Origin of the sequence: Pedobacter fastidiosus, from assembly GCF_014306625.1 — a bacterium.
Classification (GTDB): Bacteria; Bacteroidota; Bacteroidia; order Sphingobacteriales; family Sphingobacteriaceae; genus Pedobacter; species Pedobacter fastidiosus.
In genome coordinates, this window is the sequence record NZ_JACRYL010000001.1 from 57,672 (window position 1) to 111,916 (window position 54,245).

Here is a 54,245-nt window from a genome sequence, read left to right on the forward strand (position 1 = left end):
TTTAAGAAATATGGTGTTGGTCATGCAAAACGGATGTTTTAGATTCTGTTTTAAGGTTTTCATCCTAAAAACTGCCACTATTCCATTAACTTTTTATTGAAACCAATAATCAATTTAAACAAATCATTGTATTCGGTAAGGGGTAAAGTTTCAGGTTTGTCAAATATATCATGATAAGCACTTGGTCCGCCTTGAGTGTAAATAAAGAACGCAGGAACACCTTTTTCGGTAAAGAAATAATGATCACTATTGGCCGCTTTACCTCGAGAATTTATTTTAGAAATGTACTTATACTCGTTGTTAATTTTATTTAACATAGCGAAAGCTTTAGGGTAAACACTTGCGTTTACGACCGTCATTCCACTTTCTCCAGTACCTACTAAATCTAGGTTGATCAAAAATTTAATTCTATTTAAGGTAATTAATGGGTTCTCCGTAAAATATTTCGAGCCTAATAGGCCAGCTTCTTCTCCTGCAAAGCAGATAAAGCCTATAGAATAGGTTTGTGGATGGATTGCATAATACTTGGCCAAACTTAATAAAGTTGCTACGCCTGCGGCGTTATCATTTGCGCCTGGGAAATAGGTTTCAGAACCCATTCCGCCTAAATGATCGTAATGTGCGGTAATGATTAAAATCGAATCCGTATATTTGGTTCCTTTTACGTAGCCACAAACATTAGAAGCATCAAAATCGGCTACAAATTTATTTTCGATCTCTACATTTATGTTTTTAGGAGTTTGAGTAAAGTTTTTTCTATTGACTTGGATAATTGTATAATCTGCAACTTCTGTAGCTACAGACCAAGTTAATTTATCCTTTAAAACCACCTGAAGATTTGGTGAACCCTGAAAATTAAGGCTATCGATTTTTTCTAAGTTCGCATTTGTTTTTAATCCTTTACTTTCATTGTTAACAATAAAATCTTTTCCGGGAATTAGTTTCTTGCCATTTAGCTCGACCATCATTTTGCCAGGAAATGTATTTACTGGAAAATTGAAATGCTGTTTGTAATGTCCATTAAATGTAGTTAAACCTAGCTTTTTGTATTCAGCAGAAAGATAATCTGCTGCTTTACTCATTCCATTTTTCGTGTAGCCTCTTCCCCAAAAATTTTTGGAGGTTAAAATATTTATTATTTTTCTAGTGTAGGTAGAATCTTGTGCAAAACAATTAAGAGAAAAAAATAAAATGAAAATTAAGACAAATCTCTTCATTGGAAAATAATAAGTCTTAAAGTTAAGATTAATTGGCAATTATAATTTTTCGGTATTAACACTTCTCACATTATCAAAAAGCCTGACAATTGCATAGGCCAATGGCAAAATAAGAGTAATGATAATTTCCTGACGCTGAAAGTTTAATCTAAACGTAAGTATCGAAAAAGCCGATAATACCCAGATAATTCCAGTAGCCAGGAAAAAGTTTTTTAGAAAATTTAACGAAGAGCTCATTTAGTAGGTTTTATGTCATGATTTGAACAAATATAATATTTATTGCGTGAGTTAATAATCCGCATAACCAAAAAAGCCATTTAGTTTTTAGGCTAAATGGCTTGGGATGTGATCTTGAGCGTTTATTTTACTAAATACGGTTGTAAAGCTGTTTTGATTTTTTCCTTGTTTTGAGCAACGGTCCATTTTTCTTTAATGGATTGATCGCCTAGGCTAAAAAGGGTTTCGTAAAGTAATTTTCCGTTGGCCATTGTTTGAACTTTGAATGTGTTATTAGAACCAATAACATCAGCCCAAACTGTACGCACATCAGCCCAATAAGTATGTTGGCTTGCCCACCATTTTTGCGCATTAGCAAAAGTTTTAGGGTCTATTTTAGTAAATTCTTCATAGCCTTTTTCTACCGCTAATAATTTATCTCCAGTTGGTGTACGTACAATTTTTTTATTGTCTTGCTCAAACATCCAACCATCTTTAGTAATGGTAATTCGGCTTCCACGGTTTAAAACATTGTAATCTTTACGCACGGTAGATTCTCTTCTTGGAAGTGGAGAATCGGTTTCACTTTGCCATGAATCATGACCGCCAACATGGCTCCAAGTTCCGTAACCTTGATAACGCGGACTATCATCAACTTGATAAACTTTTTGCGTCCACTTGCCTTTTACATCCGCTGCGGCTAGGTTACCTTTTTTCCATGCATTATCCTGAGTGTAAAGCATAATATTGGTGTCTTCATAAGTCCAATCTTGGCGCCAGTGTTTAATAACCGTAGTATCATTAATGGCGAGCATGTGCTGAATTACAATTCTTTTAGGCTCATCTACAATTATTTCTGCCCATTCGCTTCCATGACTTTCGTAAGGTTTACTAAATTTATAATCAGGATTTGGAGCGGTAACCTCGCCATAATTGAAGTTTACTTCATAAAAACCCGCAAGCGATTTTATTGCTTTTCTATCTTTTTCGAATTTTTCGTCTGCACTTTCTATTTTTGTCTGTGCACTTACATTAAAGGCAATCAAGCCTGATAATACTAAGATTAGGTTTAAAAATCTCATTGTTATTTATTTTTATTGAGGTGTTATTTAATTTCCGCAACTGCGGGATTTTTCTTTTTTTTCTTTCTTCCAATCCATATTAAAACACCAGTTATCGGCATGCTCGCTGCAATAAGACTAGCAAAAAAGGCAATTACTTTACCCGCCAAGCCTGCGATTGAGCCAACATGGATATCAAAATTCATACGATAGATTTTATCGGCAACTGATGTGTTTTTAAACTTTCCGTAAGCATGTTTAACTTCAATTTCTTTTAGGCTATGCTGATCAAAGTATCGGTAATCTGATTTCCAATAAGTTTCCGGATCAGGGTTCTTTGCAATTTCTATCGAAGCCTTTTCGTTTTCTGGAACGTGTACGTCCAAACTGCCCTGAAATGTTGGATCTTCTGTTAAATAAGATTGCCAAATTTTATCTGCTGCGGAAGTATTTAATTTAAGTTTTGCCTTCGCCGTAGTATCCGAAAAAGTTTCGCTAAACTCTGTTAATGACTTTCCTCCAGAGGTTACAAAATAAACTGATTTTGAAAACCATTGAAATCCCATAACCATTCCTGATAATGCGACAAAAATTATTATCCAGGTAATGTAGAAGCCAAGCACATTGTGAAAATCGTAGTTTACTCGTCTCCATTTTGCATTCCATTTTACCGTAAAACGTTGTTTGGTAGCGGCCTTATTTTTTGGCCACCACAAGATTAACCCTGATATTAAAAGCAGTACAAAAATAAGTGTGGCACTGGTTAATATTGGCTGACCAATTGTTGGCGGTAACCATAAATAATAGTGCCCCATAATCACAATCCTGAAAAAATCATCGTTCATGTTTTTAACTTTCATCACTTCTCCAGTATATTGATTTACAAAAACGATGTAATAGTATTCAGGATTGAAATTGTAATAAACTACTTGAGTCGCTTTTCCTGGCTGATAAGTAATGCTATGGGCATGTTTATTGGGTAATGCTTTATCTGCAATTTGTTTTAATTGCGTTGGTGGCAATAAAGCTTTGTTTTGCACCTCAAGATTTCTGTAAGGTTGTGTTACATTTTCAATCTCTCGTTCAAAAGCCAAAATGCATCCTGTAATGCCCAAAAAACATACAAATAGCCCGGATGTTAATCCGAGCCATAAGTGGATTTTTCCAATCCAATATTTTAAAGGTTTATTTTTTTTCTTTTCAAACATGAATGCTGATTAAAATTTATAGGCTACGCTTACTCTGTAATTTCTAGGCGCTTCTGCTTGATAATAGTATGCGTTTAGCCATTCGTAATAGGAGCCGCTGAACAGATATTTGTTTAGGATATTGAAAGCATTCCCGGTAATTTTAAATTTCGCTCGCTCATAAAAAAGGCCACCATCCAGTTTAAAATAGTTCGGTAGTTTTTGTAAACCAACACTCCAAGTATCCGTTGCTCTACCCGCTAAATAGGTAAATCCTGCAGAAATTCCCGAACCTTTTAATGCTCCATCTTGTAAGGTATAAGTTAACCAAGCATTAGATACATGCTTTGCAAAGCCTGGAATAACATCGCCAACATTAATGCCAGTTACACCTTGGGCAACTTCTGTTACTTTAGAATCTGTGTAGGCATAATTCGCAATTAAAGTTAATCCGTCGGTTATTTTACCTCTCAAATCGAATTCAATTCCTTGTGATCTTTTCTCACCTAAAACCACACTGAAGTTTTGGCCAGGTATATTTGTTGGATCGGCTGTTAATTCGTTTTGTTTAAGAATTCTGTAAGCCGATAAAGTAGTATTCCATTTCCCATCGAACCATTCTTTCTTAATACCTATTTCATTATTTGTACCTGTAATTGGCTCTACTTTTCCGCCATTGCGAATTAAGCCACTTTGAGGTGTAAAGGCTTCATCATAAACGGCATAAACTGCAGTGTTTTTATCTAACGAAACACTTAAACCAACTCTAGGTGTAACTTTTTTTGCTTTATCTGGCGCACCTCCCCAAGCAGCTTGGCTCACGAAAGTATAGCGGCCAGCTAATGTTAAACGAACTTTGTTGTTAAAGAAGCCCAGTTCATCTTGAGCGTAACCACTCAAATATTTAGAATCCATTAAACCACCAGCGTTTATAGCTCTTTGTGTTAATGGCGTTGTACGATCAAAATCAGGAAATCCATTTGTAGGAAATCCATAATTAGGATTATTTAAATCGAATGGAGAAGTTGCTAAATCTAAATCATGAGATTGGCCCCAATCTGCCATGTAATTCTTCTTGCCACCATCAAAACCGGCTAAAATTCTGTGGTTAATGCCACCTGTTTTAGCTTGTCCGTTGATGAATAATTGAGCAAGTTTCATACTGCTTTCAGCATCCCAGATCCCAACGTTTCTAATAACAGTGCTGTTTGCATTGACGGCAGATGGCCAAGAACTGTAACCAACTTGATCATATTTAAAGTAAGCTGCCTGAGCAGTTAATTTCCAGTTATCATCAAAACTGTGTTGTAAATTCAAAAATAAACTTTGATCGTTAATTCGAGTTGCAGGTAAACCTGGCTGAGTCATGGTTAATTCTCTCGGATAAGTTGCATAGCCATTTGGCGAGAAAATATAATAAGACCCAACCTCAGTCATTTTTGCATTTTGAAAAGTATATTCTGCTGTGATTTTGGTTTTATCTGTAATTTGATAACTTAATACCGGAGCAAAGCTATAGCGGTCGTTTTGCTCATAAGGGCGGAAAGAACCTTTATTCTGAACCGCAGCATTTAACCTAAACAATAATTTTCCATCACTAGTTAACTTATGATCAAAATCTACAGTGGTTCTGTACAAATCGAAGCTTCCTAAAGTGAAGGAAACCTCGCCCTTATTAAAACCAGTAGGCTTTTTTGTAACTACGTTATACATTCCGCTTGGATCGCCGTTGCCCAACATAAAACCCGCCGGGCCTTTTACAAACTCGATATGATCTACAAAACTCATATCTTCAGTTAATGGCCCCCAGAATGATGAAACCACGTTAAAGCCATTTCTCATTGCTTGAATTTGAGAACCACGCATGGTAATGTTTGTGTACATATCGCCCCAATGCTCCACTCGTACAGCGCCACTTACGTTTCTGATTAAACCATCACTCATGCTGATGATTTGTTGATCTTTTATAACCTGATTGGTAACGGTTTGAATATTTTGAGGCGCTTCTAAAAGCGGTTCGTTTAATCTTAAAGAGGCGGACGGTAAACTGATTTTATATCTGTTGTTTTTTCCTGCAACAGTAACCTCTTCCAAAGCCTGGTCGTTTTCTACCAATATAAAGTTTACAACCTTAGTTTCTCCGGCAGTTATTGTGATTGTTTTTTCGCTAGAATTAATGCCAACTGCCGATGCTTTAATGATATAGGTGCCTGGCTTAACTCGATGGATGATGAAATTTCCATTGTCATCCGTTGTGTTTCCCAAGCCTTTATCCTTTAGTCCAATTGAAATGAATGCTGCAGGTTTGCCGTTTGAAGTGGTAACTGTTCCCTTAATGGTGGCAAACTGTTGCGCAAACGTATCTATGCTAAAAATGGAAAGTAAGAACGATAAGCTGATAAGTAATATTTTATTCATTGCAAATTTATTTGGATTAATTCTAAACAGCGCAAAATAACGGCGTTAAAATTTATAATCCAAATTATTTTTAATTATTCTAAATAAGAAAGTGTTAAATCTACAATAAGGGGCCTGAGAAAAGATGATTTAAGTATTAAACAAAAAAGCCAATTATCATATGGGGAATGATAATTGGCTTGAATAAAAAACTTAGGGATTTTATTTAATTAGCAAAGCTTGAAGCGTTAAAGCTCTTTCAGTGTCATTAGCTGGAGAAATTAAACCTCCACAAATAACATCGTAATGGTAGCCAGCAACAAAAGTTGTGCTGCTCAGCGTGGTTTTAATTAATCCTGTCGAAGTATCTTTAGCATCAAAAGAATAAGTTCCCGGATCGATTGAAATAAAACTGCTAGCCACTTTAAAAGCCTTATTTGTAATTAAAGCAGTGGTTGCGCCTGTTTTTGCAAGGTCTAAGGCCGGGGCATCTGGCGATAAGTTTACGAAACGGATATAAGCTTTATCTGCCGAAGGAACATTTAAATCATCAGTTACGTATAAGCCATCCAAGGCTCCGGGTTTATTAATCAAGAAAAAAGATTGATAAACACTTTGATTCATGTTGATGCTTTTGGTTAACAAACTTTCCACTGAACTGCCGGTCGTAAATTTTAAACTATAGGTTCCTGCTGTTTTTTGTACATAAGAAAGTGATCCAGCGAAAGGAAGTTCAGCAGCGTTTATCAAACTTCCATCTAAATAAACATTATAAGTGGCCGAACTTGGCGATGCATTAATCACCCGTAATGCAGAAAGGGTCGGGTCTACTGTATCTTCTTTTTTGCAGGAAGTAAAAGCCAATGCAATTAATATTACAGATAGGGCAGAAAAACGTGATGATAAAAATTTTAAGGAAAAACTGGTCATAATAGTTTGATGATTGTTCGTTTGTAAATGAGAAATTCTTTGAAGCAAAGGTTATGTTTAAAGTGCAAAACAGAGTGTTAAATGATGTTAAAGCCATGTTAAATATCTTTTAAGATTTTTAACAATGTTAAAATTTGTTTCCTGATTTTTCAGAATAACTGCTTCATAATTAGATGGAAGCAAACAAAAAATTAATTCATCTGTTCGATAAAAGTTTACAAATTCATTTCTAATATTTAATGATTAGATAATAAGTAGACACCTAAATTTGAAAACCTATAAACCTTTAAAAATGATAAAAAACATCTCAAAATTCGCTTTGGTATCGATTGGAGTTTTAGCGCTCTCATCTTGTAGTTCATCTAAAAAAGATGAACCAGCAGACACCACCATTACAAAAACAGAAACTACTGTAACCATCCCGACAAAAACAGAGAATGCACCAGAAAGTGTTGAGTATATTGTTAGTCCGGATACTGCAATTCTTGGTAAAAATAGAGAGGCGCTGGTAAAGGTAACCGAAGCCAAATCTGTTGTTTTACAAGATGCAGACGGTAAAGGCACAGGTTCAGAGCTTACTGTTAAACTATTGGTTACGAACAAAAGTACCTTGGATGCCAAAAAATATTTTTCTGTTTCTGCTTCTGATGCAAGATTAGAATTGGATAATAAAACTTCAGTTCCAGGAAAGAAAGATAGCGGAAGCGCAGAGCCAGAAGCCGAAGCCTCAACCGAAGCAGTTTGGATCTTTCAGCTTCCTGCGGGAACTAATCCGAGTAAACTAAACTTCTTTTTAGATGGAACCAGGGTTTCAGTCGGGTTAGGAAAAAAGTAATTTGATTAAAGCCTTTCCGATTTTTGGAAAGGCTTTTTACTTTTATAATTGTATAAAAATGTAAAAAAGTTAAAAAAGATTGTGTAACTCGATTATTATTTAAACCTTTGCACCTCAATAGAGTTAAAGCCGTTTTAATACGCAAGAAATGATTAAACTATTTTTATATAAACTTTCTGACTTCACAGCACAATTAGTGACTGGGAAAAGTTTGTTTATTAATCGTTTTCAGCCTGTATTTTACTATCCCACAAGTCGGCAAAATTTTACTCCACGTATTTAGTACATCTTACTAATACTATGAGGAATTGATCCTCTCTAAAAACCCAATTAACAAGAATACCTTAATTTTTCGTTAGAAAACGAATGGATATTAATGAATTTATAGTACAAGTCGCCATTGCTGAGCATCATGTCTTTGCTGAGCTTATTGTAACTGAAATGGCAGAATCGGCTAAGGCTCGAGGTACTGGCATTGCTAAACGCTCTCCTGAATACGTTGCAAACAAAATGAAGGAAGGAAAAGCTGTTATTGCTTTTCATAAAGATGGCACCTGGGCGGGTTTTTGTTATATAGAAACTTGGAGCCATGGCCAATTTGTGGCCAATTCTGGTTTAATCGTTGCACCAGAATTTAGAAAGGCTGGATTAGCACACGCCATTAAAGAAAAAGTTTTCGAACTTTCTAGATCACTTTATCCAAAAGCCAAAATTTTTGGCTTAACAACGGGTTTGGCAGTTATGAAAATAAATTCGGATTTGGGATACGAACCTGTTACTTATTCTGAGTTGACCCAAGATGAGGAATTTTGGAAGGGTTGCCAGAGCTGTGTAAATTTCGAGATTTTGAAAATGAAGGAACGTAAAAACTGTATGTGTACAGCTATGCTTTACGATCCCGCCACTCAAAAGCACGATGCAGCTAAAAAATTTGCTGATGAGTTGCAAAAAAGACCAAAATTATATGAGCGTTTTATGCGCATAAAACAAAGTTTGGTTGTTAAACCTAAGCCAAAATCTGGCTTAAAAGTATTGATGTTTTTATTTACCCTATTATTTAATAAGTAATGAATTGCTTGTGAGATAACTGAAAACAAGTAATTATTCACAAGCAATCCATATGACAATTAAAAATATAATTATACCCTTATGAACAAAGTTGTTTTAGCTTTTAGCGGAGGTCTTGACACCTCATTTTGTTGTATTTATCTTGCTCAAGATCGCGGTTTAGAAGTTCACTCTGTAATTGTGAATACTGGTGGCTTCTCTGATGAAGAATTACAAGAAATAGAGAAAAGAGCCTATGCTTTAGGTGTAAAATCTCATGCTGTGGTAGATGAAACTGCAAGTTATTACGATGGATGCATTAAATATTTGATTTATGGCAATGTATTAAAAAATGCAACTTATCCGCTTTCAGTTAGTGCAGAACGTGTTAGTCAGGCTACAGCAATTGCAAATTACGTAAAAAAAATCGGAGCTGATTATGTGGCTCATGGAAGTACTGGTGCAGGTAACGACCAAGTGCGTTTCGATATGATTTTCAATATCATCATTCCAGGTGTAGAAATCATCACTCCAATTAGAGATTTAAAATTATCCCGTGAAGCGGAAATAGAATATTTATCCGAACATGGTGTTGAGTACAGCGCTGAAAAGGCAAGATATTCGATTAACAAAGGTTTGTGGGGAACTTCAGTTGGTGGAAAGGAAACGCTAACCTCAAACGAAACCTTGCCAGAAAGTGCTTGGCCAACTCAAGTTTCAGAAACAGAACCCCGTAAGCTTGAATTAACTTTCGAGAAGGGTGAATTAGTTGCCATTGATGGCGAAGTTTTGGAGCCTGTTAGAGCAATTCAAAAATTGCAAGCCATTGCTCAACCTTACGGTATTGGGCGTGATATCCATGTTGGCGATACGATTATCGGTATTAAAGGTCGTGTTGGTTTCGAGGCTGCGGCTCCGATTATCATTATCAAAGCACACCACACTTTAGAGAAACACACTTTAACGAAATGGCAATTGAGCTGGAAAGAGCAATTGTCTTCTTTCTATGGAAACTGGCTGCACGAGGGTCAATTTCACGACCCGATTATGCGTAATATTGAGGCTTTTTTAACTGATACTCAAAAAGTAGTTAGCGGTAAAGTATTTGTTGAATTGTTGCCATATCGTTTCCAAATTATCGGTATTGAATCGAACCACGATTTAATGAGTAATAAATTTGGTAGCTACGGCGAAATGAATAACGCCTGGAGCGGTGAAGACGTTAAAGGTTTCTCGAAAATTTTCGGCAACCAGGTAATGATTTGGCATAAAGTTAATACCCCCCAACCCCCTGAAGGGTGAGCTTAAAACCCACAGTAAAAATATGGCACAAAAAATAAACGACGGAACGGAAAGCCCCTTTAGGGGTTTGGGGTTAAGAGCTGGAATAATTGGCGGCGCAGGATACACAGGAGGCGAAATGCTACGTATTCTGATTAACCATCCCAATGTTGAAATTGCTTTCGTAAATAGCACAAGTAATGCCGGGAATTTAATTTCTGATGTGCATACCGATTTAATCGGCGATACAGACTTACGCTTTGTTAGCGATATTCCTCAAGATATTGATGTGCTATTTCTTTGCGTAGGCCATGGCGATGCAAAGAAGTTTTTAGCGGCCAACTCAATTGATGAAAGCATAAAAATCATTGATTTATCTCAAGATTTTAGGCTTGCAGCAAATCGTAATTCGTCAATCGAAAATCGTCAGTTTACTTACGGACTTCCAGAGTTAAATCGCGAAGCGATAAAATCTGCAAAGAACATTGCAAACCCTGGTTGTTTTGCAACTTGCATTCAATTAGGTTTACTGCCTTTGGCTGCAAAAGGCTTAATTAAAAGTGAAGTTCACATCAATGCAACTACAGGTTCTACAGGAGCCGGGCAGGGTTTAAATGCAACCTCTCACTTTAGCTGGAGAAACAATAACCTTTCAATTTATAAGGCTTTCGAGCATCAACATTTAAATGAAATCGGAGAAAGTCTCGTACAAGCAGGTTCCCCTTTAGGGGCGGAGGGGTTAAATTTCATCCCACAGCGTGGCGCATTTACTAGAGGTATTTTAGCTTCTATGTATTTGGAAAGTGATTTAACTTTGGAAGAAGCACAGACCATTTACGAAGATTATTATAGTGCTCATCCTTTTACGCATGTAAGTCGGAAAAACATCGATTTAAAACAGGTTGTGAATACAAACAAAGCGCTGGTTCATGTAGAAAAGCATGGAAGTAAGTTATTTATCATCAGCATTATTGATAACCTATTAAAAGGTGCCAGCGGACAAGCAGTTCAAAATATGAACTTAATGTTTGGCTTGGAAGAAAGTAGTGGTTTGCGTTTAAAAGCTGCAAACTTTTAATAACCTGTCATGCTGAGGAACGAAGCATCTGCAACCGATGAAACAGATTCTTCGTTCCTCAGAATGACAAAATCTTTAAAAATATGGAATTATTTGATGTATATCCTTTAAATGATATCACGATAGTATCTGCGAAAGGCAGCAATGTTTGGGATGCTAACGAACAAAAATATTTAGATTTATATGGCGGTCATGCTGTAATTTCTATTGGCCACACAAACCCGCATTATGTAAATCGCTTAACCGAACAGTTAAATAAAGTTGGTTTTTATTCTAACTCGGTTAAAATTCCATTGCAAGTTCAGCTTGCGGAGAAATTGGGTCAGGTTTCAGGCAAAAAAGATTTCCAGTTATTTTTGGTTAACTCTGGTGCTGAAGCAAATGAAAATGCCTTAAAATTAGCATCTTTTTACAATGGACGAAAAAAGGTAATCGCTTTTACCGGTGCTTTCCACGGACGAACATCTTTGGCAGTTGCAGTAACGGATAATCCGAAAATTGTTGCGCCAGTTAATCAAACCGAAAACGTAATTTTCTTGCCTTTTAATAATGAAGTGGCTTTAGAAGAAACTTTTAAATCGCAGGGCGATGAAATTTCTGCGGTAATTATCGAGGGCATTCAAGGTGTGGGTGGAATTAAAGAAGCCTCAAAAAGTTTCTTACAGAAAATCCGTTCACTTTGTGATGAATATAATGCTGTTTACATCGCCGATTCAGTTCAATGCGGATACGGTAGAACAGGTTTGTTTTACTCACACGATTATTCTGGCGTTGAAGCTGATGTTTACACCATGGCTAAAGGAATGGGTAATGGTTTTCCGGTGGCGGGAATTTCTATCGCACCAAAATTTAAGCCTTGGCATGGTGAATTGGGTACCACTTTTGGTGGAAATCACTTAGCTTGCGCCGCGGCTTTGGCGGTTTTAGAAGTTATGGAAAAAGATAACTTGATGAAAAACGCCGAAGAAATCGGTAACTACCTAATCACCGAATTGAAGAAATTTGAGCAAGTAATTGAAGTTCGCGGTCGTGGGTTAATGATTGGGATTGAGTTACCAGCCGAACTTGCCCACGTTAAAAAAGAATTATTATTTACACACCATATTTTTACTGGTGAGGCAAAACCAAACGTTATCCGTTTACTGCCAGCCTTAAATTTAACCAAAGCACATGCTGATGAATTTTTGGTAGCGTTTGGAAAGTTGGTGAAATAATAATACACTCGTCATTGCAAGGCACGAAGCAATCTTAAAACTATTGGTGGGTTTCTACCGCAATAAGATTGCTTCATGTCTCGCAATAACGGAACTAAAAAATGAAGTTGAAGCAATGCTGATTGGCTTGTTGAAACATTCACGACGATAATCGGTTAAAGTTTAGACTTTGCATTCTGTATAAACATCGCAGGAAACTTTAGTCTTTAAGCTTTAGTCTTTAAGCTTTAAAAAATGAAACTTTTCACTTCCGTACACGATGTTTCGAGCATCAAAGAATTTGTAAAAGATGCGCTTGAATTAAAGGCGAATCCTTACGCACATCAAAGTTTGGGTAAAAATAAAACCTTAGGATTGGTTTTTATGAACCCAAGTTTGCGTACCCGTTTAAGCACTCAAAAAGCTGCTTTAAACTTAGGTATGAACGTGATGGTGATGAATTTGGATAAAGAGGGTTGGGCTTTAGAAACTCAAGATGGTGTAGTGATGAATGGCTCAACGGTTGAGCATATTCGTGAAGCTGCTGCGGTTATGGGCCAATATTGCGATATTTTAGGCTTGCGTTCTTTCCCTAAATTAAACAACCGTGAGGAAGATTACAGCGAAGATTTCTTTAATAAATTTGTAAAATATTGCGCCGTTCCTGTAGTGAGTTTAGAAAGTGCAACCCGCCATCCTTTACAGAGTTTTGCTGATATTATTACCATTCATGAAACATGGACTAAAAAACCTGATGGTTCGAAACCAAAAGTAGTTTTAGCTTGGGCGCCTCACGTAAAGGCATTACCGCAAGCGGTTCCTAATTCTTTTGCAGAATGGATGTGTAAAGCACAAGCTGAGGGAATGATTGATTTTACGATTGCTCAACCAGAAGGCTACGAACTCTCAGAAGATTTTACGCCAGGCGCAGATATTCAGTATAATATAGAAGAAGCTTTAGCTGGCGCTGATTATGTTTATGTAAAAAACTGGAGCAGCTATAAAGAATACGGCAAAGTTTTAACTTATCCTGATGGCTGGATGATGAATAACGACAGATTGAAGTTTACAAACGATGCAAAAGTAATGCACTGTTTGCCTGTTCGTCGCGATTTGGAATTGTCTTCAGAAATTTTGGATGGACCAAATTCGTTGGTAATTCATGAAGCTGGAAATCGTTTATGGGCAGCACAAGCTGTGATTAAGGCAATGTTGGAGGAATTGAAATAAATTAACCACAGATAAAAAGGATGAACACAGGTGTTTTATCTTCATAATCTGTAGTAATAAAATAGGCCATAGAACCTCTGTTCGTTCCTACACAATCGAAATTAGAAGTTGGTTAGTGAAGATTACCAACCAGGGCAGGAAGAAAGGTTTGTAACACACTCGTCATTGCGAGGCACGAAGCAATCTTAATGCGGTAGAAAATCACATATTGTTGTTAGATTGTTTGGTCTCTAGCAATGACGAAAAACATTGAACCAGGACATGAGAATTTAATTAATAGCAATGAATAGTTACCATATAAATGACGAAACCAATCAAAAATACTTCATCCGATTTTGAGCAAGTAATTTTGCTCATTACCGAAGCCCGAAATAGGGTTTATAGTAAGGCAAATGCCGAATTGGTTATGTTGTATTTTAATATTGGGAAAATTGTTTCTGAAAAAGTTTCAATAGGAAATTGGGGAGATGGAACTGTAAATGATTTAGCAGAATACATTATAGAAAAACAGCCTTTATTAAAAGGTTTCAATCGCCGCGGACTTTACAGAATGAAACAATTTTATGAGGTTTATAGCGATAAGCAAATTGTGTCAGCACTGTTGACACAATTGAAAGACAAAGAAAAACTAAATGTGTCACCAGCGGTGTCACAAATTCAAGTTGAAAGCAATAATCAAAAAGTGACACCAGTAGTGACACAATTAGAAAATAATATTTTTACATTTTGTAAAAGGATATTATCAAAGACAAACTGGACTCATCACTTATTAATCTTTTCAAAGACAAAAAGTATTGAAGAGAAATCTTTCTCAGAAATTTTTTATAGAAATGAACAATAAGCAACTTACAATCATAAAAATCGGCGGAAATGTAATCGATAACTCTAAAAACTTACATCAGTTTTTATTGGATTTTACAGCTTTACCTGGTGATAAAATTTTGGTTCATGGTGGCGGTAAAATCGCAACTGAACTTGGCGAAAGTTTGGGCATTGAAGCTAAAATGGTTGATGGTCGTCGCATTACCGATATTGAAACTTTGCGCATTGTAACAATGGTTTACGCAGGGTTAATTAATAAAAATATGGTTGCCCAATTGCAAGCTAAAGGCAGCAATGCAATTGGTTTAACAGGTGCCGATGGGAATATCATCAAGGCTAAAAAACGACCAATAAAGGAAATTGACTATGGTTTTGTTGGCGATTTAGATGAAAATTCTGTTTCTGCCGAAACTTTAAATAGATTGCTAAAAGCTGGATTGGTTCCAGTTTTATGTGCAATTACCCATGATGGCGAAACCCAACTTTTAAATACAAACGCCGATACGATTGCATCATCTGTTGCGGTGGCAATGTCATCATTATATGAAACGCGTTTAGTATATTGCTTCGAGAAAAAGGGTGTTTTGAAAGATGTTAATAATGATGATTCTGTAGTTAGAGAAATCAAAGCGGATGAATTTGAAGGTTTGAAAGCTGACGGAACTGTACAAGGTGGAATGATTCCGAAATTGCATAATGCTTTTGAGGCGATTAAAAAGGGTGTTTCCGCAGTTTATATTGGCAAAGCCGATGAATTAGCTGAACTTGCCAAAGGAACTTTTGGAACAAAGATGAACCCCTAAATCCCCTAAAGGGGACTTTGCATTGAGTAAAGGCGTTTTGCATAAAAGAAAACCACCAATACACAGAGGTCACAAAGGATAATAAATCCAACTTTGTGATCCCTGTGTCTTTGTGGTAAATGATTGAGCAATAGAAAGGAATAGAAACCGATGATTACAATCTTTGCCATCTAAACCTGATAGAAACGGAAATACTTTTTTTAGCAGCAACCCTGAATAAACTGTCATGCTGAGGCACGAAGCATCTGCAACCGATGAAACAGATGCTTCGTGCCTCAGCATGACAGACGCTTAAAAAAGATTGAAGTGAATAGCAGGACTGAGCATTAATAGAATTACTGACCTTGCTTTTCAAAAAAAATAAATCTGTGTAATCAAATCGAAGGTATAATCATGACAAAAAAAATAGCCATAATTGGCAGCGGAAATATCGGGTTATCATTAGCAAAAGGATTGGTGAAAGCTGATTTCGCTAAGGCAGGCGACATTACGCTTACCCGTAGAAATATCGACCATTTAAAATCTTTCGCAGAAGCTGGATTTGAAGTGAGTAACAATAATAAACAAGCTGTTGCGAATGCTGATGTAGTAATTCTTGCTGTTTTACCTCAACAACTAAACACGGTTTTAGATGAAATTAATACATCGATTGATTCGGCTAAGCATTTGGTTATTTCAGTGATTTCTGGTGTGAGTTGCGTTGCGGTTAGAGAGAAATTGGGTGATGATGTGGAGGTAATTCGTGTAATGCCAAATACGGCAATTGCAATTGGGCAATCGATGACTTGCATTGCCAGCGATAATGCTTCTTTAGAAAACATTTCTAATGTGACCAAAATGTTTGAAACCGTTGGTTCGGTCGTAAAAATAAACGAAGATTTAATGACTTCCGCAACGGCGCTTTGTGCTTGTGGAATTGCTTTCTTTTTACGAGCAATCAGAGCAGCATCGCAAGGCGGAGTTGAAATTGGTTTCCATGCTGATGAGGCTTTGAAGATGGCAGTTCAAACTGCAAAAGGGGCTGCCGATTTACTTTTATTACATGGCACACACCCCGAATCAGAAATAGATAAAGTAACTTCGCCGAAAGGTTGTACCATTGCCGGCTTGAACGAAATGGAACACAATGGTTTTAGCTCTTCATTGATAAAAGGGATTAAACTTTCGGCGTTAAAAGCTGGAAATTTGTACACCAAGGAAAGCTAAGCTTGATGTAAAACGGTTAAGGTAAAATGGAAGATGTACTTGACCAATAATTTAAAAAAGTGGCAAGTTTAAGGCTCAATGTCTTGATACTTGATACTCACTACTCGATACTATGTTGTTAGAAAATATACAAAAGGAAAGTCTGGATTTATTGCGCCAGTTAATCCGCATCCAGTCTTTTAGTAAAGAAGAAGACAGAACGGCGAATTTAATTGCTCAGTTTTTAGAAGAACGCGGTGTTAAAATTCATCGTAAAATGAATAATGTTTGGGCTTACAACAAGAATTTCGATGTGAGTAAACCAACCTTGCTTTTAAATTCCCATCACGATACGGTTAAACCAAATTCTGGCTACACCCGCGACCCTTACGATGCTGCCATTGAGGGTGATAAATTATTTGGTTTAGGCAGTAACGATGCTGGTGGTTGCTTGGTATCGTTAATTGGTACGTTTTTATATTATTATGAAAAAGAGAATTTAAAATATAATATCTGTTTAGCCGCCACTGCTGAAGAAGAAATCTCTGGAAATAATGGATTAGAATTGGTTCTGCCAGATTTAGGAGAATTGGAATTCGGAATCGTTGGTGAGCCAACAGAAATGAATTTAGCCATCGCCGAACGTGGTTTATTGGTGATTGATTGTGTTGCTCATGGTAAAGCAGGTCACGCGGCAAGAGAAGAGGGCGAAAACGCAATTTATAAAGCGTTGGCAGATATCGAATGGTTTAGAACGTATCAATTCCCTAAAGTTTCTGAGGTTTTTGGTCCGCTGAAAATGACGGTTACGATTATAAATGCAGGATCTCAGCATAACGTAGTTCCGGCAAATTGTACTTTTACGGTTGATGTTCGCGTAACGGATTCTTATACCAATGAAGAAGTTTTAGAAATTATCAGAGCTAATGTGAATTGTGATGTTACACCACGATCTATTCGTTTAAAACCATCATCAATAGATAAAAATCACCCTGTGGTTTTAGCCGGTGTTGCCCTTGGAAAAACAACTTATGGCTCTCCCACTACGTCAGATCAGGCTTTATTGGATATTCCATCAGTAAAATGTGGGCCAGGTTTTTCTGGTCGTTCTCACATGGCTGATGAATTTTTATATGTTCGGGAAGTGGCAGAGGGCGTTGAGGGATATGTAAATATGTTGAAACCCGTGATTAACGGAAAATAGGTAATACACCACAAAAGGAACAATAGGAAACAAAAGTGTGCGTATAGTTCTGTGTTCTTTTGTCTCTTTTGTGGTCTATTAATAAACGAGCTTAGTTTTCTTCGCCTTCATCAAAGGCTCTTGTTTCTAAGTGTTTTTCCATATCCAAACGGTTAACTCCTTTACTCCACCATTCTGGCGCTGGTTTTCCTTTTAGCATATAGTCGAAGTATTCCATCATTCGTACTGCATAATCCTTACGATTGGGCATTTTTGCGATTCCATGATTTTCACCACGATAAGTAATCATCACCACTGGTTTATTTAACCTTCTTAAGCCGTTATAATATTCAATTCCTTGAGTAAAATCTACAGCGCCATCTTTATCATTGTGCAAAAGCAATAACGGCGTTTGCACTTTTTTAATGTGGTACACTGGCGAGTTACGGGCAAATGCATCCCAATTATCCCAGTAACCTGGTGTTAATCTGCCTTGACTCGCTTCGAAAATTGCTTGGTTTGTACCTCCACTATTCCAGTAAATTAAACTGTACATACTAATCATGTTGGTTAACGGTGCACCAGCAGCGGCAGCTTTGAAAATATTGGTTTGTGTAATTAAGAATGAAGTTTGATAACCTCCCCAAGAGTGTCCGTGAATGGCCACGTTTTTCTCGTCAACTATTCCAGTTGCAATTGCGGCTTTAACAGCAGGAACTACACAGGCAACTGCAGACATGCCCGGATCGTTCAATTTGTATTTAATATCGGGCATTAAAACGGCGTAACCGTTACTCAAGTACATGGCTTTATTAAAGCCGCCACCTGGAAAAGTTGGCATGGTGTATGTATTCAAATCATCAGTTAATCTTTCATAAATGTAGGTGATGGTTGGATACGCTTTTCCTGGTACATAATTAGCGGGTAAATAAATTGCCGCCTGTAAGCTATCGCCATTTGCACTAACGTAATCGATTAATTTTACGCCCGATGTCCAAGCATATTTGCTCTGGTCTGGTGTATTGGTTGTCACTTTTTTAGGAGCGCTTAAATCGCTAGCAGGTGTTACATAATAATCTGGAGCCTGTGCAAAATTACTTTTTGTGTAGGTGAAAATCTTCCCATGTTCAGCTTTTGCAAAATTGGAATAAACATTATCATCCATAAACAAAATGTTGATTTTTGATTTCCCTGCGGTTAATAACCCAATCCCACTTTTTTTATCTTTCGTATTGAAAACATTGAAATATTGATCTTTACTCAAATCAGCACCTTTTTCATCAGCATCGGTGCGGAACCTTAAAGCAACTTCCACTTTTTTACTTTTCCAATTATCCGATAATGGTGTAACAGAGCTTCCATCCGCAGAGATTTTCCAGAGATCGTAATTGTCTTTAATCAATGCATACTTAGAATCGGCCGACCAGCCCAAATTTTGAGTTGCTGGTTTTAATACATTGTGATCATCAAGCTCATCAACAAAAGAAGCTTTAATTTTTCCAGTTAAATTGGCCGTTTTTCCGGTTTCTAAGTTAATGCTGTAAAATATTCCATCTACATAATAGCTCGCTAAAGTTCCATTTGGTGCAACCACCAATCTGCCTCCGTTCGTAGCATACATTTTTTCGAAAAGTAATTTCTTGCCGAAAGTTTTCAGGTTAATCGAATAAACATCTACATAACTTTGTCCATCCAAATTGCCCATTAATTCATATTTGGAGTTGTCGTAACCGATGGCGTATAAACTTTTTGGGTTTACACTTACCGATCTCATATTACTATCTGCAAGCTGAAAAAACTTTTTATCTGCAATGCGATAAGCGCTCAAATAACTGAAGTTTTTATCTCTTGTTTCCTGTGTTTGCTGTGCAGATTGTAATCTTTTATCCTGCCAGTTCCAGATCATCATATCAGGTTTTTCAATGTCGTCTTTCTTAACCTCAGGCTTGGCCTTTACTAAAGAATCAGTTTTTTTATCGTCTTTTTTCTCCTCTTTCTTTTCCTCTTTTTTGTTTAGGGTATTAATGCCAATGAATAAAATGCTTTGATCATCAGACCAAAAAGGAGTTGCGTTCGTGTTAATTCCCATGTTTTTTGGGAATATAGAATCATCAATTCCATTGTAAACAACCTTATTGGTTAAATCGCCATTAATTTTATTGAAGCCGAGCATGCTGTAAACTTCATCTTTGTACTTGTCATTTTTATTTGCTTTAAGTAAGGCAAATGCAGTTCCTTCTTCATTCCAGCCAAGCTTTTGGTAAACAGCCTGATCATTATCTAAGGCAGTTGTTATCCCAGTTTTCATATCCCGAATAAAAATGCCATTTCCATTTTGGCCAGCTGCATCGATAATATAAGCCAGCTGAGTTCCGGGTTTATTAAAAGCAAATTCTGAAACATTACCGAGGTTATAACTTTTTTTGGTGATCAAGTTGTACAGTAAAACGTCAGTACCTTTCGGTGCATCTTTTTCTTTAGAGGCCGTTTCTGCTGGAGCAAATTGAATGGCAATCCAAGAAGGAGATTTTTCTGAAAAATTGAAATTTTTAACTTTCTCAAAAGTGGTTTGTTTATTGTCGCTTAGCGAAATCAAAAGCAGTTTATCGTAAACGGGTTTACTTGTCTTTTTGGCAACCTTAGCGTCAGCATCTTTAAGTGCAACTTTAAAGGCTGCGAATTTCGAATCATCAGAAAATGAAATCGGATTTGCAACAGCACCAATTGGGTAAGTTCGGGATAAGGTATCGTTTGTTTTTCTAATGGTCATTTTTAAATCGCCCTCAACTGGTCCGCTTGCTAAGGCGATCCATTCTCCATTTGGCGAGAGTGTTGCATTTCTATTGAAGTTCCATTTGGAAACATCCTTCCAGCTTAAAGCTGGCTTTTCTTGAGCTTGCAGATTCTGCATAAATAGCAACAAGAAAAGAGTTGAAAATAGTTTGAGAGATTTCATAATAGGGTCTTAGTTTCTACTAAAATAATGTTTTACAAGAAGAATAATCAGATCCTTGGAAAAAATGATTTTATTAAAGTGTAAAAGTCTTTTGGGGAAGTAATCTCATTGCCAATTCTAATCTATTTATTGTATTTTTGCGGTTATTTAAATAGCCTTTGTTTGGGCATAAAAACAGCAAATCAAAAATGAAAATCTGGCAGAAAAATATTGATGTAAACCAATTAGTAGAAACATTTACCGTTGGTAAGGATCGCGAATTGGATTTGCAAATGGCGAAATTTGATGTATTGGGCTCTTTGGCGCACACTCAAATGCTAGAAACCATCAATTTATTAACTGCCGAAGAATTGAAAACCATTCAGGTAGAACTGAAGAATATCTATGCTGAAATCGAAGCTGGAAATTTTACAATCGAAAACAGTGTTGAAGATGTACACTCTCAGGTAGAATGGTTGCTCACTCAACGCATTGGCGAGGCTGGCAAGAAAATTCATAGCGGTCGTTCACGCAATGATCAAGTTTTGGTCGATTTGAAATTGTTCTTTCGTGCTTGTATCGAGGATATGGTTAATCAAACTTCGACTTTGTTTAATCTGTTAATCGAATTAAGCAACACGCACAAAGATAAGTTGATGCCAGGTTATACGCATCTGCAGATTGCAATGCCATCATCTTTCGGTTTATGGTTTGGCGCTTATGCCGAAAGCCTTGCCGATGATATGGAATTGATGCTTGCCGCCTGGAAAATCACCAATAAAAATCCATTGGGTTCTGCTGCAGGTTATGGTTCCTCATTTCCTTTGAACAGAACTTTAACTACAGAATTGTTAGGATTTGAAAGCTTAAATTATAATGTGGTTTATGCACAAATGGGACGTGGTAAAACGGAAAGAATTTTGGCTCAGGCGATGAGTGCTGTTGCTGCAACCTTGGCCAAAATGGCAATGGACGTTTGTTTATTCATTAACCAGAATTTTGGATTTATCAGTTTTCCAGCAGAATTGACAACAGGCTCGAGCATTATGCCGCACAAGAAGAATCCCGATGTTTTTGAGTTGATTCGTTCGCGTTGCAATAAAATTCAAGCATTGCCGAATGAAATTGCGATGATGATTACCAATCTTCCATCAGGTTATCACCGAGATTTGCAATTGCTAAAAGAAAATCTTTTTCCTGCAATTACCTCGTTAAACGAGTGTTTGGAAATCGCCACTTTCATGTTCCAAAACATCACCATAAAAGATGATATTTTGAAAGATAAAAAATATGATTATTTGTTTAGCGTTGAGGTGGTTAACGATTTAGCTTTACAAGGCGTTCCTTTTAGAGAGGCTTATAAAATTGTTGGCGAACAGATAGAAAATGGTACTTTTGCGCCATCGGGCCAAATACATCATACACACGAAGGAAGCATCGGCAACCTTTGCAATGAGCAAATTTCTGCGGGAATGCATGAGGTTTTGTCTCAATTTGGTTTCGAAAAAGTGAATAAAGCAATAGAGGAATTAATTCGTTAGGTCGTCATTTCGAGGCACGAAGCAATCTTAAAGCGATGAATTTTATGATTGCCAATATGGTAAGATGGCTTCGTGCCTCGCAATGACGAATAAGGCGACAAAAATGAAAAAAAAATGAAAGTTTCAGTATTAGCCAGTGCATTAGTTGGCTCAGAAATAATAAAAATTGGTAACGAAGTTAACGAGATGAAACGCAAGGGTGCATCAATCGCTAACTTAACCATCGGTGATTTTGATTCGAACATTTATCCAATTCCAACGGAATTAAAAGCTGGAATTGTTGATGCATACAATGCAAATCAAACCAATTATCCACCTGCTGATGGTGTTTTGCCATTAAGAGAAACCGTTTCTGAATTATTAAAAGATAGATTCGGGCTAGAATATAACACCAATAGTATTTTGGTTTCTGGCGGTTCTCGTCCGTTAATTTATGCTACATTTTTAGCTTTAATAGATCCCGGTGATACCGTAGTTTTCCCTGCACCATCTTGGAATAACAATCACTATTGCCACCTAACTTCTGCAAAAGCAATTGCAGTAGACACTGACGCTGAGCATAATTTTATGCCAACAGCAGCTCAATTGAAACCACATTTAAAAGGAGCAACTTTATTGGCCTTATGTTCCCCTTTGAATCCGACAGGAACCATGTTTGATGCTGATTCTTTAGCAGAAATCTGTGATGTTGTTTTAGAAGAAAATGCATCTCGTGGCGCTGATGAAAAACCATTGTATTTAATGTATGATCAAATTTACTCGCTTTTAACTTTTGGTAAAGAGCATGTAAATCCCGTTTCCTTACGACCAGCAATGCGTGAGTTTACCGTTTTTGTAGATGGAAGTTCGAAGTGCTTAGCAGCAACAGGTGTACGCGTTGGTTGGGGTTTCGGTCCTGAAGATATCGTTAATAGAATGAAAGCATTGGTTGGCCACATGGGTGCTTGGGCACCAAAAGCGGAGCAGGTTGCTATGGCTAAATACTTCGCTGATAAACCACAAGTTGACCAATTTTTAACCAGTTTCAAAAGTAAAATCCAAGATAGTTTAAATGCACTTTATAACGGTTTTAATGAATTGAAAAAGGAAGGTTTTAATGTGGATGCAGTTGAGCCAATGGGCGCAATTTATTTAACCATTAAAATCGATTATATAGGGAAAACTACTGAGGATGGTCAACTTTTAAAAGACAGTGCCGATGTAAATTTCTATTTAATTAAAGAAGCAGGCGCTGCATTGGTGCCGTTTTCTGCTTTTGGAAACGAGCATAGTATGCCTTGGTTTAGAGCATCGGTTGGTGCCTGTACTTTGCAGGATATTAAAGATATGTTGCCGAGAATTAAAACGGCTTTGAGTAAGTTGAAATAGATACAATTTGAGCACCCAACAAACAATTAATTGAGTTGGGTGTTCAAATAATAATTTCATTTACGCTTTCATGGAAAATAAATATACGCCTCAGGGCTATGCATCGCCGGCCGCCATTCTAATTACTACTGCTATTGGTCTTTTAGCATCCCTAATTCTTCCACTCCTTTATATTGTGCTGAGTAGATTAATTCCCAATATTTGGTTTATAGCCATTATTGCATTTTTACTCGGGCTTGGCTTAGGCTTTTTCATTGATCTCGGTATCAAAATAGGAAAAATAAGGAATAAGAGAGTTGCCATAATTATTGCGGTTTTGTGCGGAATTTTCGCCTTTTATGTACAATGGGTATTCTTTGATACGATAGTTTACAGCAATAAAGGGTTCACTTTTAATCTTGGATCAGCAGATTTTAAAATATTACTTAGTGATTTCTTTTTTCTTTTCACCCACCCAAATGTTCTTTTTCAGGAAATTGTAAACCTTAACGCAATAGGAACTTTTCGCATAGAAAGTACAGATACCATTAGCGGTTTATTATTGTGGATTATTTGGGTTGGAGAATTTATAGTTATTCTTGGTGGAATAATATTTGCCGTATTAAATGGTCAGGTAACAAAACCATATTCTGAATTAAATGATCAATGGATGAAAAGGCGTAAAGTACTAAATCGCATCCCATTGATAGAAAATAAGGAATTGATTCTAAGTGAACTAAGCAATCGAAATTTTGCTGTTTTGAATGATAATCCATCACTTATAAACGAGCAGAATTATGCGGAAGTCATTGTTTTCGAATCAGCAGGCGACCAAACAAAGTATGTGAGTATAATTAATGTAACCAACCCAACAGGAAAAGCGAAAGATAAGAAAGTGAAAAATGTTCTCACATTTTATCCTCTTCAGAATGCGAATATTTAAAGCGATAACGTTGATGTCATTGTTTAATAAAATTTATATTCGTATTTTGGTTAAAAATTAATTCACATGGAAACTTACTTTGTGCATCCCGATAAAATCCAAGAAAAGGCCTTAAAAGCATTTCTTGATGCATTGGAAGTTCCCTATGAAATAAAAAAGGATGATTTTTTGCCAGAACATGTTCTTTCAGGAATTAGAAAAGGTCAAGCTGATATTGAACAAGGCAAAAGCTTTTCTTTGGAAGAGTTTAAAGAAAAAATATCATCCCTTTAATGGGTTTGCCTATTATAATATCTGAAACAGCATACCTAACTTTTGAATCAATATGTGCTCAAATAGAGGAGAGGTTAGGCAATAAAGCACTGCAAGATTTTAAAAAGGATACGATTAGAACCTTAGAATTAATTGCTAATTCTCCGTTTATTTATAAGGAAACTGAATTTGACTCAAACGTACGACAGGGATTAATAAAAAAGCTTTCATCTGTATTTTATGAGGTTAAGTCTGACAGGATTGAAATTCTTTTCTTTTGGGATAATAGACAAGAGCCAATGTTTTACTAATTAGCATTAAAATCTCTTCAAATTATTAAAGAGATTTTAATTTTCAATGTACAATTTAATTGTAGTTAATGATTTAGGCTCTTAACTAATCGCAAATTATCCAAACTCAATCCTCCCTACTTCCATCATCAGCCATTCTTACCATTTTTGGTTCAAACTTGGCGATAACATCAACGAGTTCGGTTTGTGCAGACATCACTTTATGGATATCCTTGTAAGCCATCGGCGCTTCATCTAAACCAGCACCAATTAAGGTTACATTGTGGTCTTTCAAAATGGCTTTCATTTCTGATTTCGTAATCGATTGAATGGCTTTCGTACGGCTCATTTGTCTGCCCGCACCATGCGATGCAGAGTTGATAGCACTTGTTTCACCTTTTCCTCGAACCAAAAATCCTGGGGCAGTCATGCTCCCTGGGATAATTCCCATCACACCTTTTCCAGCTGGCGTAGCACCTTTTCTGTGAACGAGAACTTCTTCGCCATTAAGCATCTCTTTCCAGGCGAAATTATGGTGGTTTTCTACTTTCGCTAAAACCTTTGCACCAATCGCTTTGGTTAATCGTTTATGAATCACCTCATGACAAGCAGATGCATAATCGCCAGCAAGGTTCATGGCAATCCAATATTCTTGCCCCTCCGTAGAGTTTAAATCGAGATAAGCCAAATTCAAAGCCTCTTTTGGAAGTTTGCAGATATCTTTCGCCAATTTGGTATAGTGCCCAGCGATGGTTGCACCAAAACCACGAGAACCAGAATGCGTTAACAAAGCCACATAACGACCTTTATCAATATTCAAAATTTCATCTCGCTCAGCGAAATCTATAATTCCCCACTCTACAAAGTGATTTCCGCCACCCGAGGTACCCAATTGTGCCCAAGCTTTTCCGTGCAAGTTTTTAAGGAAAGGTGTCGAATTGAAATCCTCGTTTTCTAAAACTTCGTGGTCGGCTTTTTCATCTCCCTTAAAATTCTGACCAGCGCCAAACTTGGTAAAAGCTATTAATTCGCGTTTGTACATGGCATCTTTCCCGAAATAATGTTTCTCGGGAATATCGAAAATACTCAACGCCATTCGGCAACCAATATCAACGCCAACCCCATAAGGAATAATTGCATTTCGGGTAGCTAAAACGCCACCGATTGGTAAACCATAACCTTGATGCGCATCGGGCATTAATGCTCCAGCAATTGAAACGGGCAGTTTCATCGCAATATCCATTTGGTTTCTGGCGCCATCCTCAATATAATCAGCACCGAAAATGGTATAATCTTTGGCATTTTTAACCAACTCGATTGTTCCATCTGATTTTGGATTTGCATCTTCGATAAGTGCTGTTGCAAGTGTGTTCAATACTTCATCATCCAAAAAACTTTCTGGATATTCTTTTACTTTTTTAAATACGGCTAATAGTTCTTTCTCTTCAATATCTGCGAAATTTGTTGCCAAGATATCTAAAGCCAAGCCTAATATTTTTCCCTCTGAAAAACCTATTTCTAAAAGGCCTTTTCCTGTTATGTTATTTTTCATTTCTATCTAACTAATCCTCGGCAGGCATCACGCACCTAGCCGAGGGGTTTCTAAATTTAATTTATTTTAAGTGGTTTTTCTCACCATGTCCGTCTTTGCGAGGAACGAAGCAATCTTAAAGCGGGAGTTTTACTAGCCTAGCGATAGTGGTAGGATTGCTTCGTACCTCGCAATGACGATACGCTTAATATGCTTATTTCACGAAGATTTGTTTCAACTGGTCTACAATTTGTCCACTGCCCGATAAGCTGATGTTATTGATTTTCTCCGCTATTTTCTCTACGTATTCCATCTCTTTCAACTTGTATAACATGGCATTATCTTCCATCAACTTTGCGGTGTTCAACAAACTTCTGGCCGAAGCCGTTTCCTCTCTTCGTGTAATGATATTGGCTTGCGCTCTTTTTTCGGCCACCAAAACTTGGTTCATAATCTCTTTAACATCACCTGGTAAAACGATGTCTTTAACACCGCAGTTCGTTAATTTCACACCTAAATTTTCGGCTTTACTCAAAGTTAAACCCATCACCATTTCGGCAATTTTTTCTTTGCTTTCCATCAATTCATCAAAAGATAATAAGCCAATGCTTTCTCTTAAAGCCAATTGCATGGTGATGTACAATTGTTTTTCGAATTCCTTGTTCTCCAATAAAGCTTTGATAATGTCATCAACTTTGTATTGAATGCTGAAGTTAACTCGTAATTGTGCCTTATCTCTCGTTAAAATTTCTTGACCGATAATCTCCATATTTAATTGCCTCATATCGGTTTTTAAAACTTGAATATCTATACTGTTCTTCCAGTAAGCATAAGTTCCGGCATCCAAAATATTTTCAAATTTCCCATCGATGAACAACAAAGCTTTTTCATAAGATTCTACTTTAGATGCTCTGACGAAATTTGCCAATGGTGCTTTTTCCAACAAGTTTCTATCAATCGTTTTATCAATGTTTATAGTGTTAATGTCAACTTTAACAAAGCTATATTCCGATAAACCTTTCCAAATTACGTGTCTGCCAGCTGTTAAAACATTTTTAAAGTTTTTGTTTTGATAAACCAAGGCCAACTCGTTGTCGGCAACGCTTACCAAGTGAATTAAGTTCACAAAATCTCCATTTTGCAACAAAATATCTAACTCTGCAACCGAATAAAAATACTCTTTGCTCATGTCGTACAAAGCGACATCTTCGCCAAAACCTAACCAGTAAGTTCCAGCGGTTAAAACGTTTTTTAATTTTCCTTTTTTGAACACCAATCCAACATAATTGGTGTTTATTGTTACTCTTTTCATGTTTTCTTGATGTTAAACCCCACCTAAATCCTCCCTTAAAAAGGAAGACTTCAATTAGTATGGTTAATTATTTTTTCTTTACAAAAGCATTGCGAAAAACATTCATTTATTTTTCTGCGGAAGTAAATTGTATTGGGTTGTTTTTAAGAATGAAATCAGCTTTTAGATTTCGCCATTAAAATGACTTTCATCTTTTTGAAGATTTGATTTTTAAATAAGCACCTTTTTCGTTCTACTTGCAAAGCAAAAGGCAAATTTGCTCCTGAAGATTTTACAAACTTCTAAGCCGAATGCAGTTTCGCAACGCTGGTTTTGAGAAATTTAAAGTATCTCTTCTTTCTAGATGGAACCCTAATCCATTGCATTACCATTTTGCTATTCCAATCACTTGGAAGCAGGATTCGAACCTGCATTTTGGTGTTGTTATTCTACCCCTGAATTATTCCGACCGTAATCGGAAGTGGGATTCGAACCCACGACACACAACGTGTTTTAGACAATCTATCATAATTTCTATCAGAATATGCTACGCCAATGGCGTGAATACTTTGGGGCTATTTTGAAACCCACAACTTTGGATAGTCATTATTTAGTGCTGACATCCCTCTCGGGATTTTTTTATATATGATGAATTATATTTCTCAAAGAACTTTATCGACTGGCGACATTACAAAGATGCTATTGCCACTACGCGACAGATTTGCGCAGTAAAAATTATTTCCCCATAAAATTCTTAAACAATTGATTTTTAGTCAAATAGAATTTAATTATACTAAATGTATGTTCTTTTCAATATCTATTGCGCAATTGTATTGCGTAGATGAATAACACTTTGCTATATTTAGATAAGCTTAATCATCAGATTTTTAGCTGAAATCTAAATTCATTAAAAATGGCCGTAAATAAATTAGCGCTTATCCGATACAAAACCATTGATGATTGTCTGAAAAACAGATTCCGTAAATGGACGTTAGAAGATATCATTGAAAAAGTATCGGCTACGCTTTATGAGTTAGAGGGAATAACTTCTGGCGTAAGCAAGCGCACTATTCAGGCAGATATTCAATTGATGCGAAGTGATAAGCTGGGTTACAATGCGCCAATTGTGGTGCAAGATAAACGCTTTTACGCTTATGAAAACCCGAGCTTCAGCATTACAAAAGCACCAATAAATAATGCTGATGTAGATAAAATGAAAGAAATTGTTGGCGTATTGAAGCAATTTAATGCCTTTAATTATTTCGATGAAATGAGCGATATGATTGCCCGTTTGGAAAATAATCTATACAAATCGACTAAACAAAGCGGTAATAATATTCAGCTGGAAAGCAATAAATTGGTTAAGGGTTTAGAATGTATTCCGCCTTTATATCAAGCGGTTTTAAATAAACGGTCTTTGTTAATCGAGTATAAATCGTTCAAAGCACAACAAGCGCAACAGGGAATTTACTACCCATATCTGCTGAAAGAATACAGAAACCGATGGTTTTTAATCTGCAAGGCAAAAAATCGACCAGGAATTTTAAACTTGGCTTTGGATAGAATCATCGAATTTCAGGAATTACCGAATGAGGTTTTTGTAAATTATGAGGGTGTAGATTTTGATAGGTATTACGATGATTTAATCGGTGTTACCAAAAATGAAAGAGACCGAGCACAAAAGGTAATTTTAGAATTTACCAACGAACATGCGCCTTACATAACCACCAAGCCTTTACATTCCTCTCAAGTGGTAATGAGTAAGAATGAAAAAACGACTACCTTTAGAATAGATGTTGTGCTAAATTATGAACTGGAGAGAGAAATTTTAGGATTTGGTGAATGTGTGAAAGTGCTTTCGCCAAGGTTCTTGATTTCGAAAATAAAACGGCGATTAGAACAAACGTTTAAACAGTATGAAGCGAGCTAGTCGGGATTTGCAATCCCGTCTTTGAGCTGAGGATTTCTAATACTAGTTAGGATTACTTTTTCTTTTTAAAAATCTTAACGGACACAAATAAAATATATAACCAAATAGTAAAGAGATGCTGAAATTTAAATTAATCCCTATTGTTTTATTGCTTGCCTCGATGGGTAGTTTTGCACAACAAGCAACACCACAATGGCAACCAAATTATCATTTTACTGCTCCATCAAATTGGTTAAACGACCCTAATGGATTAATTTATCTCAATGGTGAATTTCAGCTTTACTATCAATATAATCCTTTCGAAAATAAGTGGGGCCACATGAGTTGGGGGCATGCAACCAGTAAAGATTTGGTTAATTGGAAACATCTTCCAGTGGCAATTCCAGAAAAAATAACGAATGATACAACGACCATGATTTTCTCTGGCTCGGCAGTATTGGATAAAAATAATGTGAGCGGTTTAGGAAATGGCAAAGCGCCACTTTTGGCTTTTTACACCGCCGATTTACCCAAGCAACACAACGAATCGCAATACATGGCTTATAGCAATGATGGCGGATTAACTTTTACCAACTATGCAAAAAATCCTGTTATCGATTTAAATAAAAAAGATTTTCGCGACCCAAATGTTTGGTGGCATGAGGCTTCGAAACAATGGATTATGACGGTTGCAATGGTTGATGAACATCAAGCCAGGTTTTACGGTTCTACTAATTTAAAGGATTGGACAATGCTGAGCGATTTCGGCAAACAAGGAAATCAAGGAAGTGGCTGGGAATGCCCGTTTATAATTCCTTTGGCTGTTGATGGAAATAAAAGTAATACCAAATGGGTGTTAGTAATTTCATTATTCGGACCAAAAGGACCAACTATGCAATACTTTGTCGGCGATTTTGATGGTAAAACTTTCAAAAATGATAACGATGAAAAGGTGACTTTGTTAGTAGATGATGGCGATTCTTTTTACGCTGGAATTCCGTGGAACGATACGCCTAAAAACCAAAGAATTTTATTAGGCTGGTTACAGCCTGGCGGAAAAGAAACTTTTCCATGGAAAGGGCAAATGTCAATCCCAAGAGATTTATCATTAAAAACCACTGGCGATGGTGTTAGATTATTTCAGCAACCAACGAATATCATCAGCGATAATCTTAAAAAACATGCTAATGGCAAGGCGGCAAGTAAGCAAAATGTAGCACTTGATGGAAATGTTGATTTTGGCGTTAGTCAAAATTCATATTGGATTGATGCAGAGTTCTCAGTAAATGAAGCCAAAAATTTTGGTTTTAAAATCGCCCAATTAAAGGATGATAAAGGAAACGTAGTTAAGGAAATTGAAGTGGGTTATGATGTGACCAAAAAACAACTTTATGTAGATTGCTCTCGCTCGGAAAAGGGAATTAAAAATGATAAAAACATCATCCAAACTGCTACTGTAAATCCTAAAGATGGTAAAATTAAACTTCAGGTTTTGTTGGATAAATCTTCTTTAGAAGTTTTCGGAAATGGTGGAGAAAAGGTAATTACCACCATGGTTTTCCCTGACGAAAAAGCAACTGGATTCTCTGCTTTCTCAATCGGTGGAAAGGCAGTTTTGAATAATCTTAAAGTTTGGGATTTGAGTAAAAGGAAATAGGAGATTGATTAGAAGTCTAATCACCTCTCCAAACCGTCGTCATTGCGAGGCACGAAGCAATCTTACAACGGAAGCAAGCCCCAACTATCGCATTAAGATTGCTTCGTGCCTCGCAATGACGAAAGTGTATAAAAACCCTCACAGGATTTCAAAACCTGCGAGGTTAATATCGCTATTAAAAGCCCCTTTAGGGGTTTGGAGTTTAGCTCTTAAACTCGCTCGTTTTATGGAAATCAATATCAGGATAATCCTGTTTCGTTAAATTAATCATGTATTCGCTATCGGCCAAATAAACGGGGTTTGCCTCTTTGTCGAAACCAATATGCTGTTGCTTACGTTTTACAAACTCATCCAATTTCTTTCTATCGGCTGATGTTACCCAACTTGAGCGTGTGTAGCTCAGTGTTCGGAAACGGCATTTAGCGCCGTATTCATGCTCTAAACGAAAGTTAATTACCTCGAACTGAAGTTCGCCAACAGCACCAATTACTTTTCTATTTCCAGGTTGCATCACAAATAATTGCGCCACACCCTCGTCAGTTAACTGTTCAATACCTTTTTCTAATTGTTTAGTTCGCATTGGGTCCATATTTTCTACCTCTTTGAAAATAGATGGTGAGAAGCTTGGAATTCCCTTGAACTGTAATTTTTCGCCCTCGGTTAAGGTATCACCGATTTTGAAGTTACCACTATCGTATAAACCAACCACATCGCCTGGCCAAGCCTCTTCAACAATGCTTTTCTCATTGGCCATGAAATCCATTGGGTTAGAGAATTTCAGTTTCTTATCTTGTCGGGTATGGTAATAGAATTTATTACGCTCAAATTTACCAGAGCAAATTCTCAAAAACGCAATTCTATCACGGTGTTTTGGGTCTAAATTGGCGTGGATTTTAAATACAAAACCACTAAAGTTTTTCTCTTCAACCAAAACATCACGTTCTTCAGCCTCACGGTGTCGTGGACTAGGAGCAATGTCGATAAACGTATCTAAAAGTTCCTTAATCCCGAAGTTGTTAATTGCGCTACCAAAAAATACTGGCGCTAATAAACCCTCGTTATAAAGTTCCTTGTCGATTTGGCCGTAAATACCCTCAACGAGTTCTAAATCATCTTTTAAATTGCTAATTTCTTTTTCTTTTAAGAAGTTAGTCAGGTTATCATCATCCAAATCTTCAACTGCAATTACCGAGTTGGAAATTTTGGTTTTATCTGGTTGAAAAAGATTTAAATGTTTGTTATAGATGCTATAAACTCCTTTAAAAGTGTGCCCTAAGCCAATTGGCCAAGAAAGTGGACATAAACTAATATTCAGTTTTTCCTCAATTTCATCTAACAAATCAAAAGCTTCCTTACCCTCACGGTCCATTTTATTAACGAAGATAATTACAGGTGTATTTCGCATACGGCAAACCGACATCAGTTTTTCCGTCTGTTCTTCCACACCTTTCACACAATCTACCACTAAAATAACGCTATCCACTGCCGATAAAGTTCGGTAAGTATCTTCCGCAAAATCCTTGTGCCCAGGCGTATCCAAAATGTTTATGCGTTTACCGCTGTACTCAAAACCCATTACCGAAGTTGCCACCGAGATACCACGTTGTTTCTCAATTTCCATAAAATCGGAAGTATTGCTTTGGTTCGCTTTGTTCCGTTTTACCGCACCAGCCGTGTTAATGGCGCCACCAAAAAGTAGGAATTTTTCCGTCAAAGTGGTCTTGCCCGCATCGGGGTGACTAATAATGGCAAAGGTTTTACGTTTTTCTATTTCAGGGTTAAGCATAATAAAATTTTGGGTAAAAGATGGCGATGAAACTTGGTTAAAGGAATTTAACAGCGATAAGGTTTGAATAATTTTGTTTCATCAGGTTGCAAAGATAAGAAAATTGGTTAACTGTTTGAACTGGTTAATTGTTTAATCTTTAAGGGCGTTACTTCCTTTATCCTGTTAATCCTAAAATCTTGGAAATCATGTTTTGAAAAGCATTTGCAGTAGTTCTTCGGTAAAAGCAGTCCCGCCATTCATTACAATCTTTTTGTTTAAGTTTCTGCGTTACCCAAACCTCGTAGGTTTTTAAAACCTACGAAGTTTATTAGTACAACAAAAAGTATTTCCGTTGCTGTCGGGTTTAAATAACTTCTCTAGTAGTTCTTGGGCAATATTTAACCACCCCTTGCCCCTCCTAAATTAGGAGGGGAGTAGTGTCTGCTGTTTCAAAATTTGTGCTAGTTTTTAAGTTTATGCTTTTAACCAAACGGCAACTTCTGTCTAAATTTTATTAGCACTGTACAGCTCGCCTCCCTATTTTCAAGTAGGGGGTGGTTTCTCCCCAAAAGCATCAAACTTTGTTAAATAAACCTGATGGCAGCGAGCATCCCGATATTTCATCGGGATAAAGCGGACAGCAGGGCTGCCATTCCCGATGGAAAACTGAGCACTCATTTACAAATATTTAACCTTGCTTACTGAAAATTATTAACTGAAAACTAAAAATGATACCTATTTTTGTGCTAAAATTGTTAGCTTTAATTATCCCGCCGAAATAAAGCAACCTAAAATCTTATTGCCGATGCCACAATTAGAAGAAACATCTATGGCCGCAGAAATTGCGGCGAAATTTATTAATTACACTTCAAAACACGTTTTTTTAACCGGAAAGGCGGGAACGGGAAAAACCACTTTCTTGCGAAAACTGATAAAATTGACGCATAAAAAGGCTGTGATTTGTGCACCAACAGGTATCGCGGCAATCAATGCTTCAGGGGTTACTATTCACTCACTTTTTCAGTTGCCGTTTGGTGCTTTCTTTCCGGATGCGGCAGGGAATATCATGAATCAGAACATCACTTTTAACTTCAATACGCCGCGAACGATTGTGAAGCACATGAATATGCAGGGCAATAAACGCAGGATGTTGCAGGAATTGGAACTGTTGGTTATTGATGAGGTGAGCATGTTGCGGGCCGATATGCTTGATGCCATTGATTTTGCTTTGCGCTACATCCGAAGAAACAGAAATGTGCCTTTCGGTGGTGTCCAAGTATTATTTATCGGCGATTTGCACCAGCTTCCGCCAGTGGTAAAGAATGATGAATGGCGAGTGATGGCTGGTTTTTACAAAAGTATTTATTTCTTTGACGCCTTGGCTTTGCAGAATAATCCACCTGTTTACATTGAGTTGGATAAAATTTACCGTCAGGATGATGCGGTGTTTATTGATTTGTTGAATAACCTGCGCAATAACAAAATTACCCCAGAAGATACAGCTTTACTTCGCCAGCATTTTAAGCAAGATTTTAAACCTGCTGCAGATGAAAATTACATCACTTTAACAACGCATAACAACAAAGCCGATAACATCAATCGAGAAAGATTGACACAACTTAAAACCAAATCTTACTTTTTCGATGCAAAAGTTACGGGCGAATTTAATGAGTACGCTTACCCGAACGAGAAAAGTTTAGAGCTGAAAGTCGGTGCGCAAGTAATGTTTATTAAAAACGACATGACTGCCGAGAAGCGTTATTACAACGGTAAAATCGGGGTTGTTCATCACATAACAAAAGATGTTATCGAAATAGAATTACCAGAAGAACGTACCGTGATTTCGGTTTCGCCATATACATGGGAAAACGTAAAATATAAATTGAACGAAGCCACCAACGAAATTGCGGAAAATGTTGCAGGCTCTTTTGTTCAATATCCGATTAAATTGGCTTGGGCGATTACGGTTCATAAAAGTCAGGGTTTAACTTTTGACAAGGCCATTATCGATGTTGGCGATGCCTTTGCGCCTGGACAAGCGTATGTTGCACTATCTCGTTTACGTTCGTTAAAAGGTTTGGTTTTAACATCGCACTTGCGTGAGAGTGGTTTACAACAAGACCAGAATATTCATTATTTTTCGAGTACAAAGCAACCTGCTGAAGTTCTAACCGAGCAGATTAGTGTAGAGAGTTATGATTTTATCAGGACTTATTTATTAGCTGCTTTCGATTTGAACTTAATTAGATATTACATCAAAGAGCATCTGCAAACTTTTGACAAAGGAGAGAAATCAACAAAACAACATTATGATAATTGGACGATGGAATTGTATGTTGACTTCCAGAAAATTACAGCAACAGCCGATACTTTTATCAATCAATTGAAAGGACTTTTTGCACAGCAAACGGAACATACTTTTTTCAATGTTTCTAAACGAGTAGAGGCTGCTTTAAAATATTTTAGTCCTTTAATTAAAGGCGTTTCTGATAAATTTTTAGCACATATAGAGAATGTTAAAGAAGAGAAACAGATTAAAACTTATATAACAGAGTTGCTGGAATTAGAGATTTTAGTTTATGAACAGTTGAAAAAGATGTACAAAAGTAAAGCTTTACTTAAAGCTATAATTGATGGTAAGGAATTTAGCAAAGCAGATACAGATGCGTTATTGAATACTAGCGAGCGTAATGAGCAGTTGAAAAAAGCAATTCAGCTAAAGGGTGAGGTTTTGAAAGTAAAATCGGCAGTCGAGAAAAAGAAAAAAGAGCCTAAAATTGACACTAAACTCATCAGTTTTGAATTGTATAATCAGGGCAAAACTCTAGACGAGATTGCTAAAGAGCGTGGTTTCTCGGTTACCACAATTGAGGGGCATTTGGCTTATTATGTTTCTACGCAACAACTGGACGTAACCAAATTGGTTAAGGCCAACAAAATCAAAAACATTTCTGATGCTGTTGAAAGCCAGAAAACAAAATCGATGGCTACAATTCGGGAGTTTTTAGGGAAAGATTATTCTTTTGGTGAGATTAAGCTGGTATTGGCGTCGCTGTTTCCATCGGAGGAGTAGGGTTTTTACCACAGAGCACACAGAGTAAGGTCACGGAGAACACAAAGAGTGATGGTTAACCTAAAAAAGATTTTTGATTTTTTTTTAAATGAAGAGTTTTCCCTTTACCACAGAGTTAGGTGCAAAAAAACACAATGGATATGGAAGAAGATTTATTAACCAGAACCATTATTGGTTTAGCAATCGAGGTTCATAAAGTGCTTGGACCTGGTTTACTTGAAAGCGCCTATAAAGAGTGCTTGTTTTATAAAATTGCTAAAGCAGGGTTTATAGTTGAAAGAGAAAAAGCAATGCCAATTGTTTTTGAAGATATCAAATTAGACTGTGGTTATCGTATCGATATTCTTATTGAAAACACCTTGGTTTTAGAACTGAAAAGTATAGAATCCTTAACTGATATTCATTTGGCGCAAACTTTAACCTATATGAAATTAGGTAGTTATAGATTTGGTTTACTAATGAACTTTAATGTTTTGAGATTGAAAGATGGAATCAAGCGAGTGGTAAATGGCTATTAAAATTACTCTGTTTCCTCTGTGAAAACTCGGTGCACTCTGTGGTTAAATTACTTCGTTAACTCTGTGTAAATCTTTGTGCCCTCTGTGGTAAGAAATACAAAAATCCTTACCTTAGCATTCGTGGAGAAAGTTAAACTTTTAGCGCAATACATGCCAGAACCTGCGGCGCCGTTAATTGCAAAGTGGATAGATTATTTTCAGTGTGAGTTTAAAATCGCTAAAACACGTTCTACAAAACTTGGCGATTACCGTCATCCTTATCGAGACAAAGGTCATCGTATTTCTGTAAACTTCAACTTAAATAATTATGCATTTCTAGTTACTACCGTTCATGAGTTTGCACATCTTTTAACCTGGAACGATTTTAAGAATAAGGTTAAACCTCATGGTTCTGAATGGAAAAAAAACTTCCAACGGATGATGGTTCCTTTTTTTGAGTTAAATATTTTTCCTGAGGATATACATAAAGCGATTGATAATTATATGTCGAATCCTGCGGCTTCAAGTTGCTCGGATTTACATTTATCACGAGCATTAAAAAAGTACGATTCTAGTAAAACCGAAACTATACATTTAGAGCAATTGCCGATTAACACCATCTTCAAAATTAAAGACGGGAGAAGATTTACTAAAGGCGAACGGATTAGAAAACGCTATCGTTGTATTTGTTTGGATGATAAGCGAATTTATCTATTTAACCCATTGGCAGAGGTTTTTGTAGTGGAGTAGAGATGTACCAATTATAAAATGCTAAACTAATTACTTAACTTTAAGTTATGGAACAAATCTTCGACCGTATTTACATAGACAGTGATATTTGTAATGGAAAGCCAATTATAAGAGGAAAAAGAATTACTGTACAAACTATAATGGAATATTTGTCTGCTGGTGAAACTGTAGATGAAATTTTAAAACAATACCCATCATTAGTAGCTGAAGATATCACCGCTTGTATGCGTTATGCAACTGAATTAATGAACCATAGCTTTATTATTAAACAAGCTGTTGCTTAATGGAGCATAAATTTCTAATTGATGTTAATCTCCCTCGTTTTTTTTCTTTGTGGCATAGCGAAGAATATATTCATCAATATGAACTTGGCGATGAATGGCCCGATTCGATAATTTGGAAATACGCTAAAGATCATCATTTAACAATTGTAACAAAAGATAGCGATTTCTCTTCTCGAATACTGATGCATTTACCACCACCAAAAATAATTCATATAAGATTGGGTAATATGAAAATGGCTCAATTCTATGACACACTAAAGACTTTATGGCCTGAAATCATTCAACTTAATAAAGATTATAAATTAGTTAATGTGTTTATAGATAGAATCGAAGGAGTAATGTAGCTAAACAAATTTAAACTCATCGCCATCAAACAAACCCTTATCGCTTAACTTTAAATGTGGAATAACAAGTAAAGCCATAAAAGAAAGCGTCATAAAAGGAGCAACCAAGGTTGAGCCTAATTCTTTAGCGAATTTATCAATCGAAGTATAACATTCGGCAACTTTAAACCCATTCTGATTGCTCATTAAACCCGCAACAGGTAAAGGCAAAATATCTTCTTTCCCATTTCCCAAAGCAACTACACCTCCAGTTTCCTTAATCACTAAATTAACCGCATCGCAAATGCTTTTATCATCGACACCAACCGCAATAATGTTATGACTATCGTGTGCAACACTCGACGCTATAGCACCAGTTTTTAATCCGAAGTTTTTAACAAATGAAACTGCAATCGGTGCATCATGATAACGGTTAACAACAACCATTTTCAAAACATCGTTTTCTGCATCGCTGATAATATTTTTATTTAAAATCTTTGGTTCTGAAGAAAGGCGGTTTGTAATCAACTGACCATCTAATGCCTCAATTACTGGAATTTCTTCTTGTCCTGAGAATAGGTAAGCAAAATCTTCTTCCTTTTTAAAACTACAATCGAAATGATTTACAGATTCCCGATCATCAATATGTTTTACCCAATCTCCAACAACTTTGCCATTTTCTGCAAGCAGAATACCGTCAATATAAGTTTGTTTTACTTTAAAGTTTTTTAAATCTTCAATTACGATAAAATCGGCATAATCGCCAACTTGCAGTTGACCAACATCTAATTTATAATGAAGAATAGGGTTAATACATGCGGCTTGAAGCACCTTAAAAATATCAATTCCTTTTGCAACGGCTCTTGCGCAAAGCTGATTTATATGACTTTCAACTAAGCTATCAGGGTGTTTATCGTCACTGCAAAACATCATCATTTCTGGCCAGTCGTTTAGCAAATCGATAAGCGCCTCGAAGTTTTTAGCAGCACTTCCCTCACGAATAAGGATTTTCATTCCTCGTTCTAGTTTATCTAAAGCTTCTTCAGACGTGAAACATTCATGATCCGTAGAAATTCCTGCATCAATATATTGTTGAACAGCATCGCCACGTAAACCAGGCGCATGCCCATCAACAGGTTTGCCTAATTCGTATGCAGCAGCAATCTTTTTTAAAACTTCTTCATCCTTATAAAGTACACCAGGAAAATTCATCATTTCACTCAAGTACTTTATTTCAGGCCGTTCTAAAAGTGCCTTAACATCATCGTGATTTAATTCAGCACCAGCAGTTTCAAAAATAGTTGCAGGAACACAACTTGGAGCGCCAAAATTAAATTTGAAAGGAACAGTATTGCCGTTCTCGATCATAAATTCAACACCTTCCATACCACAAACGTTAGCAATTTCGTGTGGGTCGCTGATAGTTGAAACTGTTCCATGCACAACAGCGAGCCTTGCAAATTCGCTTGGAATTAACATGCTGCTCTCAATGTGAACATGGCTATCGATAAAACCTGGGAGGATAAAATGAGTATTATCCTTAGCCTCTGATATTTTATTTATAGATTTTATCTTTCCATCTTCTACTTCTACTTCGCCAAAGAAAATATTTCGCTTTGTGATATCAACTATGTTTCCCTCGACTTTAAAATTGCTCATCTGTTGTTTAACTGTATAATTTATTTGAATCGGTTAATTGCTTAACTGGTCAATGCGGTAAATGCATTTAACCAATTTTACATTTAAACAAATAACCAAAACTCAATATTTCAATAATTTTTCAATTGTTTCTGCTAATCTAGATTTAGCGAGAAAATCTTCTTCCAGCACTTTACTCATTGGAATTGCCGTATCTAAACTGGCGCATCGCAAAACTGGTGCATCGAGATATTGAAAACAATGTTCGCCAATCCATGCAGAAATTTCAGCACCAAAACCATTGGTAAGTGTGTCTTCATGAAGAATTAAAACCCTTCCTGTAGCCTTAACTGCATCTTCAACGGTTTCCTTATCCCACGGCTGTAAGGTCCTTAAATCGATTAAAGTTGCATCCTTTTCAGGGTTGTTCCTTAAATATTCCAATGCCCAATGAACGCCTAAACCATAAGTAATAATCGTGAATTTATTTCCCTTTGCAAGCGTAACGGCTTTACCAATTTCAGTGGTGTAATAACCATCAGGAATAGAAGCTGTTAAACTTCGGTATAAATATTTATGTTCAAAATATAAAACTGGATTTGGGTCTTCAATAGCAGCCAATAGCAAACCTTTTGCATCTTCAGGAAAAGCTGGATATACTATTTTTAGTCCAGGAGTTTTGGTAAACCAAGCTTCATTACTTTGTGAATGAAAAGGTCCTGCGCCCGTTCCTGCACCTGTAGGCATTCGAACCACTACATCGGCCTTTTCTCCCCAACGATAATGTGTTTTAGCCAAATTATTTACAATTTGGTTAAAGCCAACCGTTACAAAATCTGCAAATTGCATTTCTACAACTGCTTTATAGCCATTTATGGATAAGCCTAAGCCTGCACCAACAATTGCCGATTCGCAAATAGGGGTATTTCGAACTCTTCCTTTTCCATATTTTGCAGTAATGCCATCTGTAATTTTAAAGGCGCCACCATAATCGGCAATATCCTGACCCATTAAAACGAGGTTGGGATATTTTTGCATCGCCAAATCTAAGCCATCGGTTATCGCATCTAAATATCTTTTTTCTGTGGAGGAGTGACTTGGTGCAATTACCTGTTGCTCGTAAGGAAAATACATATCTGTCTCTTCTAAAACAGAATTTGCTTCTGGCTCCGGTTCTTCAAAAGCTTCTTCAACCTCTAGTTCTATATCTCTTTTAAGTTGAATTTTGAGATCTATAACTAAATCTGATGTTAAAATATTTTGCTCAATTAAATACTGTTCGTAATTATTTAAAGGGTCCTTTTTCTCCCATTCATCAAATAATTCTTGTGGAACATACTTCGTCCCAGAAGCTTCTTCATGTCCACGCATTCTAAAAGTTAAACATTCAATTAAAACCGGGCGAGGGTTTTTACGCAAATCAGTAGCTAATCGGTTAATGGTATCATAAACTTCCAGAATATTGTTTCCATCAATTTGGATGCCCTCAATGCCGTAGCCAATTGCTTTATCAACTAAGTTTTTGCATTTAAACTGTTCTGATTTTGGAGTTGATAATCCGTAACCGTTGTTTTCAATTATAAAAATAACTGGCAGATCCCAAACGGCAGCAACGTTGACCGCTTCATGGAAATCGCCCTCACTGGTTGCACCTTCGCCAGTGTAAACCAATGTTACTTTTTGTTTATTGGCCAAAACATCAGCCAAAGCAATCCCATCGGCCAAAGCCATTTGCGGACCGAGATGCGAAATCATCCCGATAATTTTATAATCTTGAGTGCCAAAATGAAAGGAGCGGTCGCGGCCTTTGGTAAAGCCCGAAAGCTTACCTTGCCATTGTGCCATTAATTTTTTTAAAGGAATATCTCGAGTAGTAAAAACACCCAGATTACGGTGCATCGGCAAGATATATTCATCGCTCTGCATAGCCATTGTACTGCCAACTGCAATTGCTTCTTGGCCGATTCCTGAAAACCATTTGCCAATTCTACCTTGACGCAAAAGCTTCAGCATTTTTTCCTCAACCATTCGAGGGTAAAGCAATCTTTGGTATAAATTCAGTAAGAATTTGTCGTCTTTATCGCCGCGGTTGAAGTGCATATAAATTCAGGTAAAAAATTACGAAATATCCCAAGGATTAAGTATTTCCAAGGTTTCGATTTTATTAAAATCTGCAGTATTTCTTGTAATTAGGGTGAGGTTGTGCACAACTGCTGTGGCAGCAATTATGGCATCGGGAAGTTTGATTTTGTTGAGCTTGCAAATTGCGATAGTTATTTCAACGATGTCATCTGTCAAACTAAAAATATTGCTCGATTGTACAAAATCTATCAAAGTCTTGTAGGTTTCATTTGATTGATTGAATCTTAAGACTTCGATTTTATTTATTACTGATATGTTCGGGACGCTATCGATAATCGGATGCATAAAAAGCATTCCATTGTTCTCAATTTTCCCATCCAAATAACCGATTATAACATTGGTGTCGATTAAAAATCCCTTTCCCATTCGTTTCTGCTATCTTTTATATGTTGTTGAAAATCCTCGTATTCCTGATTGGTAAGGTTTAACGACCCAGCAAATTTTTTAGAAAGACTTTCTTTAGGTTTTATATTTTTTTGTAAAACCTTAACAATGTTCAAAGCTTCTAAGTCTTCAATTAGTTTATAAGCTTTTTCATTATTAATTTGTAGCAAAATAGTTTCCATCAATTTGATTATAACATATATATCAAATATACAAAATTTAGACTGCCAATTAAGGTTTATTGTTCCTTACTTTTCTTCATTCCCTCAAATTGTTTTGCAAAAGATTTATCGGCAACTTTTGGCATTTCACGATATTTACCCCAGCTTTTTTTGAAGAATGTTTTTAGCATAAAGTTTTTAAATTTTCCGCCGAAAAAGTCCATCCATTTACGATTTTGCATCATTCGATTAAACATTCCCCAACCAATTTCTTCTACTTTTCCATTGTCATGCGATGTTGCTGCATCTCTACGATTTAACAATAACATTTTATGGATATCGATTTTAACCGGGCAAACTTCAGAGCATTTTCCGCAAAGACTAGAAGCATAACTTAAATGTTTAAATTCTTCCATCCCTTTTAGGTGGGGCGTAATTACCGAGCCGATTGGACCACTATAAGTTGTATTATAAGTATGACCACCAATGTTTTTATAAACCGGACAAGCATTTAAGCAAGCACCACAACGAATGCAATATAAACCTTGGCGCTGATCTTTCTGAGCCAATAAGTTTGTACGTCCATTATCTAAAAGGATAACATACATTTCTTCAGGTCCGTCGGTTTCGTTGGGCTGGCGTGGCCCACTTAAAATGGTATTGTAAACGGTTAGGTTTTGACCTGTTCCGTGTGAGGCCAATAAGGGCCAGAAAAGATCCAAATCTGCCATAGAAGGGATAATTTTTTCTATCCCAACTACTGCAATATGAATCTTAGGGAAGGTGGTACTCAAACGGGCATTGCCTTCATTTTCGGTTAAAGCGATACTTCCTGTATCAGCGATTAGAAAATTACCCCCACTAATTCCAATATCTGCATTTAAGTACTTATCACGAAGTAATTCTCTAGCCTTTTGAACTAGTTGAGGAGGAGTAGCATCAATTGGTGTTCCAAATTTATCATGAAATAACTGTGCAATATCAGTTGCACTAAGGTGCATTGCAGGCGTAACGATGTGGTACGGTGCCTGCCCTAATAATTGAACAATATATTCGCCTAAATCACTCTCTAAAGATTCTATATTGTTTTTCTCCAGAAAATCATTCAGATGAATTTCTTCGGTCGTCATCGATTTCGATTTGATAACCGTTTTGCCGTTGTTTCTTTTAATGATGTTAAGGATTTCCTGTTGCGCTTCTTCGGCATCATTTGCCCAAATTACTTTACCACCTCTGCGCTGAAAATTCGATTCAAATTCTGGCAAGAACTTGTCGAGATTTTCCATAACCCGCCACTTAACAACATGAGCTTTCTTTTTAGATGCTTCTAGGTTTTCGAATTTAGATAATCCGCGTTCAAAAGCCACATTGTACTTACCAATATTGTAGTTTATTGTTTTACGGTGTGGTAAATCGAAAGCTTTTTCATCGGATTTCTCTAAAAATTCCTCGGAGGTTTTCATCATATCTCAAAGATAGGAATTTCTATTGCCAGCAAAAGTATTGTGCATAAAAAAGCCCCGATGAAAATGTCGGGGCTTAAATATTTTGATCATTACATTTAAAATCATTTAGAGGTTCGTCAAAATCGGAGCTCATTTTCATCTTTCCTTTTAATAAGCCAATTTTTCTTTTTTTATTTTCCTCTAAATCATTCTTTGTTTTTTTCTGTAAGATGAAATCGATAAAATCCTCTACTTCTTGTTGATAAGCAGTGGGTATCATCTTAATCTTTTCAAAAATTTGCGCTTGACTCATAAGTTTTGATTTAATCAAAAATAATATTTTTAAATTGATATTTCAAACTGATTATGATAAGATACTAAAAGCAAAAGCCCCGATGAAATGTCGGGGCTTAAATATTTTGACTGTATTAATTCTTTGGATTTCCTTTGCCATCCATATCAACTAATGGACGTTTGGCCTGATTAGCCAACTCCCAAGCGATATAATAAGTTAGGTGCGCTCTTTTTGCCAATAACGGGAAGTTAATTTTGCTTATTTCGTCACCCGGTCTGTGATAATCTTGTTGCAACATTCCATCATAATAGAAAATAATTGGAATGCCCAGTTTAGCAAAATTGTAGTGATCCGAACGGTAATAAATACGCTCTGTATCTTTCGGATCATCATATTTAAAATCCAATTTCATTTTGGTGTAGGTTGCATTAACTCTATCTTGTAAAGTAGCTAAGTCGCTACTTAACATTTTTGAACCCACTGAATATATATAGTTTGCAGAATCTGGTTTGCCCAAATATTCTTCACCAATTCTACCAATCATATCCGTATTTAAATCAGCAATTGTATTTTCTACAGGGAATATAGGGTGCTCAGAATACCACTCAGAACCCCAAAGTCCTTTTTCTTCACCAACAACCGTCATAAAAAGGATGCTACGTTTTGAACCTTTACCAGCCTTTTTTGCATCAGTAAAAGCTTTAGCCATTAGCAATACGCCGGTTGTACCAGATCCATCATCATCGGCGCCATTATTAATTTTATCTGGTCCTTCAACTTCTGGAGTAATTCCAATATGATCGTAATGGCCGGTTAAAACTAAAACTTCTTTTTTTAATGTGGGATCTGTACCTTCTAAAAACCCCAATACGTTTTCGCAACGTACTGGCGTTTCTTTTTTCATTGCACTTGCCGAAACAGCAACATTTAAAGTTTGCGAAGCAGGTTTCATCGTTTCAGCAATTTTTTTCTGTACAGCTTCAACTGAAGTATTTGCTGTTTTCAGAATTTCATTCGCTGTAGCGGTAGAAATAGAAATCGATGTAAAAGGATTTTGCTTTTTCATTCGATCGATATTCTCCTGAGTTTTCATAACATTCGATCCACCTGTATAAGAAGCCTTGCGATCTTCCGTCATGTTATCTAAACTAGGGTCGATTAAAATAACTGCTTTTGCTTTGTTTTGAGCTAAGAAAGTCATCTTTTTAGCACGAGCCATCATTGCTTGGCGTCTTTCTACTTTATCACCAGATTTAGCCGTTGGATCTCCAGCAGCAAACATCAAAACTACTTTTCCTTCAACATTAACGCCTTCGAAATCGTTGTAAGTATCCTTTGTTAAACCATATCCAACAAAAACAATCTCATTCGAACTGAAAGTGAAACCACTTAAGCCAACAGAATTACTTGGGATAACAAAATCTTTGTAAGCTTCTTTTGGCTGGCCATTAATGGTAAACATACTTTCGCTCACGCTAAAGTTTGCTAAGTCTATTTTTTGAAAATAGCCCCCATCAACCGGACCCTTTAAACCTAAAGATTTAAAATAATCGCGGATATAATCTGCAGCCATCCAAGCGCCTTTTTTTCCTGTCTCACGACCTTCATAAGCATCAGATGCCAGTACAGAAAGGTGTTTATACGCATTTTCTGGGCTAATGGCTTTACTAAACTTTATTGCATCCTTATTGGGTACAAGTGGTTTAATTTGAGCAAAGCAACCAGCACTAAGTATTGATGCCAAGCCCAGAGTTAGAAATTTTTTATTCATTATTTTTATAAAAAGTTAGTTGAAACATTGTTGCTTAACAAGATATTTTATCAACCCTGTTTTGATGACGACCACCCTCAAACGCAGTATTTAAAAAAGTAGTTGTAATCTCTTTCGCAAGTTCTTCTGATACAAATCTTGCAGGAATGCATAAAATGTTTGCATTGTTATGTTTGCGAACTAAAGATGCAACTTCAATTTCCCAACATAAACCCGCTCTAATATTTTGATGTTTGTTTGCAGTAATGGCTACACCATTTGCAGATCCACACAGTAAAATGCCATATTCAAATTCGCCACTTTCTACAGCCGAAGCAACAGGATGGGCGAAATCTGGATAATCTACAGAATCAAGTGAATAAGTTCCAAAATCTTTAACCTCATAATCAATAAGGAAATTCTTTAAAACTTCTTTGTACTCAAATCCTGCATGATCTGCACCAATAGCAATTTTTATTTTTGTATCAGACATTGCCAAATTTATAGAGAATTATGAAATCTATTCGTAATGTTTTTGTTAGTTAGCATAAAATGCTGCCTCAGCTTTTTTCTTCTTTCTTTCGATGTATGCAGATACGAAAATACTCAACTCATATAGTAAAAACAGCGGTGTTGCAACAATTAACATCGTCATAATATCGGGAGTAGGCGTAACAATTGCTGCAATAATTAAGATGATTACGGCTGCGTATCTTCTGCTCGATCTCATCAACTTTGGTGTCATTAATCCTAACTTAGAAAGGATAAAGATAATAACCGGAAGTTCAAAAATAATCCCAGTACCTAAAGTTAGAGTAGAAACCGATGATAAGTAAGAATCAACAGTGAAAGTGTTTTTAATTTCTGCACTCACAGTGTATCCGGTTAAAAAGTTAACTGAGAGTGGACAAACCACGAAATACCCGAACAAAATTCCTATGATAAAAAGCATAGAAGCAAAGAATACAAAACCACTGGCCGATTTACGTTCCTTATCATGAAGGGCTGGTTTAATAAAACGCCAAATTTCCCAAAGTAAGTATGGAAAGCCTGCAACGATACCACACATTACACAAACATTTAATTGCAGGTTAAATTGACCGGCCATCTCCGTGTTGATAATCTCACCATTAATTTTGGTGATACACATATCCTTACCTAGCGATGGAAAGTGCTCAACAAGCTTACACATCATTCTGTAAGTCCAGAAATCTGGTTTCTTTGGACCGAAAATTACTTTGTCTAAAATTTCTTCATTAAAATAGAAAGCGATCCCGGTAAATACACCGATTGCAATAACTGCTCTGATTAAATGCTTACGTAATACGTCTAGGTGATCGAAAAAAGACATTTCTGCCTCTAAGGTTGTTCCTTTATTCCCGATCGCTTTTAAAAGGGATGTTTTTTTAGTGTCGCTCATGTTGAAAACAAAAATACCATTCTATTTGAATAGAATGGTATGTACGTGCTAAATATAGAAATAGTTTATATTATTATGAGAAATAGCTGTAAAAATAGAATTAAACTAAAGAAAAACCTGTGATTTAATTGTTGAAACTTTGAATGCCAAACAGTTTCATTTTAGAAATAGCTGTAATTAATTTTTCACCTTAATTACACTTAACTGTTTTAAATTTTTAGCATCAGTATAATTAAATTGATAAATTCCATCTTCGCCAGTAACAATTAAGGATTTTGGGCCGGCTATTACATCAAAACTTTTAATATTATTTAAATGTTGAAGCAAGTTATCTCCAACTTTATTTTTATCTGCAATGTTAAAGCTCTTAATTCCAAAATTACCTTCGCAAAGAAATAAATTATCGCCACTAACGCTTAAGCCGTGTGGATTTTGCATCGGGAAAACCGAAACTTGCTTTGGTTTGGTTGGGTCTTCAATATCCACAACTTCCAATTGATTACTTGCCTGCCTACAATTATTACCTGTTCTGAGGGTAACATAAGCATATTTTCCTTGTACAACTACAGGATCACATGCAAAAACATGGCTGTAAGTAGATAATCTTATAGGATTTGCAGCATCAATTGCGCTAAAAATATGCATCCCCGTATTCGTCCCGATAAACAATTTGTTTTCGTAAGGAAAAATAGTTTCAACGCCCCATCCTAAATTGATTGATTTTACAAATAATGGATTCGCTGCCGTTTTCACATCAAAAAGACTTAAATCATTAACACCCACAGTGTATAAATAGTCGCTCATTAAAGTAAATCTTGCCATTGAGCCACCTTGTCCAGAAGAACTACTTTGCATTGAAGAAATACTTGAGTAGGCCGCATCGTACATTTTCCCTTTATTAGCCTTCTCTTTCTTCACTAAAGTATCTTTATAAGTGTAAAGATATTTTCCATTACCTGCCGTATATAACTGTTTAAAAACATCCGTTACTCTTTTAACTTGTTTAATATTGCTCATGTTTGAAAGATCAAAGGCAAGCAAATCAATAAAATTATCAGCGTAAAGAATATTATTGTGAATGGCTAAATCTACATTTCCTGGGATTTGTAAAAAAGCCACATTTGTTGGGGCACTTGGGTTGGAATTATTATAGATATGAATGCCCTCATTAGGCTCGTTAATGAACAGATAATCATTATAAATGTAAATTTTACCTGTTTTTTTTGCTTGAAAAGCTTTAGTCATGCCTACTGGCAAAGCTCTCATTTCTTCAACAGATATCATTTTTACAATCTGGATCAGTTCGTATTCATCTTTTTTGCATTGCGTAAATAGTGCAAAAACGAGTAGGAGCATAAACGCGTTAATTAGATTTTTTTTCATAATTCGAGGGTTTTAATATAGAAACGTAAGCCATTGCTAAAACGCTACAAATTAGTGCATTAATTTTAAGAAGGATTAAATCTCGCTCTACAAAATAGCCCTAAAACAAAAAGAAGTCAAGCGGTTAAACTTGACTTCTTCAAAAATATTTAGAATCTCTTTATTGCGAATCAACAAATTCAAATGTTTCCATAAACTTTGTTGTGAAGTTTCCAGCCCTAAAGTTTGGATCTTTCATCAATTGCAAATGGAAAGGAATGGTTGTTTTAACACCTTCGATTACAAATTCTCCTAAAGCACGCTCCATTGTACAGATTGCTTCTTCTCTGGTTTGTGCAACGCAGATCAGTTTTGCAATCATCGAATCGTAGTTTGATGGAATCTGATAACCAGCATAAACATGGGTATCAACACGAACACCATGACCTCCTGGAGAGTGAAAATTTGTAATTCTTCCAGGTGATGGACGGAAATTATTTGCTGGATCTTCAGCATTTATCCGGCATTCAATTGCATGCATATCAGGGAAATAATTTTTGCCCGATATTGGAATTCCTGCAGCAACTTTAATCTGTTCTTTAATTAAATCGAAATTGATTACTTCTTCCGTAACCGGATGCTCTACCTGAATCCGCGTATTCATTTCCATAAAGTAGAAGTTGCGGTGTTTATCAACCAAAAATTCGATTGTACCAGCACCTTCATAATTTACAGCGGTTGCGCCTTTAATTGCTGCTTCGCCCATTCTAACCCGAAGTTCATCCGTCATAAATGGCGAAGGAGATTCTTCTACCAATTTTTGGTGACGGCGTTGAATAGAGCAATCACGTTCTGATAAATGGCAAGCTTTTCCATATTGATCTCCAATAATTTGAATCTCAATGTGGCGTGGGTCTTCAATATATTTTTCTAAATATAAACCATCATTACCAAAGGCTGCACCAGATTCTTGGCGAGCACTATCCCATGCATTTTCAAAATCTTCATCTTTCCAAACCACACGCATCCCTCTACCGCCACCACCGGCAGTAGCTTTAAGAATAACAGGATAGCCCATTTCGTTGGCAATTACGATCCCTTCTTTAACGCTATTTAACAAACCTTCAGAACCTGGAATAGTTGGTACACCAGCAATTTTCATGGTTTCTTTAGCAGAGGCTTTATCGCCCATACCGTTAATTTGCTCAGGTGTTGCGCCAATAAATTTAATCCCGTACTCGCGACAGATATTCGAAAACTTAGCATTTTCAGATAAGAATCCATATCCTGGGTGAATGGCATCAGCATTTGTTAATTCTGCTGCTGAAATGATATTTGGAATATTTAAATAAGAATCTTTACTAGGCGGGGGGCCAATACAAACAGCCTCATCAGCAAAACGTACGTGTAAACTTTCGCGATCTGCGGTAGAGTAAACAGCAACCGTTTTGATGCCCATTTCCTTACAGGTACGGATAATACGCAAAGCGATTTCTCCCCTGTTGGCAATTAGTATTTTTTTAAACATAATTTTTTAATTGATGATTACACCGATGGAAAGGATTACACCGATTTTTTATGATTTTATTCTGAAATAATTTTAATCAGTGTAATCATCTTTAAATCTGTGAAATCAATTTCTAAATAGGTTCTACTAAAAATAACGGTTGATCATATTCTACTGGAGATGCATTATCTACCAGTATTTTAACAATACGACCAGAAACTTCACTTTCAATTTCGTTGAAAAGTTTCATTGCTTCGATAATACAGATTACTTTACCAGTACCAATTTCATCGCCAACATTAACAAACATTGGTTTATCAGGGCTTGCAGAACGGTAAAAAGTACCAATCATTGGCGATTTAACTGTAATGTATTTTGATGTATCCTCTGCAGCAGGCACGGCCGGTGTATCGGCAGTTGGTGCAGTTGGAGCAGTAGCAACTGGAGCTGCAGCTTGTAAAAGCGGTGCTTGTGGCATTGTTGCATGCACAACAGTTGGTGCTTGGTTTGTTTTAATCGTAATTTTGAAGTTTTCTTGCTCAATCGCAACCTCATTTACTCCAGAACGAGAAACAAATTTAATCAGTTCCTGTATTTGTTTGATATCCATTTTTTAGGCTAGTTATGTAAAAAATAGTGTTAATGAATTAACTAAGTTATACTTTTTTTGTTTTAATTTTTTCTTTTCAATTGGTTTAGAGTTGATGGAAGTAGTTCATGGTTTATTGCCAGTAGCTATCAACTATCGTCTCCAAGCTAGTTGCTATCGTAAGCCCATTTAAGGTAAATTGATCCCCATGTAAATCCACCGCCAAAGGCTGCCAATACAATGTTATCTCCTTTTTTTAATCTGCTTTCCCATTCCCATAAACATAATGGAATAGTTCCATTAGTTGTGTTGCCGTAGCGTTCAATGTTAATCATAACCTTATCAGTTGTAACTCCCATTCGGTTCGCAGTAGCATCGATAATGCGTTTATTTGCTTGGTGAGGCACCAACCATGCAACATCATCGGCCGTTAAACCATTGCGTTCCATAATCTCTGCAGCAACATCTGCCATATTAGTCACGGCAAATTTAAACACCGTTGGACCTTCTTGGTGCGCATAGTGTAATTTTGCATCAATACTTTCATGAGTTGCTGGTATAACAGATCCTCCAGCCTTCATACCTAAGAAATCTCTTCCAGAACCATCGGTTCTTAAAATAGAATCCAAAACACCTAAGCCTTCTTCATTTGGTTCAAGCAAAGCACAACCACAACCATCACCAAAAATGATACAAGTTGTACGGTCTTCGTAATTGATTATAGATGACATTTTATCGCCACCAACCACTAATACTTTTTTGTGTCTTCCTGATTCTATAAATGATGCACCTGTTGATAAGCCAAAAATAAACCCAGAACACGCTGCCTGTAAATCGTAACCCCAAGCGTTTGTCGCTCCTATTTTATCAGCTAGAACATTTGCTGTAGCAGGGAAAGTGAAATCTGGGGTAGTGGTGCAAAAAATAATCAGTTCGATTTCTTTGGCATCAATTCCTCTCTTTTTAAGCAAACCGTTTACCGCATGTACGGCCATATCCGAAGTACCTAAACCTTCTCCTTTTAAAATTCTACGTTCTTTAATTCCTGTTCTGCTGGTTATCCATTCATCCGAAGTATCAACCATGGTTTCTAACTCTGCGTTTGTAAGCACATAGTCTGGGACGTAACCATTTACTGCCGTAATAGCAGCGTGAATTTTACTCATTTTAATAAATTATTTAAATGCAATTCTAATTTTTTCTACCAATCCGGTCGTAATCATTTCTCTAGATTGAAGCACCATGTTTTTAACCGCTAACGGACTAGAAATACCGTGGCCAATAACCACAGGAGCATTAACACCCAAAACAGGACTTCCGCCATATTGTTCGTAATTAAAGCGATCGAAAAATTCATCTTTCAAACCTTTTTTAATGGTGAGCACATAGAATGATTCTGCCAATTTAAGCATCACATTTCCTGTAAAACCATCACAAACAATAACATCGGCCTTATCGTTAAATAAATCCCTGCCTTCTACATTGCCTACAAAGTTGAATAAATTAGTGTCTTTCATCAAAGGAAAAGTTGCCATGCTGAGCATGTTTCCTTTTTCATCTTCTTCACCAATGTTTATTAAGGCAACTTTGGGATTATCTATTTGCAACAAATTTTCTGCGTATAAACTTCCTAAAACCCCAAATTGAAGTAAAATATCTGGTTTGCAATCTGCATTTGCACCTACATCGAGGAGTAAACCTGTGCCACCTTTAATTTTTGGAAGAATTGTACATAAACATGGGCGGATAATGCCCGGAATAGTTTTAACGCTAAAAACAGCGCCAACTAACATTGCACCAGAATTACCGGCACTTGCGAAAGAATCAATTTTACCTTCTTTTAAAAGGTTAAAACCAACTGCTATGCTCGATTTTGGTTTCTGAACGATTGCTTTGGTGGGGTGTTCGCCCATACCAATTACTTCATCAGTATGAACGTATTCAAAATGATCCGGATTAAAGCCCTCTTCTGCTAGAATGGGTTTAATCTGTTCGGTATCGCCAATAAGAACTAAATGTTCACCAGCGTTTAGCGATTGATGAGCTGCTATTGCTCCCAAAACAATTGCTTTGGGAGCATAGTCTCCGCCCATTATGTCGAGGCCTATTTTCATAGAAAAAATCTGTTTGTGTTAGTTCAGGTGTAATCCTGAATTTTTCAGTTGACTAAGGTATGACTAAAGCCGCTGAAAACACAAACAATTTTTTAAGAAAATTACCCGATTTGAGTATTTTCGATAACCAATTTACCGTTATAGTATAGGTTACCATCAACGTTGTAAGCACGGTGAGGTACGTGGATAGCACCTGTTGCCGAGCATGTTGCGAAAGAAGGAGTCACAGCTTTATAGTGTGTTCTTCTTTTATTTTTTCTCTGTTTCGAGATTTTCCGTTTTGGATGTGCCATTGGTGTATAATCTAATTATTTTTTTAACTTATTAAGTGCTTCCCAACGTGGGTCGCTATTTTGTTCATTTTCTTCGTGCTGTTTGTCGATAGATAATTTTTCTAATCGATCAATCATTTCCTGATCACAGTCCTTCCCGGCTTGCTCACAGTTTTTAATATAAGGCACCGCTACGTTAATCATTTCGTATAATGGCACCGATATATCAATTGCAGTTTCTTTACGGCTTAGTGAGATAATTTCATCATCATCACTTTCTAGCTCAGCTTCTGCAAACTTTACAATCTGTCTTTCGTACAAATTTATTGGTAATGGAAATTCAGATAAGCATTTATCGCAATCTAAATTTACTGTTCCAATTACTTTAAATTTTAAGAGCATCATGGTCTCTTGTTTCTCAAGTTCCAAGTCTACCTTTAAATTCCCACTTTTAATTAACGAGTACTCAAAAGCATTAAAAAAGGTGTCATCTAGCTCATATTCAAACTGATGGATGCCCAATTTTAATCCGGTAAACGGTAATGAAAATTGTTTTAGTGGGTTCAAAGTACTGTAAAATTTTAGCCTGCAAATGTAGGGATAAAATAATTAGATTAAAAATGTTTTTTAAAAATTGTTGACTTAGAATTTTTGGTATTTGTGATTACTGGCTTAAAACTTAATTTTTTTAAAATTGGTTTAGGTATTTTTAATTGAGAAGGTTTTGCATCCAGTTCAGTTATCTACAATTAAAACAAGCGCAATAAGTCCCAATTCATTAAAAAGAAATGGCTGCTTACAAAGATTTCTCCGCTTCGGTCGAAGGGACGACTTTAAAAAAAAATCTAATTGAGAGGGTTTTGCATCCAGTTCAGTTATCTACAATTAAAACAAGCGCAATAAGTCGCTATTCATTAAAAAGAAATGGCTGCTTACAAAGATTTCTCCGCTTCGGTCGAAAGGACGACTTTAAAAAAACATCTAATTGAGAGGGCTTTGCATCTTGTACAGTTATCTACAATTAAAACAAGCACTATAAGTCGCAATTCATTAAAAAGAAATGGCTGCTTACAAAGATTTCTCCACTTCGGTCGAAAGGACGACTTTAAA

The 54,245-nt window shown here is 36.5% G+C and carries 47 protein-coding genes; 22 read left to right on the top strand and 25 right to left on the bottom strand.

Features of this window, described 5'->3' with window-relative positions:
• Positions 1-77 precede the first annotated feature (77 nt).
• The 5 genes from H7U22_RS00270 to H7U22_RS00290 all read right to left on the bottom strand — a co-directional run bounded on the left by H7U22_RS00270 (position 78) and on the right by H7U22_RS00290 (position 7,008).
• Entirely contained in the window at positions 78-1,217 is a 1,140-nt protein-coding gene (locus tag H7U22_RS00270) for a M28 family metallopeptidase (RefSeq protein ID WP_187069338.1), read from the bottom strand.
• Between the two features lie 359 nt (positions 1,218-1,576).
• Positions 1,577-2,515 carry a DUF6607 family protein gene (locus H7U22_RS00275; protein ID WP_187069339.1) on the bottom strand — a complete coding sequence of 313 codons (939 nt, stop codon included), beginning with the start codon at positions 2,513-2,515 and terminating at the stop codon, positions 1,577-1,579.
• Between the two features lie 23 nt (positions 2,516-2,538).
• Positions 2,539-3,702: a PepSY-associated TM helix domain-containing protein gene (locus tag H7U22_RS00280; RefSeq protein ID WP_187069340.1), complete on the bottom strand. Its 1,164-nt coding sequence runs from the start codon at positions 3,700-3,702 to the stop codon at positions 2,539-2,541.
• Positions 3,703-3,711: 9 nt separating this feature from the next.
• The gene (locus H7U22_RS00285) at positions 3,712-6,099 is read right to left on the bottom strand and encodes a TonB-dependent receptor (protein WP_187069341.1); all 2,388 of its coding nucleotides are present in this window, start codon (positions 6,097-6,099) and stop codon (positions 3,712-3,714) included.
• A 201-nt stretch (positions 6,100-6,300) separates the two neighbouring features.
• The gene (locus tag H7U22_RS00290) at positions 6,301-7,008 is read right to left on the bottom strand and encodes a DUF4397 domain-containing protein (protein ID WP_187069342.1); all 708 of its coding nucleotides are present in this window, start codon (positions 7,006-7,008) and stop codon (positions 6,301-6,303) included.
• A gap of 292 nt (positions 7,009-7,300) precedes the next feature.
• Between H7U22_RS00290 and H7U22_RS00295 the strand changes: the two genes are divergently transcribed.
• The 10 genes from H7U22_RS00295 to H7U22_RS00340 all read left to right on the top strand — a co-directional run bounded on the left by H7U22_RS00295 (position 7,301) and on the right by H7U22_RS00340 (position 17,686).
• Complete coding sequence (locus H7U22_RS00295; RefSeq protein WP_187069343.1) at positions 7,301-7,843, top strand: hypothetical protein; 543 nt, start codon at positions 7,301-7,303, stop codon at positions 7,841-7,843.
• 366 nt (positions 7,844-8,209) lie between these two features.
• Entirely contained in the window at positions 8,210-8,911 is a 702-nt protein-coding gene (locus tag H7U22_RS00300) for a GNAT family N-acetyltransferase (RefSeq protein ID WP_187069344.1), read from the top strand.
• Between the two features lie 81 nt (positions 8,912-8,992).
• A complete protein-coding gene (gene argG / locus H7U22_RS00305; protein ID WP_187069345.1) occupies positions 8,993-10,192 on the top strand; it encodes an argininosuccinate synthase in 1,200 nt (399 codons plus the stop codon).
• Positions 10,193-10,214: 22 nt separating this feature from the next.
• Positions 10,215-11,249: an N-acetyl-gamma-glutamyl-phosphate reductase gene (gene argC / locus H7U22_RS00310; protein ID WP_187069346.1), complete on the top strand. Its 1,035-nt coding sequence runs from the start codon at positions 10,215-10,217 to the stop codon at positions 11,247-11,249.
• An 83-nt stretch (positions 11,250-11,332) separates the two neighbouring features.
• Entirely contained in the window at positions 11,333-12,463 is a 1,131-nt protein-coding gene (locus tag H7U22_RS00315) for an aspartate aminotransferase family protein (RefSeq protein WP_187069347.1), read from the top strand.
• Positions 12,464-12,697: 234 nt separating this feature from the next.
• Entirely contained in the window at positions 12,698-13,672 is a 975-nt protein-coding gene (locus H7U22_RS00320) for a Rossmann-fold NAD(P)-binding domain-containing protein (protein WP_187069348.1), read from the top strand.
• Positions 13,673-13,973: 301 nt separating this feature from the next.
• Positions 13,974-14,513: a DUF1016 N-terminal domain-containing protein gene (locus H7U22_RS00325; RefSeq protein WP_187069349.1), complete on the top strand. Its 540-nt coding sequence runs from the start codon at positions 13,974-13,976 to the stop codon at positions 14,511-14,513.
• Positions 14,503-15,297, top strand: coding sequence for an acetylglutamate kinase (argB, locus tag H7U22_RS00330; protein ID WP_187069350.1), 795 nt, complete (start codon positions 14,503-14,505; stop codon positions 15,295-15,297). Before H7U22_RS00325 ends, argB begins: the two co-directional genes overlap by 11 nt.
• Before the next feature lie 393 nt (positions 15,298-15,690).
• Entirely contained in the window at positions 15,691-16,503 is an 813-nt protein-coding gene (proC, locus tag H7U22_RS00335) for a pyrroline-5-carboxylate reductase (RefSeq protein WP_187069351.1), read from the top strand.
• Between the two features lie 112 nt (positions 16,504-16,615).
• Complete coding sequence (locus tag H7U22_RS00340) at positions 16,616-17,686, top strand: M20 family metallo-hydrolase (protein ID WP_187069352.1); 1,071 nt, start codon at positions 16,616-16,618, stop codon at positions 17,684-17,686.
• 91 nt (positions 17,687-17,777) lie between these two features.
• Here H7U22_RS00340 and H7U22_RS00345 read toward each other — a convergent pair whose 3' ends face one another.
• Positions 17,778-20,621: an alpha/beta hydrolase family protein gene (locus H7U22_RS00345; RefSeq protein ID WP_187069353.1), complete on the bottom strand. Its 2,844-nt coding sequence runs from the start codon at positions 20,619-20,621 to the stop codon at positions 17,778-17,780.
• Positions 20,622-20,809: 188 nt separating this feature from the next.
• On the opposite strand from H7U22_RS00345, the gene argH reads away from it, so the two are divergent.
• From argH to H7U22_RS00370, 5 genes are all read left to right on the top strand, one after another.
• Positions 20,810-22,141, top strand: coding sequence for an argininosuccinate lyase (argH, locus tag H7U22_RS00350; RefSeq protein WP_187069354.1), 1,332 nt, complete (start codon positions 20,810-20,812; stop codon positions 22,139-22,141).
• A 114-nt stretch (positions 22,142-22,255) separates the two neighbouring features.
• Positions 22,256-23,509, top strand: coding sequence for a pyridoxal phosphate-dependent aminotransferase (locus H7U22_RS00355; RefSeq protein ID WP_187069355.1), 1,254 nt, complete (start codon positions 22,256-22,258; stop codon positions 23,507-23,509).
• Between the two features lie 70 nt (positions 23,510-23,579).
• The gene (locus H7U22_RS00360; RefSeq protein ID WP_187069356.1) at positions 23,580-24,431 is read left to right on the top strand and encodes a hypothetical protein; all 852 of its coding nucleotides are present in this window, start codon (positions 23,580-23,582) and stop codon (positions 24,429-24,431) included.
• Between the two features lie 66 nt (positions 24,432-24,497).
• Positions 24,498-24,704 carry a DUF2683 family protein gene (locus H7U22_RS00365; protein WP_187069357.1) on the top strand — a complete coding sequence of 69 codons (207 nt, stop codon included), beginning with the start codon at positions 24,498-24,500 and terminating at the stop codon, positions 24,702-24,704.
• Complete coding sequence (locus H7U22_RS00370; RefSeq protein ID WP_187069358.1) at positions 24,704-24,994, top strand: type II toxin-antitoxin system RelE/ParE family toxin; 291 nt, start codon at positions 24,704-24,706, stop codon at positions 24,992-24,994. Before H7U22_RS00365 ends, H7U22_RS00370 begins: the two co-directional genes overlap by 1 nt.
• A 106-nt stretch (positions 24,995-25,100) precedes the next feature.
• Here H7U22_RS00370 and H7U22_RS00375 read toward each other — a convergent pair whose 3' ends face one another.
• Both H7U22_RS00375 and H7U22_RS00380 read right to left on the bottom strand, forming a co-directional pair.
• Positions 25,101-26,525: an RtcB family protein gene (locus H7U22_RS00375; RefSeq protein ID WP_187069359.1), complete on the bottom strand. Its 1,425-nt coding sequence runs from the start codon at positions 26,523-26,525 to the stop codon at positions 25,101-25,103.
• 193 nt (positions 26,526-26,718) lie between these two features.
• Entirely contained in the window at positions 26,719-27,816 is a 1,098-nt protein-coding gene (locus H7U22_RS00380) for a slipin family protein (RefSeq protein WP_187069360.1), read from the bottom strand.
• 892 nt (positions 27,817-28,708) lie between these two features.
• Between H7U22_RS00380 and H7U22_RS00385 the strand changes: the two genes are divergently transcribed.
• Both H7U22_RS00385 and H7U22_RS00390 read left to right on the top strand, forming a co-directional pair.
• Positions 28,709-29,725, top strand: a complete 1,017-nt coding sequence (locus H7U22_RS00385) for a helix-turn-helix transcriptional regulator (protein WP_187069361.1) — start codon at positions 28,709-28,711, stop codon at positions 29,723-29,725.
• A 115-nt stretch (positions 29,726-29,840) separates the two neighbouring features.
• Complete coding sequence (locus H7U22_RS00390) at positions 29,841-31,361, top strand: glycoside hydrolase family 32 protein (RefSeq protein WP_187069362.1); 1,521 nt, start codon at positions 29,841-29,843, stop codon at positions 31,359-31,361.
• A 202-nt stretch (positions 31,362-31,563) separates the two neighbouring features.
• On the opposite strand, the gene H7U22_RS00395 is transcribed toward H7U22_RS00390, so the two are convergent.
• Positions 31,564-33,147 carry a peptide chain release factor 3 gene (locus H7U22_RS00395; protein ID WP_187069363.1) on the bottom strand — a complete coding sequence of 528 codons (1,584 nt, stop codon included), beginning with the start codon at positions 33,145-33,147 and terminating at the stop codon, positions 31,564-31,566.
• A gap of 787 nt (positions 33,148-33,934) precedes the next feature.
• On the opposite strand from H7U22_RS00395, the gene H7U22_RS23375 reads away from it, so the two are divergent.
• The 5 genes from H7U22_RS23375 to H7U22_RS00420 all read left to right on the top strand — a co-directional run bounded on the left by H7U22_RS23375 (position 33,935) and on the right by H7U22_RS00420 (position 38,077).
• A complete protein-coding gene (locus tag H7U22_RS23375) occupies positions 33,935-36,202 on the top strand; it encodes a helix-turn-helix domain-containing protein (protein ID WP_187069364.1) in 2,268 nt (755 codons plus the stop codon).
• Positions 36,203-36,342: 140 nt separating this feature from the next.
• Positions 36,343-36,720: a GxxExxY protein gene (locus H7U22_RS00405; RefSeq protein ID WP_187069365.1), complete on the top strand. Its 378-nt coding sequence runs from the start codon at positions 36,343-36,345 to the stop codon at positions 36,718-36,720.
• 120 nt (positions 36,721-36,840) lie between these two features.
• On the top strand, positions 36,841-37,449 hold the full coding sequence (locus H7U22_RS00410) for a SprT-like domain-containing protein (RefSeq protein ID WP_317172929.1): 609 nt from the start codon (positions 36,841-36,843) through the stop codon (positions 37,447-37,449).
• 47 nt (positions 37,450-37,496) lie between these two features.
• Positions 37,497-37,733 (top strand): DUF433 domain-containing protein, encoded by a 237-nt coding sequence (locus tag H7U22_RS00415; protein WP_187069366.1) that lies wholly within the window; start codon positions 37,497-37,499, stop codon positions 37,731-37,733.
• On the top strand, positions 37,733-38,077 hold the full coding sequence (locus tag H7U22_RS00420; RefSeq protein ID WP_187069367.1) for a DUF5615 family PIN-like protein: 345 nt from the start codon (positions 37,733-37,735) through the stop codon (positions 38,075-38,077). Before H7U22_RS00415 ends, H7U22_RS00420 begins: the two co-directional genes overlap by 1 nt.
• On the opposite strand, the gene ade is transcribed toward H7U22_RS00420, so the two are convergent.
• From ade to H7U22_RS00500, 16 genes are all read right to left on the bottom strand, one after another.
• Positions 38,078-39,715, bottom strand: coding sequence for an adenine deaminase (gene ade / locus H7U22_RS00425; protein WP_187069368.1), 1,638 nt, complete (start codon positions 39,713-39,715; stop codon positions 38,078-38,080).
• Between the two features lie 102 nt (positions 39,716-39,817).
• Positions 39,818-41,794 carry an alpha-ketoacid dehydrogenase subunit alpha/beta gene (locus H7U22_RS00430; RefSeq protein WP_187069369.1) on the bottom strand — a complete coding sequence of 659 codons (1,977 nt, stop codon included), beginning with the start codon at positions 41,792-41,794 and terminating at the stop codon, positions 39,818-39,820.
• A gap of 18 nt (positions 41,795-41,812) precedes the next feature.
• Complete coding sequence (locus H7U22_RS00435) at positions 41,813-42,202, bottom strand: type II toxin-antitoxin system VapC family toxin (protein WP_187069370.1); 390 nt, start codon at positions 42,200-42,202, stop codon at positions 41,813-41,815.
• Entirely contained in the window at positions 42,184-42,402 is a 219-nt protein-coding gene (locus tag H7U22_RS00440) for a hypothetical protein (RefSeq protein WP_187069371.1), read from the bottom strand. Before H7U22_RS00440 ends, H7U22_RS00435 begins: the two co-directional genes overlap by 19 nt.
• Positions 42,403-42,458: 56 nt before the next feature.
• Positions 42,459-43,847: a LutB/LldF family L-lactate oxidation iron-sulfur protein gene (locus H7U22_RS00445; RefSeq protein WP_187069372.1), complete on the bottom strand. Its 1,389-nt coding sequence runs from the start codon at positions 43,845-43,847 to the stop codon at positions 42,459-42,461.
• Between the two features lie 73 nt (positions 43,848-43,920).
• Complete coding sequence (vapB, locus tag H7U22_RS00450; RefSeq protein WP_187069373.1) at positions 43,921-44,139, bottom strand: type II toxin-antitoxin system VapB family antitoxin; 219 nt, start codon at positions 44,137-44,139, stop codon at positions 43,921-43,923.
• Between the two features lie 115 nt (positions 44,140-44,254).
• Positions 44,255-45,892, bottom strand: coding sequence for a M28 family peptidase (locus H7U22_RS00455; protein ID WP_187069374.1), 1,638 nt, complete (start codon positions 45,890-45,892; stop codon positions 44,255-44,257).
• 34 nt (positions 45,893-45,926) lie between these two features.
• Positions 45,927-46,364 carry a ribose 5-phosphate isomerase B gene (gene rpiB / locus H7U22_RS00460; protein ID WP_187069375.1) on the bottom strand — a complete coding sequence of 146 codons (438 nt, stop codon included), beginning with the start codon at positions 46,362-46,364 and terminating at the stop codon, positions 45,927-45,929.
• 45 nt (positions 46,365-46,409) lie between these two features.
• The gene (tatC, locus tag H7U22_RS00465) at positions 46,410-47,291 is read right to left on the bottom strand and encodes a twin-arginine translocase subunit TatC (RefSeq protein WP_187069376.1); all 882 of its coding nucleotides are present in this window, start codon (positions 47,289-47,291) and stop codon (positions 46,410-46,412) included.
• Between the two features lie 177 nt (positions 47,292-47,468).
• On the bottom strand, positions 47,469-48,674 hold the full coding sequence (locus H7U22_RS00470; RefSeq protein ID WP_187069377.1) for an LVIVD repeat-containing protein: 1,206 nt from the start codon (positions 48,672-48,674) through the stop codon (positions 47,469-47,471).
• 160 nt (positions 48,675-48,834) lie between these two features.
• Entirely contained in the window at positions 48,835-50,181 is a 1,347-nt protein-coding gene (gene accC, locus H7U22_RS00475) for an acetyl-CoA carboxylase biotin carboxylase subunit (RefSeq protein WP_187069378.1), read from the bottom strand.
• 112 nt (positions 50,182-50,293) lie between these two features.
• Positions 50,294-50,770, bottom strand: coding sequence for an acetyl-CoA carboxylase biotin carboxyl carrier protein (gene accB / locus H7U22_RS00480; protein ID WP_187069379.1), 477 nt, complete (start codon positions 50,768-50,770; stop codon positions 50,294-50,296).
• A gap of 146 nt (positions 50,771-50,916) precedes the next feature.
• Positions 50,917-51,915, bottom strand: a complete 999-nt coding sequence (locus tag H7U22_RS00485; protein WP_187069380.1) for a beta-ketoacyl-ACP synthase III — start codon at positions 51,913-51,915, stop codon at positions 50,917-50,919.
• A gap of 9 nt (positions 51,916-51,924) precedes the next feature.
• On the bottom strand, positions 51,925-52,863 hold the full coding sequence (plsX, locus tag H7U22_RS00490) for a phosphate acyltransferase PlsX (RefSeq protein ID WP_187069381.1): 939 nt from the start codon (positions 52,861-52,863) through the stop codon (positions 51,925-51,927).
• A 101-nt stretch (positions 52,864-52,964) separates the two neighbouring features.
• On the bottom strand, positions 52,965-53,156 hold the full coding sequence (rpmF, locus tag H7U22_RS00495) for a 50S ribosomal protein L32 (protein ID WP_131556053.1): 192 nt from the start codon (positions 53,154-53,156) through the stop codon (positions 52,965-52,967).
• A 15-nt stretch (positions 53,157-53,171) separates the two neighbouring features.
• Positions 53,172-53,702: a YceD family protein gene (locus H7U22_RS00500; protein WP_187069382.1), complete on the bottom strand. Its 531-nt coding sequence runs from the start codon at positions 53,700-53,702 to the stop codon at positions 53,172-53,174.
• Positions 53,703-54,245 lie beyond the last annotated feature (543 nt).

What these genes read in the sequence shown, in the direction of transcription:
- H7U22_RS00270 (WP_187069338.1), bottom strand. Translation starts at nt 1,217, where the DNA reads ATGAAGAGATTTGTCTTAATTTTCATTTTATTTTTTTCTCTTAATTGT.
- H7U22_RS00275 (WP_187069339.1), bottom strand. Translation starts at nt 2,515, where the DNA reads ATGAGATTTTTAAACCTAATCTTAGTATTATCAGGCTTGATTGCCTTT.
- H7U22_RS00280 (WP_187069340.1), bottom strand. Translation starts at nt 3,702, where the DNA reads ATGTTTGAAAAGAAAAAAAATAAACCTTTAAAATATTGGATTGGAAAA.
- H7U22_RS00285 (WP_187069341.1), bottom strand. Translation starts at nt 6,099, where the DNA reads ATGAATAAAATATTACTTATCAGCTTATCGTTCTTACTTTCCATTTTT.
- H7U22_RS00290 (WP_187069342.1), bottom strand. Translation starts at nt 7,008, where the DNA reads ATGACCAGTTTTTCCTTAAAATTTTTATCATCACGTTTTTCTGCCCTA.
- H7U22_RS00295 (WP_187069343.1), top strand. Translation starts at nt 7,301, where the DNA reads ATGATAAAAAACATCTCAAAATTCGCTTTGGTATCGATTGGAGTTTTA.
- H7U22_RS00300 (WP_187069344.1), top strand. Translation starts at nt 8,210, where the DNA reads ATGGATATTAATGAATTTATAGTACAAGTCGCCATTGCTGAGCATCAT.
- argG (WP_187069345.1), top strand. Translation starts at nt 8,993, where the DNA reads ATGAACAAAGTTGTTTTAGCTTTTAGCGGAGGTCTTGACACCTCATTT.
- argC (WP_187069346.1), top strand. Translation starts at nt 10,215, where the DNA reads ATGGCACAAAAAATAAACGACGGAACGGAAAGCCCCTTTAGGGGTTTG.
- H7U22_RS00315 (WP_187069347.1), top strand. Translation starts at nt 11,333, where the DNA reads ATGGAATTATTTGATGTATATCCTTTAAATGATATCACGATAGTATCT.
- H7U22_RS00320 (WP_187069348.1), top strand. Translation starts at nt 12,698, where the DNA reads ATGAAACTTTTCACTTCCGTACACGATGTTTCGAGCATCAAAGAATTT.
- H7U22_RS00325 (WP_187069349.1), top strand. Translation starts at nt 13,974, where the DNA reads ATGACGAAACCAATCAAAAATACTTCATCCGATTTTGAGCAAGTAATT.
- argB (WP_187069350.1), top strand. Translation starts at nt 14,503, where the DNA reads ATGAACAATAAGCAACTTACAATCATAAAAATCGGCGGAAATGTAATC.
- proC (WP_187069351.1), top strand. Translation starts at nt 15,691, where the DNA reads ATGACAAAAAAAATAGCCATAATTGGCAGCGGAAATATCGGGTTATCA.
- H7U22_RS00340 (WP_187069352.1), top strand. Translation starts at nt 16,616, where the DNA reads ATGTTGTTAGAAAATATACAAAAGGAAAGTCTGGATTTATTGCGCCAG.
- H7U22_RS00345 (WP_187069353.1), bottom strand. Translation starts at nt 20,621, where the DNA reads ATGAAATCTCTCAAACTATTTTCAACTCTTTTCTTGTTGCTATTTATG.
- argH (WP_187069354.1), top strand. Translation starts at nt 20,810, where the DNA reads ATGAAAATCTGGCAGAAAAATATTGATGTAAACCAATTAGTAGAAACA.
- H7U22_RS00355 (WP_187069355.1), top strand. Translation starts at nt 22,256, where the DNA reads ATGAAAGTTTCAGTATTAGCCAGTGCATTAGTTGGCTCAGAAATAATA.
- H7U22_RS00360 (WP_187069356.1), top strand. Translation starts at nt 23,580, where the DNA reads ATGGAAAATAAATATACGCCTCAGGGCTATGCATCGCCGGCCGCCATT.
- H7U22_RS00365 (WP_187069357.1), top strand. Translation starts at nt 24,498, where the DNA reads ATGGAAACTTACTTTGTGCATCCCGATAAAATCCAAGAAAAGGCCTTA.
- H7U22_RS00370 (WP_187069358.1), top strand. Translation starts at nt 24,704, where the DNA reads ATGGGTTTGCCTATTATAATATCTGAAACAGCATACCTAACTTTTGAA.
- H7U22_RS00375 (WP_187069359.1), bottom strand. Translation starts at nt 26,525, where the DNA reads ATGAAAAATAACATAACAGGAAAAGGCCTTTTAGAAATAGGTTTTTCA.
- H7U22_RS00380 (WP_187069360.1), bottom strand. Translation starts at nt 27,816, where the DNA reads ATGAAAAGAGTAACAATAAACACCAATTATGTTGGATTGGTGTTCAAA.
- H7U22_RS00385 (WP_187069361.1), top strand. Translation starts at nt 28,709, where the DNA reads ATGGCCGTAAATAAATTAGCGCTTATCCGATACAAAACCATTGATGAT.
- H7U22_RS00390 (WP_187069362.1), top strand. Translation starts at nt 29,841, where the DNA reads ATGCTGAAATTTAAATTAATCCCTATTGTTTTATTGCTTGCCTCGATG.
- H7U22_RS00395 (WP_187069363.1), bottom strand. Translation starts at nt 33,147, where the DNA reads ATGCTTAACCCTGAAATAGAAAAACGTAAAACCTTTGCCATTATTAGT.
- H7U22_RS23375 (WP_187069364.1), top strand. Translation starts at nt 33,935, where the DNA reads ATGCCACAATTAGAAGAAACATCTATGGCCGCAGAAATTGCGGCGAAA.
- H7U22_RS00405 (WP_187069365.1), top strand. Translation starts at nt 36,343, where the DNA reads ATGGAAGAAGATTTATTAACCAGAACCATTATTGGTTTAGCAATCGAG.
- H7U22_RS00415 (WP_187069366.1), top strand. Translation starts at nt 37,497, where the DNA reads ATGGAACAAATCTTCGACCGTATTTACATAGACAGTGATATTTGTAAT.
- H7U22_RS00420 (WP_187069367.1), top strand. Translation starts at nt 37,733, where the DNA reads ATGGAGCATAAATTTCTAATTGATGTTAATCTCCCTCGTTTTTTTTCT.
- ade (WP_187069368.1), bottom strand. Translation starts at nt 39,715, where the DNA reads ATGAGCAATTTTAAAGTCGAGGGAAACATAGTTGATATCACAAAGCGA.
- H7U22_RS00430 (WP_187069369.1), bottom strand. Translation starts at nt 41,794, where the DNA reads ATGCACTTCAACCGCGGCGATAAAGACGACAAATTCTTACTGAATTTA.
- H7U22_RS00435 (WP_187069370.1), bottom strand. Translation starts at nt 42,202, where the DNA reads ATGGGAAAGGGATTTTTAATCGACACCAATGTTATAATCGGTTATTTG.
- H7U22_RS00440 (WP_187069371.1), bottom strand. Translation starts at nt 42,402, where the DNA reads ATGGAAACTATTTTGCTACAAATTAATAATGAAAAAGCTTATAAACTA.
- H7U22_RS00445 (WP_187069372.1), bottom strand. Translation starts at nt 43,847, where the DNA reads ATGATGAAAACCTCCGAGGAATTTTTAGAGAAATCCGATGAAAAAGCT.
- vapB (WP_187069373.1), bottom strand. Translation starts at nt 44,139, where the DNA reads ATGAGTCAAGCGCAAATTTTTGAAAAGATTAAGATGATACCCACTGCT.
- H7U22_RS00455 (WP_187069374.1), bottom strand. Translation starts at nt 45,892, where the DNA reads ATGAATAAAAAATTTCTAACTCTGGGCTTGGCATCAATACTTAGTGCT.
- rpiB (WP_187069375.1), bottom strand. Translation starts at nt 46,364, where the DNA reads ATGTCTGATACAAAAATAAAAATTGCTATTGGTGCAGATCATGCAGGA.
- tatC (WP_187069376.1), bottom strand. Translation starts at nt 47,291, where the DNA reads ATGAGCGACACTAAAAAAACATCCCTTTTAAAAGCGATCGGGAATAAA.
- H7U22_RS00470 (WP_187069377.1), bottom strand. Translation starts at nt 48,674, where the DNA reads ATGAAAAAAAATCTAATTAACGCGTTTATGCTCCTACTCGTTTTTGCA.
- accC (WP_187069378.1), bottom strand. Translation starts at nt 50,181, where the DNA reads ATGTTTAAAAAAATACTAATTGCCAACAGGGGAGAAATCGCTTTGCGT.
- accB (WP_187069379.1), bottom strand. Translation starts at nt 50,770, where the DNA reads ATGGATATCAAACAAATACAGGAACTGATTAAATTTGTTTCTCGTTCT.
- H7U22_RS00485 (WP_187069380.1), bottom strand. Translation starts at nt 51,915, where the DNA reads ATGAGTAAAATTCACGCTGCTATTACGGCAGTAAATGGTTACGTCCCA.
- plsX (WP_187069381.1), bottom strand. Translation starts at nt 52,863, where the DNA reads ATGAAAATAGGCCTCGACATAATGGGCGGAGACTATGCTCCCAAAGCA.
- rpmF (WP_131556053.1), bottom strand. Translation starts at nt 53,156, where the DNA reads ATGGCACATCCAAAACGGAAAATCTCGAAACAGAGAAAAAATAAAAGA.